The sequence below is a fragment of the Saccharicrinis carchari genome (genome assembly GCF_900182605.1).
Lineage (GTDB): Bacteria > Bacteroidota > Bacteroidia > Bacteroidales > Marinilabiliaceae > Saccharicrinis > Saccharicrinis carchari.
In genome coordinates, this window is sequence record NZ_FXTB01000001.1 from 1,038,085 (window position 1) to 1,095,755 (window position 57,671).

General features: G+C 41.0%; 50 protein-coding genes (2 of these 50 only partly in view). 18 read left to right on the forward strand and 32 right to left on the reverse strand.

What is annotated here, in order from left to right; genetic code table 11:
• The 6 genes from FN809_RS03690 to FN809_RS03710 all read left to right on the forward strand — a co-directional run.
• On the forward strand, positions 1–291 hold the final stretch of the coding sequence (locus FN809_RS03690) for a sensor histidine kinase (protein ID WP_142532102.1). Its footprint begins 753 nt before the window's first position; the window shows 291 of its 1,044 coding nt (coding positions 754–1,044); its start codon lies beyond the left edge, outside the window; the stop codon is at positions 289–291.
• Positions 284–1,054: a LytR/AlgR family response regulator transcription factor gene (locus FN809_RS03695; protein ID WP_142532103.1), complete on the forward strand. Its 771-nt coding sequence runs from the start codon at positions 284–286 to the stop codon at positions 1,052–1,054. Before FN809_RS03690 ends, FN809_RS03695 begins: the two co-directional genes overlap by 8 nt.
• A gap of 269 nt (positions 1,055–1,323) precedes the next feature.
• Positions 1,324–1,464, forward strand: coding sequence for a hypothetical protein (locus FN809_RS17670; protein ID WP_185957425.1), 141 nt, complete (start codon positions 1,324–1,326; stop codon positions 1,462–1,464).
• Positions 1,465–1,503: 39 nt separating this feature from the next.
• Positions 1,504–2,460 (forward strand): FecR family protein, encoded by a 957-nt coding sequence (locus tag FN809_RS03700; RefSeq protein ID WP_142532104.1) that lies wholly within the window; start codon positions 1,504–1,506, stop codon positions 2,458–2,460.
• Between the two features lie 45 nt (positions 2,461–2,505).
• Entirely contained in the window at positions 2,506–5,163 is a 2,658-nt protein-coding gene (locus FN809_RS03705; RefSeq protein ID WP_142532105.1) for a TonB-dependent receptor, read from the forward strand.
• Between the two features lie 138 nt (positions 5,164–5,301).
• A complete protein-coding gene (locus FN809_RS03710; RefSeq protein WP_142532106.1) occupies positions 5,302–6,231 on the forward strand; it encodes a DUF4249 domain-containing protein in 930 nt (309 codons plus the stop codon).
• Between the two features lie 48 nt (positions 6,232–6,279).
• Here FN809_RS03710 and FN809_RS03715 read toward each other — a convergent pair whose 3' ends face one another.
• Both FN809_RS03715 and FN809_RS03720 read right to left on the reverse strand, forming a co-directional pair.
• Positions 6,280–7,224 (reverse strand): hypothetical protein, encoded by a 945-nt coding sequence (locus FN809_RS03715; RefSeq protein WP_142532107.1) that lies wholly within the window; start codon positions 7,222–7,224, stop codon positions 6,280–6,282.
• A 22-nt stretch (positions 7,225–7,246) separates the two neighbouring features.
• The gene (locus FN809_RS03720; protein ID WP_185957426.1) at positions 7,247–7,492 is read right to left on the reverse strand and encodes a helix-turn-helix transcriptional regulator; all 246 of its coding nucleotides are present in this window, start codon (positions 7,490–7,492) and stop codon (positions 7,247–7,249) included.
• A gap of 265 nt (positions 7,493–7,757) precedes the next feature.
• Between FN809_RS03720 and FN809_RS03725 the strand changes: the two genes are divergently transcribed.
• From FN809_RS03725 to FN809_RS03745, 5 genes are all read left to right on the forward strand, one after another.
• A complete protein-coding gene (locus FN809_RS03725; protein ID WP_142532109.1) occupies positions 7,758–8,636 on the forward strand; it encodes an NADPH-dependent 7-cyano-7-deazaguanine reductase QueF in 879 nt (292 codons plus the stop codon).
• Between the two features lie 133 nt (positions 8,637–8,769).
• A complete protein-coding gene (locus tag FN809_RS03730; protein ID WP_142532110.1) occupies positions 8,770–9,690 on the forward strand; it encodes a ketopantoate reductase family protein in 921 nt (306 codons plus the stop codon).
• Positions 9,691–10,410, forward strand: coding sequence for a DUF429 domain-containing protein (locus FN809_RS03735; RefSeq protein WP_142532111.1), 720 nt, complete (start codon positions 9,691–9,693; stop codon positions 10,408–10,410).
• Between the two features lie 110 nt (positions 10,411–10,520).
• Positions 10,521–11,780, forward strand: a complete 1,260-nt coding sequence (locus FN809_RS03740) for a DEAD/DEAH box helicase (protein WP_142532112.1) — start codon at positions 10,521–10,523, stop codon at positions 11,778–11,780.
• A 146-nt stretch (positions 11,781–11,926) separates the two neighbouring features.
• Positions 11,927–12,508, forward strand: coding sequence for a porin family protein (locus FN809_RS03745; protein ID WP_142532113.1), 582 nt, complete (start codon positions 11,927–11,929; stop codon positions 12,506–12,508).
• Positions 12,509–12,711: 203 nt separating this feature from the next.
• Here the strand turns inward: FN809_RS03745 and thpR are convergent, their stop codons facing one another.
• The 6 genes from thpR to FN809_RS03770 all read right to left on the reverse strand — a co-directional run bounded on the left by thpR (position 12,712) and on the right by FN809_RS03770 (position 18,759).
• The gene (gene thpR, locus FN809_RS03750) at positions 12,712–13,254 is read right to left on the reverse strand and encodes an RNA 2',3'-cyclic phosphodiesterase (protein ID WP_142532114.1); all 543 of its coding nucleotides are present in this window, start codon (positions 13,252–13,254) and stop codon (positions 12,712–12,714) included.
• A gap of 159 nt (positions 13,255–13,413) precedes the next feature.
• Positions 13,414–14,514 carry a family 10 glycosylhydrolase gene (locus FN809_RS03755; protein WP_142532115.1) on the reverse strand — a complete coding sequence of 367 codons (1,101 nt, stop codon included), beginning with the start codon at positions 14,512–14,514 and terminating at the stop codon, positions 13,414–13,416.
• A 145-nt stretch (positions 14,515–14,659) separates the two neighbouring features.
• The gene (locus FN809_RS03760; RefSeq protein ID WP_142532116.1) at positions 14,660–15,772 is read right to left on the reverse strand and encodes a carbohydrate-binding family 9-like protein; all 1,113 of its coding nucleotides are present in this window, start codon (positions 15,770–15,772) and stop codon (positions 14,660–14,662) included.
• A 15-nt stretch (positions 15,773–15,787) separates the two neighbouring features.
• Positions 15,788–15,952 (reverse strand): hypothetical protein, encoded by a 165-nt coding sequence (locus FN809_RS17675; RefSeq protein ID WP_185957427.1) that lies wholly within the window; start codon positions 15,950–15,952, stop codon positions 15,788–15,790.
• Positions 15,953–16,332: 380 nt separating this feature from the next.
• Complete coding sequence (locus FN809_RS03765) at positions 16,333–17,193, reverse strand: sigma-70 family RNA polymerase sigma factor (RefSeq protein ID WP_142532117.1); 861 nt, start codon at positions 17,191–17,193, stop codon at positions 16,333–16,335.
• A 90-nt stretch (positions 17,194–17,283) separates the two neighbouring features.
• A complete protein-coding gene (locus FN809_RS03770) occupies positions 17,284–18,759 on the reverse strand; it encodes a Do family serine endopeptidase (protein WP_142532118.1) in 1,476 nt (491 codons plus the stop codon).
• 309 nt (positions 18,760–19,068) lie between these two features.
• Here FN809_RS03770 and dapF point away from each other — a divergent pair, with 309 nt between their 5' ends.
• Positions 19,069–19,866: a diaminopimelate epimerase gene (gene dapF, locus FN809_RS03775; RefSeq protein WP_142532119.1), complete on the forward strand. Its 798-nt coding sequence runs from the start codon at positions 19,069–19,071 to the stop codon at positions 19,864–19,866.
• Between the two features lie 241 nt (positions 19,867–20,107).
• Here dapF and mltG read toward each other — a convergent pair whose 3' ends face one another.
• Positions 20,108–21,181: an endolytic transglycosylase MltG gene (gene mltG / locus FN809_RS03780; protein WP_142532120.1), complete on the reverse strand. Its 1,074-nt coding sequence runs from the start codon at positions 21,179–21,181 to the stop codon at positions 20,108–20,110.
• Positions 21,182–21,342: 161 nt separating this feature from the next.
• Here mltG and FN809_RS03785 point away from each other — a divergent pair, with 161 nt between their 5' ends.
• Positions 21,343–21,783 carry an SPOR domain-containing protein gene (locus FN809_RS03785; RefSeq protein ID WP_142532121.1) on the forward strand — a complete coding sequence of 147 codons (441 nt, stop codon included), beginning with the start codon at positions 21,343–21,345 and terminating at the stop codon, positions 21,781–21,783.
• Positions 21,784–21,888: 105 nt separating this feature from the next.
• Positions 21,889–23,085: an FprA family A-type flavoprotein gene (locus FN809_RS03790; RefSeq protein WP_142532122.1), complete on the forward strand. Its 1,197-nt coding sequence runs from the start codon at positions 21,889–21,891 to the stop codon at positions 23,083–23,085.
• A gap of 102 nt (positions 23,086–23,187) precedes the next feature.
• On the opposite strand, the gene FN809_RS03795 is transcribed toward FN809_RS03790, so the two are convergent.
• The 3 genes from FN809_RS03795 to queC all read right to left on the reverse strand — a co-directional run bounded on the left by FN809_RS03795 (position 23,188) and on the right by queC (position 25,398).
• Positions 23,188–23,640 carry a BCD family MFS transporter gene (locus FN809_RS03795; protein WP_142532123.1) on the reverse strand — a complete coding sequence of 151 codons (453 nt, stop codon included), beginning with the start codon at positions 23,638–23,640 and terminating at the stop codon, positions 23,188–23,190.
• A 175-nt stretch (positions 23,641–23,815) separates the two neighbouring features.
• Positions 23,816–24,661: a 7-carboxy-7-deazaguanine synthase QueE gene (locus tag FN809_RS03800; protein ID WP_142532124.1), complete on the reverse strand. Its 846-nt coding sequence runs from the start codon at positions 24,659–24,661 to the stop codon at positions 23,816–23,818.
• 62 nt (positions 24,662–24,723) lie between these two features.
• Positions 24,724–25,398 carry a 7-cyano-7-deazaguanine synthase QueC gene (queC, locus tag FN809_RS03805; RefSeq protein WP_142532125.1) on the reverse strand — a complete coding sequence of 225 codons (675 nt, stop codon included), beginning with the start codon at positions 25,396–25,398 and terminating at the stop codon, positions 24,724–24,726.
• A gap of 370 nt (positions 25,399–25,768) precedes the next feature.
• On the opposite strand from queC, the gene FN809_RS03810 reads away from it, so the two are divergent.
• Positions 25,769–26,794 (forward strand): DnaJ domain-containing protein, encoded by a 1,026-nt coding sequence (locus tag FN809_RS03810; RefSeq protein ID WP_142532126.1) that lies wholly within the window; start codon positions 25,769–25,771, stop codon positions 26,792–26,794.
• Positions 26,795–27,195: 401 nt separating this feature from the next.
• Here the strand turns inward: FN809_RS03810 and purL are convergent, their stop codons facing one another.
• From purL to FN809_RS03865, 11 genes are all read right to left on the reverse strand, one after another.
• Complete coding sequence (gene purL, locus FN809_RS03815; protein ID WP_142532127.1) at positions 27,196–30,891, reverse strand: phosphoribosylformylglycinamidine synthase; 3,696 nt, start codon at positions 30,889–30,891, stop codon at positions 27,196–27,198.
• A 536-nt stretch (positions 30,892–31,427) separates the two neighbouring features.
• Positions 31,428–32,042: a cytochrome b/b6 domain-containing protein gene (locus FN809_RS03820; protein ID WP_142532128.1), complete on the reverse strand. Its 615-nt coding sequence runs from the start codon at positions 32,040–32,042 to the stop codon at positions 31,428–31,430.
• A gap of 2 nt (positions 32,043–32,044) precedes the next feature.
• Entirely contained in the window at positions 32,045–32,974 is a 930-nt protein-coding gene (locus tag FN809_RS03825; protein ID WP_142532129.1) for a cytochrome c3 family protein, read from the reverse strand.
• Between the two features lie 57 nt (positions 32,975–33,031).
• A complete protein-coding gene (locus FN809_RS03830) occupies positions 33,032–33,460 on the reverse strand; it encodes a c-type cytochrome (protein WP_142532130.1) in 429 nt (142 codons plus the stop codon).
• A gap of 23 nt (positions 33,461–33,483) precedes the next feature.
• Positions 33,484–34,389: a DUF5777 family beta-barrel protein gene (locus tag FN809_RS03835; RefSeq protein ID WP_142532131.1), complete on the reverse strand. Its 906-nt coding sequence runs from the start codon at positions 34,387–34,389 to the stop codon at positions 33,484–33,486.
• 20 nt (positions 34,390–34,409) lie between these two features.
• Positions 34,410–34,793 carry a cytochrome c gene (locus FN809_RS03840; protein ID WP_142532132.1) on the reverse strand — a complete coding sequence of 128 codons (384 nt, stop codon included), beginning with the start codon at positions 34,791–34,793 and terminating at the stop codon, positions 34,410–34,412.
• Between the two features lie 98 nt (positions 34,794–34,891).
• Positions 34,892–35,929: a cytochrome c3 family protein gene (locus FN809_RS03845; protein ID WP_142532133.1), complete on the reverse strand. Its 1,038-nt coding sequence runs from the start codon at positions 35,927–35,929 to the stop codon at positions 34,892–34,894.
• Positions 35,930–36,078: 149 nt separating this feature from the next.
• Positions 36,079–36,813, reverse strand: coding sequence for a Crp/Fnr family transcriptional regulator (locus tag FN809_RS03850; protein WP_142532134.1), 735 nt, complete (start codon positions 36,811–36,813; stop codon positions 36,079–36,081).
• 579 nt (positions 36,814–37,392) lie between these two features.
• Entirely contained in the window at positions 37,393–38,397 is a 1,005-nt protein-coding gene (locus tag FN809_RS03855) for a GntR family transcriptional regulator (RefSeq protein WP_142532135.1), read from the reverse strand.
• Positions 38,398–38,504: 107 nt separating this feature from the next.
• Complete coding sequence (locus FN809_RS03860; RefSeq protein ID WP_142532136.1) at positions 38,505–39,101, reverse strand: class I SAM-dependent methyltransferase; 597 nt, start codon at positions 39,099–39,101, stop codon at positions 38,505–38,507.
• A complete protein-coding gene (locus FN809_RS03865; RefSeq protein WP_142532137.1) occupies positions 39,083–39,466 on the reverse strand; it encodes a diacylglycerol kinase family protein in 384 nt (127 codons plus the stop codon). The genes FN809_RS03860 and FN809_RS03865 overlap by 19 nt, the downstream gene beginning before the upstream one ends.
• 376 nt (positions 39,467–39,842) lie before the next feature.
• Between FN809_RS03865 and FN809_RS03870 the strand changes: the two genes are divergently transcribed.
• From FN809_RS03870 to FN809_RS03880, 3 genes are all read left to right on the forward strand, one after another.
• Positions 39,843–40,793: a DnaJ C-terminal domain-containing protein gene (locus tag FN809_RS03870; RefSeq protein ID WP_142532138.1), complete on the forward strand. Its 951-nt coding sequence runs from the start codon at positions 39,843–39,845 to the stop codon at positions 40,791–40,793.
• Between the two features lie 40 nt (positions 40,794–40,833).
• Positions 40,834–41,193 (forward strand): hypothetical protein, encoded by a 360-nt coding sequence (locus FN809_RS03875; protein WP_142532139.1) that lies wholly within the window; start codon positions 40,834–40,836, stop codon positions 41,191–41,193.
• A gap of 70 nt (positions 41,194–41,263) precedes the next feature.
• A complete protein-coding gene (locus FN809_RS03880) occupies positions 41,264–43,537 on the forward strand; it encodes a peptidase U32 family protein (protein WP_142532140.1) in 2,274 nt (757 codons plus the stop codon).
• A gap of 154 nt (positions 43,538–43,691) precedes the next feature.
• Here the strand turns inward: FN809_RS03880 and bglX are convergent, their stop codons facing one another.
• From bglX to FN809_RS03925, 9 genes are all read right to left on the reverse strand, one after another.
• Positions 43,692–45,962 (reverse strand): beta-glucosidase BglX, encoded by a 2,271-nt coding sequence (gene bglX / locus FN809_RS03885; protein ID WP_142532141.1) that lies wholly within the window; start codon positions 45,960–45,962, stop codon positions 43,692–43,694.
• A gap of 29 nt (positions 45,963–45,991) precedes the next feature.
• A complete protein-coding gene (locus tag FN809_RS03890; RefSeq protein ID WP_221929348.1) occupies positions 45,992–48,331 on the reverse strand; it encodes a glycoside hydrolase family 3 C-terminal domain-containing protein in 2,340 nt (779 codons plus the stop codon).
• 282 nt (positions 48,332–48,613) lie between these two features.
• Complete coding sequence (locus tag FN809_RS03895) at positions 48,614–50,326, reverse strand: MFS transporter (protein ID WP_142532143.1); 1,713 nt, start codon at positions 50,324–50,326, stop codon at positions 48,614–48,616.
• 110 nt (positions 50,327–50,436) lie between these two features.
• Positions 50,437–51,249, reverse strand: coding sequence for a glycoside hydrolase family 16 protein (locus tag FN809_RS03900; RefSeq protein ID WP_246095429.1), 813 nt, complete (start codon positions 51,247–51,249; stop codon positions 50,437–50,439).
• A gap of 28 nt (positions 51,250–51,277) precedes the next feature.
• Positions 51,278–52,726, reverse strand: a complete 1,449-nt coding sequence (locus FN809_RS03905) for an MFS transporter (RefSeq protein WP_142532144.1) — start codon at positions 52,724–52,726, stop codon at positions 51,278–51,280.
• 62 nt (positions 52,727–52,788) lie between these two features.
• Positions 52,789–53,760, reverse strand: coding sequence for a glycosyl hydrolase family 17 protein (locus FN809_RS03910; RefSeq protein WP_185957428.1), 972 nt, complete (start codon positions 53,758–53,760; stop codon positions 52,789–52,791).
• A gap of 500 nt (positions 53,761–54,260) precedes the next feature.
• Positions 54,261–55,196 carry a glycoside hydrolase family 17 protein gene (locus FN809_RS03915; protein WP_185957429.1) on the reverse strand — a complete coding sequence of 312 codons (936 nt, stop codon included), beginning with the start codon at positions 55,194–55,196 and terminating at the stop codon, positions 54,261–54,263.
• 282 nt (positions 55,197–55,478) lie between these two features.
• Positions 55,479–56,384 carry a glycoside hydrolase family 17 protein gene (locus FN809_RS03920; RefSeq protein ID WP_142532146.1) on the reverse strand — a complete coding sequence of 302 codons (906 nt, stop codon included), beginning with the start codon at positions 56,382–56,384 and terminating at the stop codon, positions 55,479–55,481.
• 151 nt (positions 56,385–56,535) lie between these two features.
• Positions 56,536–57,671, reverse strand: the 3' end of a protein-coding gene (locus FN809_RS03925; protein ID WP_142532147.1) for a hypothetical protein. Its footprint extends 2,314 nt past the window's final position; the window shows 1,136 of its 3,450 coding nt (coding positions 2,315–3,450); its start codon lies beyond the right edge, outside the window; its stop codon occupies positions 56,536–56,538.

Sequence of the window (57,671 nt, forward strand, 5' to 3'; positions counted from 1 at the left end):
AGTATGCTCATTGCTCCGCTAACCCTTCAGGTATTGGTAGAAAACGCCATTAAACACAACGTGGTTTCGCGCTGCAGACCCCTTTGCATCAACATATTTAACTGTGAGAATACGCTTGTTGTAAAAAACAACCTTCAAAAAAGAGATGGCTCCGATATCGATTCTATGCTCACCGGACAAAACAATATCAACCAAAAATATGAATTGCTCAATTATCCCCGCCCTAATATACATGATGATGGTGAGTTTTACGCAGTACACATCAATTTAATACCCCAAAATAATGGTTAAAGTAATTATTGTAGAAGATGAAATGCCCTCGGCACGCAAGTTAAATGCGCTTATTACTAGCATTGCATCCGACTTTGAAGTTATAGGTATTCTGGAATCGGTAAAGCAGACCGTAGATTTTTTAAGTAATAATACGGTCGACCTCATCTTTTTAGATATTCACCTGGCCGACGGAAACAGTTTCTCCATTTTTGAGCAGGTAAAGGTAGAAACGCCCATCATTTTTACCACCGCCTATAACCAGTATGCCATCGATGCATTTCAACAAGTCAGTGTAGATTACCTGCTCAAACCTTTTGAGAAGGAAAGATTGGCGCAGGCTATTGCTAAATTCCGGAAAGTTTATTTGTGCGAACAAGCACCACCTGCTGTAGATTACCAAGAGATAAACCGTATTGTTGTTGAATCGTTAAATAAAAAGAATTATCAGGAGCGTTTTATGGTTTATTACAGGGATCAGATAAAAACCATCAACGTGGCAGATATCGCTTTTTTTCATGCCGAAAACAAAGCCATATTTATGACAACACTGGATGGATATAGCTACGACATACCCAACACCCTGGAGCAACTGGAGGAAAAACTCGATCCCAAATGTTTTTTCAGAGCCAACCGAAAATGTATCGTTCAAATAAAGGCCGTAAAAAGCGCAGTTGTATACTCTAAAAGCAAGCTTAAACTTAACCTTGAGCCAAAACTTTCCTTCGAGGTAATCGTATCCACCGAAAAAACGCCACGCTTTAAGCAATGGTTGGGTAAATAGATGATTACTTGCCAACCGGCCATCAACGTACGCACACCGCTAAGTTTTCGTCCTGCTCCTACCCTACACAGGCACTAATGCATCGCCTTACGGCTTAAAATATGATTGTGATGATTAAAGAAATTCCGTACTAACCTCATCCAATAAAGCAGATTGTAAAGTGTAAGCAATCAATTCATGTGAGGATTAGTGCTTTTTCTTTTTTTATTGCTACGTGCATTCGGTCTTTTAATTGTCACATTAAAACAATCAATACAAAAAATAGTATTATGGAATTTCTATTACAACTTTTTGCCGAGCTCGTTAAAGGAAACGAAAATATATATGAAACAAAGGATGAATTGGAATTAGCTGAATTGGAGGAAAACCAAAGTGTAGAAAACATTTTTACCATGATGCATTTTCATTAAACCCAAACTGCAGCCACCGTGAATGACATTAACTATCATATGAACCAACTGATTATACGATACTTAACTAACAACATTAGCACCGAGGAACGCAAAACCCTTGATGCGTGGAAAGCCATGCACCCTGAAAATAAGATGGAGTTTGAGCAGCTGGAGCAAGCGTGGATTAAAAGTGAGTGTCTAAAAACTTTTAAACAGATTGACAGTAGCAAGGATTGGCACTGCATCCGCGGAAAACTGAAACCCGTCAATCAAAAAACCCAACCCGTTAAACGCCTATCGTTTACAGCTCGCAAAATAGCAGCCATCACAATCCCTCTTATTATGATGGCTGCCCTGGGGTTCGCGTATTGGAATGTTCCGGGCTTTGGAAGGCTTAGTGCGCACAGCACCCAGAATTTAATCGAAACACTCTCGTTACCTGACGGCTCAATGGTAACCCTGAACCGGCACAGCAAAATTATATACCCATCTAACATTGCCACAGCCAAAAATCGTCGTATTGCCTTAAGCGGTGAAGCATTTTTTAAGGTAAACCACAACAACACCCCCTTTGTAGTTAATGCCGGAGAAGCCTTGGTGCAAGTTATGGGTACAGAATTTAATGTGCAGCAACATATGCAGGATGTATCTGTATCGGTAATATCCGGAAAAGTAAAGGTAAGTACCAACAAGGTGCAGGTGCAGCTTGAAAAAGGAGAAAGGGCACAGATTAAAAAGGGGAAAATGATTCAGGAAAGTGCGATAGCTGAAAATGATATTTATTGGTTCTCCAAAACATTAATATTTAATGGAGCCACCCTTAGCCATATTTGCAAACAGCTGCAACAAAACTTCCCTCAGATAAAAAGCGTTCAATTCAAGGCCATGGATTTAAACACCAAACTTTCCACTACCTTCAAAAATCAATCACTTGAAGAAATATTAGAAGAACTGGAAATTCATTTTGATAAAAAAATAGTATTTGACGGTATAACCTTAACCGTCTCTGAGTAAAAATCTATACTTTTACGGGATTTGGTTAATTGGTTTATTAAGTGAATGGCTACATCCCGAATAATAAAGGTATTTATAGTTACGATCCTGGTTTTTACCGGGGTACCGGATATGGCTTATTCCCAATCCATACTGAACAGATATATTACCCTGGATAAAAAAACAGGTTCCACATCCGATTTATTAAAGGAAATTGAAACACACACTCATATTGCCTTCAGTTACAGTAATAAAGTATGCATCTCCGATTCCCTTCAACTATCTGCCTCGCATAATACAATTCAGGGTTTTCTACACGATATTTTTGCCGATTGTGCTATCCAACTCATCGAAAAGAAAAATAAAATAATCATCCTACCTGGGGAGGTGGAATCGCCAAAAATACATGTAATCAGTGGCTTTGTAAAAAATATTTCCAATGGCGAGGTACTTATCGGCTCGGCCGTTTACGATGCGCTGCTATGGAAAGGTACGACCACCAATAATTTTGGTTTTTATAGTCTGTCGCTTGCTGCCGGCGAAGTAGTGCTCAACTGCTCCTTTGTAGGTTATCATCCTGTACAAAAGTTAATTGACCTAAAAAGCGACACCACCATCAACTTTAACCTTTTATATAACACCCACTTAAAGGAGGTACCGGTTATTGGCCGCATGTCGCAGGAGAGTATAAACACAACCCGTACGAGTACGATAAACGTTCCCATTGAGCAAATACAAAAATTCCCTTCTTTTTTGGGCGAGGTGGATGTGATAAAAACACTTCAGCTTTTACCCGGTATAAACAGCGGCAACGAAGGCGTGGGTGGTTTATTTGTGCGTGGGGGTAGCGTAGATCAAAATTTATATTTACTGGATGATGTGCCCGTTTACAATATATCCCATTTATTTGGCTTCTTTTCGGTGTTTAATGCCGATGCACTCAACAATATCACCGTTACCAAAGGCGGATTTCCGGCCCGTTATGGTGGCCGTTTGAGTTCGGTAATAGATATTCGGATGAAAGATGGCAACAACAGCAAGTTAAAAGGCACGGTAAGTATAGGCATGATGTCGTCGAAGCTTGCCCTTGACGGGCCTTTGTACAAGGATAAAACAACTTTTAGTTTATCGTTACGCCGTTCCTACTTCGATGTGTTTGCCATGCCCATACAATCGCAGAGCAATACGCGTACGGCTTTTTACTTTTATGATACCAATGCAAAAATATCGCACAGGCTATCGGATAAAAGCAAACTATATTTGAGTTTTTATGGTGGTCGCGATAAATTTTACTCTAAATACAACTACGCGCAAGTTCGCAACCCCAAACAGCCCAGCGATGGTAAAGAGATGCTTAAGGTAAACGACCAAAGCTATTCAGGATGGGGTAATGTAGTAGGGTCGCTTCGTTGGAACCGTATCTACAGCGAGAAACTGTTCTCAAATATTTCTTTATCGTTTAGCAACTATAAATATTTTGTGGGATACGAGGAGCACGTTATCCTTCCCGAACAGTGGAGTTATTTTGAACAAAAGTACCGTACGGGTATTTCGGATGCTATGAGTAAAGCTAACTTTGATTATTTTATGAACCCAAATCATCATGTGCGTTTTGGAGCCTCCTACACCCAGCACATGTTTAATCCCGGTGTGGACCTCCTCCGCAGAACACAAAACACCACCACCGTATTAGACTCTACCTTTGGAGATAAAAACGTGTATGGACACGAGATGTTTTTATATCTGGAAGATGATTTTAAGCTAAGTGAACGTTTAAAAATGAATCTTGGAGTGCACCTTTCGCTGTACCATACAAAAAATAAAACTTACAACTCATTTCAGCCGCGTCTGTCCGCACGTTTGCTCTTGGCTCCCACTATTGCACTAAAAGCCGCCTACTCCAAAATGACCCAATACATGCACTTATTGGGTTCGTCTTCGGTTTCGTTGCCAACCGACCTTTGGGTACCGGTAACCGACCAAATAAAACCGCAACATACCGATCAATACGCACTGGGGCTTAAGTGGCAGTTCAGGCCGGGTTTCGACTTTTCCGTAGAGGGATATTATAAGCACTATTACAATCTTTTGGCATCGGTAAACAACCGCTCAAATATCAGCAGTAAACCGTACGGAATAGAGGAGATGACCTATGGAGCGGGCTACTCCAAAGGACTAGAGTTTTTGATTCATAAAAAAACCGGCGACCTGACCGGTTGGCTTGGCTATTCTTTATCCAAATCGCGACAGAAATTTAGTGCGCTGAATCAAGGGAGGGAATTTCCTTCCTCAAACGACAGGGCACACAGCATAGGTGTTTTTAGTAATTATAGATTTAACAAACGAGTTGACTTGGGGCTTACCTGGTCGTTTGGTACAGGCAGCACGGTAACACTTCCGTCGCAAAAATTCTTTATCCCCGACTTACCCACACAAGGCACAACAATAAACAACAATTATGCAGAATATGTTGGTGAGATAAACAATTACCGAATGCCCAAATTTCACAGATTAGATGTAGGAGTTAATTTTAAAAAGGAAAATAAACTAGGCGAACGTACATGGAGCGTAGGATTGTATAATGCCTATGGTAACCAAAATGCCTTCTCGGTATATTTCTCAAGCGATGTAGATGAAAACACAGGTCAGGTAAGCCGGAAATTAAAGCAATTGAGTATTTTTCCTGTACCGTTGCCGTATATTAGATATACCTTACGATTTTAAACAGATTGTAAAGGATTTTTAGGTATTACACACAAAGGAGGATGATTTTAAAAACATGAATTGCTATGTATTTTACGCTTGGGCATAACAAGTACCAATCATAGTTTACTGTCTGGCCGCTTATCTAATTTAAAATAAATGAAAAAAACAAAATACATACACCTGACTATTTTACTGTTAAGTATCACTTTGGTGAGTTGCGAAAAAAAATTAGAATACCAGCTTATCAATCAAAAACCCCAAGTGGTGATGTATGCCTTTCCTATGCCGGATAGCACCTTAAAAATACACGGCAGTTACAGTACGGATATTCTTTCAACCATCGATTTTAAAGGTATCGAAGGACTTGAATATAGCATTTCGGTTAACGAAGAAGAAAAACATACAGGAACTTACCCCACAGGCGAAATCTGGCATTACACAGCGGAGCTTGAAGGAAAGAGCGGCAACAACTATCGTTTGGAGTTTCAACTGCCAAACGGTAATAAAACATGGGGAAGCACCACAGTACCCCATCCCATATCTATTTTAAATCTGGATACAATCACCACCACTTATACCAATACAGACGGCAGCATAGAGAAAATGTTGAGATGTTCTGTTGAAATCAACGATCCGGAGGAGGCAGAAAACTATTATCAAATACGGGTTGATTACATTGAGTATGATTTGTCAGGCCAACTTGCACCTAACATAGCAACCGTTACATATATCAAGGAGGATAAGGTTTTTTTAGTGCGCAAGGACGATTCCTCGGTACTGCTGGCGGATGTTGATTTGCAGGGCACTTTTACTGATTATTTGTTTAATGGAAAAAATTACAAAATAAAGCTACTCATCCCGGAAAAATACTTAAACAACAGCTCAGATACGCTGGCAACAAAATTAATTGTTCACCTATACACCTTAACACCTGAGTATTACAGTTTTTTACGTTCCTCTATCGAAGAATCGGCAATTAAGGACTATCCCGTTTTTGATCCGGTAAACCAATACAGCAATATCAACAACGGCGTTGGCGTAGTTGCCGGTTTGGCGGTAGCAAAGGATACCCTACTTTTACAATAATAGTAAGCATCAAAAGCACTTGGCTTATATTGTAAATAGCTTTAAACTTTACGGCCATCTTTTTTGCAATTGATTAACAGCAGAAGCAGCAAAGCGGCTATAATCATTAAACCATATACTAAATTTTCCAAAGGTTTTTTTTTCATCGGCGTCAAAATAACAACCGTCGCCTACCTTTAGTATCCTGTTATCCTTATCACAAAGTTTGCCTCTTTTCCATAGATCCTGCATAAACTCAGCCTGCGCTTCTTCATTCAGGTAAATCCACGCCTGTTTGCCTCGTACCTTTATCCCCATTTCCCAATCGTAGGCACCCTCCACAAACCATTGTGCTATGATAGCATCACTGGCATATCTGCAGCCGGATTTTTGATATTGCCATGCGTGTACCGTTTCGTGTATCAACAAGTCAATAGAAAAAGATTTTGTTTTTAAATAAATGGTATTGCCCAGGGTAAAGGCTCTGCTGTTTAACCCATACAAACCTGCACGACCCTCGATAATCCTAACATTATATAAGCTCATGGAATGGGCAAATACTTTATTGAGCTTCATTTCTTCATTAATTGTAATTCGACGTTCAAAATCTTGCAGATAAAAGATCGTCTGCACCAAAGCTATCAACTTAGCCACCAACAATATAAAAGCACCCACCACCGGGGAGAGCACATCTTGAATTCCTTCTAACACCATTGTCCATGCAAACGAAAACAGGCCAAGCACAATTTTTATTACACCCGACACAATACCACCGGCAATACCAAACGGTATTTTAACCACTATCGCAAAAAAACATAACAAACTTTTTGCTACACTACCCAACCATAAAAACGGAAAACTAACACCAACCTTAGCACCTATCCAACTGAACATATCAAAGACTGCACATCCCGGAACTTCAAAAATGTAACTCAGCAAGTCACCCAATTTATTGATATAACCTTCAATAAAGTATGTCGCTCTATTTGTTACTCTTCCTGTTCCCCTTGCCATCTGTTAAATTTTAATAGTTATATTAAGCTTGCATAGCACGGTATTTTGATGGTGTAGAACCAAAATACTGCTTAAACAAGGTACTGAAATAACTCTGATTTGCAAAGCCTACCTTTTCGTCCACCTCCACAACCGGTAGCTGTGTGGTTTCAAGCAATCGTTTAGCCGCATTTAAACGTTGGTCGTTAATATAGGAACTTACCCCTATGCCCAATATGCTTTTTACTTTTGTGTATAACGCTGCCCTGCTAATAGTTAAACGGTTCAAACCAGAAACTTCTGCAGGTGCACCTATGCATATGAATACCTCTTATGTCGAGGCCATAGTTTTGTCCTCGGTGTCATCGCCGTTAGGGGTAGCCAAAGAGGTCATGGCCTCAATCAACAGGGATTTAATTCTGGCGTTCTTTCAAAACGAATAGAAATAGACAATTGAAGGAGTTCTATTTTTATTAATTGAATAATACAGGCTATTTTTATACCTTTGAATTAAGCATTTTGCATTAATAACTCCACGCTTATATATTTTCCGAATGAATTCTATAGAATCAAAAGTGCTTGGCAAGCAAATAAGCCATCCAAGAGCATATGCTCCCGAAATACTGGTAGCTGTACCGCGTAAATTAAACCGGCAGCAATATCATATTAGCGAACAGGCTATACCTTTTGTTGGTGTTGATGCCTGGCACGCTTATGAGCTGGGTTTCCTGACAAAAAAAGGTTTACCGGTTACCGGCATACTTAAAATTGTATATGTTTGCAACAGCCAATTTTTGGTGGAAAGCAAGTCACTTAAACTTTACCTGAATTCATTTAACATGGGCAGGTATGGAGACAATAAAAAGGAAGGTATTACACAGGTGCTACAAACCATTAAATCAGATTTATCCCAGCTAATGCAAACGGAGATAGAACTATCTTTCCATACTGAATATGCGCGGCATACGTACGACTTTAACGATTATGTCCTGCTCGAAGATGAACCGGAAGCTGATCAAATCATTTTTGATACTTTTAAAGAAAACGAAAAATTGCTGATATCCCATAAAGCCAGCGAAACAAATGAGTTAAAGGTAGCTACCAACCTATTACGCAGCAATTGCAAAATAACCCACCAACCCGATTGGGGAAGTGCTTTTATCCACATAAAATCACAGCATAAAATAAATAGAATGGCCTTGTTAAAATACCTGGTTTCCATTCGCGACGAAAACCATTTTCATGAAGAGATATGCGAAATGCTCTACAAACGCCTGTTGGATAGGTTTGAACCGGAAGCTTTGATGGTGGCTTGCCTATATACCCGACGGGGCGGTATAGATATTTGTCCGGTACGAGCCAATAAAGCGACATACCTCCCACAAAACATTATCCAGGCAAAGCTGTTGACCCGGCAAGCCTTTAGACAGTAAGCAAAGAGGCAATAGGAATACTACTGGTTGGGTGAAAGCAGAAGAAGCACACAGGCAGCGTATTAATGAATATGCTTTACAGAAAACAAACTTTTTTTCCTTTCTAAATTTTTAATTAACAAATCATTTTAAAATGAACGTAGCTATCATAGGAACAGGGGGTGTTGGGGGTTATTTTGGTGCCCGATTGGCCCAGGCCGGAAACAAGGTAAGCTTTGTAGCTCGTGGAGAGCACGGAAGGGCAATCAGTGAAAATGGCTTGCAACTACTTAGCCCCAAGGGCAATTATTCGCTGAAAGATCCAAACGTAGTTAGTTCGGTTGCACAACTTAAAGACATTGAATTGGTTTTATTAGGAGTAAAAGCCTGGCAGGTAAGCGAAGTGGCCACTCAATTAAAGACGGTTATTTCTGAAAATACAATGGTAATGCCCCTTCAAAACGGTGTGATGGCTGTAAGCGAATTGTTGGAGGTGCTTCCGCAACAAAACGTTTTGGGTGGACTATGTAATATTTTTAGCAAAATAAAAGAACCCGGCGTTATTGAGCATTTAAGCTCCGAACCACACATCATCTTTGGTGAACCGGACCATATCGTTTCGGAAAGAGCGAAAAAGATACATTACGTTTTTAAGCATGCGGGGATCGAAAATAAGCTAAGCGATTATATACAGGGTGATATTTGGAAGAAGTTTATGCTGATATGTCTTGGGGGCCTCGGTGCCCTTACCCGTGCCAACTACGGTATTTTGTGCCAATCGCCCGAACTAACAGAAATGATGCGCCAAATGCTGAACGAGATGTATGCCGTAGCCCGGGCCGAAGGCATTGAGCTACCGGAATCGATAAAAGCAAAAATACTGGACAAAACCATGCGCTTCGCCCCCTCGGCTAACTCCTCTATGGCGCGCGACATATGGGCCGGCCGCCCATCCGAACTGGAATACCAAAACGGCAGTGTGGTAAAATTGGCCCGCCGACACAACATCGAAGTGCCCGTTAACCATTTCATTTATTATACTCTTTTGCCGCAGGAACAGGAGGCCCGTAAGTAGATGCAGTGCATCGGTATTGATGGATGCCGTGGCGGCTGGCTTTTTACAGTATGGAAGGCAGAGGGGGATTGTCAACTTTATTTATACCCCTTTTTAAAGGATGGCATAGTACACCTATCGGATGCAACTGCCATTGCCGTGGACATGCCCATGGGACTGGTATCCCATCCCGACGAGGAAAGAACATGCGATACGCTTATCAGGAAAGAATTAGGACATCCTTTTAGCGCATCGGTTTTTAACACGCCGTGCAGGCAAGCTGTATATGCCGCCGATTATACAAAAGCCAAGCATGTGAACAAAGAGCTATGCCAAAAAGGGCTGTCCGTACAATCGTGGAATATCGTGCCCAAAATAAGAGAGCTGGATCAGTTGCTGAACCATCATCCCAGCCTAAAAAAAACAATGCACGAAAGCCATCCCGAGCTCTGCTTTAAATACTTAAACGGTCAACCCCTCTCCCACAAAAAAAAGACCTGTGAGGGCAAAGATGAAAGGATGAGCTTACTTAAGCCCCATTTTCCCTGTGTATACGACACCTTCTTGAAATTCAGAAAGCTTCACCTGAAAAAAGACCTGGCCGACGACGATATCCTCGACAGCATGATACTGGCACTTAATGCCCTACAAATAGCCGTAGGAAACTACAAGCAGTTCCCCTCGGACACGGTGCTGGACAAAAACGAGATAAGGATGGGGGTGCGGGTGCTTAATGTTTAAGGAATTTTCTGTTCATTATAACAAATTATAAAAATGTTAACGTACATTTGCAGCCACTTTCCAAATAAGCTTCTTGTTAATTCAGAGAGTGTTTATTCTAAACAAAATATATGACATTCAAAACATTAGGATTAATTGCTCCTTTACTAAAAGCAGTTGAAAAACAAAATTATACCGAGCCCACCACCATACAGGAAAAAGCTATCCCTCCTATTTTAGAAGGGCGAGACATATTGGCTTCGGCACAGACCGGAACCGGAAAAACCGCCGGATTTACCTTACCCCTTTTACAAATATTAGCACAAAGTGAAGCTATCAGACGCCGTCCCGTGCGGGCTTTGGTTCTAACACCCACGCGTGAACTGGCAGCCCAAGTGTATGAAAGCATAAAAACCTATAGCGAGTTCTTAAATATGCGCTCTGCCGTTATTTTTGGTGGGGTAAACGCCAAGCCACAGATAGCCACCATGCAACGAGGTGTGGATATTTTGGTGGCCACGCCCGGAAGGTTGCTCGACCTGCATTCGCAACGTATTTTTTCCCTTGCCAAAGTAGAGTTTTTTGTACTGGACGAAGCCGACCGTATGTTGGACATGGGCTTTGCCCGCGATGTGAATAAAATTCTTCAACTATTACCCGCCCAAAGACAGAACCTGCTTTTTTCGGCTACATTTTCGAAAGAAATAAAAAATCTGGCCGGCCGCTTTTTACAACATCCGGTAACCGTTGAGGCCACACCTGAAAATACCACCGTCGAAAAGATTGTACAGAAGGCCTACCACGTGGCCAAAACAAGCAAAACCGACTTGCTGGTAAAGTTAATTAAAGAAGGTGACTGGAAGCAGATACTCATTTTTACCCGCACCAAGAGTGGTGCCAACAGATTGGGGAAAAAACTAAACAAACGAGGTATTTTATCCGCAGAGATACATGGCGATAAAAGCCAAAACGCAAGGGTAAAAGCGTTGGACAACTTTAAAAAGGGAGCCGTTAAAGCACTTGTAGCCACTGACGTAGCAGCTCGTGGTTTGGACATACCCCTCTTGCCTTACGTTGTTAATTTTGAGCTCCCCAACGTGCCTGAGGATTATGTACACCGCATAGGCCGTACCGGCAGGGCCGGAGCCAATGGGGTGGCCGTTTCGCTGGTGGGTCATGCCGAGATGGCCTACCTAAAAGACATAGAGAAACTGCTGAAGCACAGTATCCCATTAGAAATATTGGATGGGTTTGAACCCGGTGAACCTACCGAAGAAGACCTAAAACCCACTAAAAAGCCCTTTGTGCGGAATAAAAAACCATCTGCAAAAAACAACAAACGAAGGCAACCGGCACGAAGAACCGTAGCCAAAGGGGATAGCCGGAAGTAAGCCTGTATTTGAAATGGCACATTAGTTGCATCTCTGACCAGTTTGCGCAACTATGCTCAAAATAAATCATAAGTGTTTTTTTAAATACGATTGTCACATCTAACAAACACACCTATTATTAACGTAACATTAAAAAACCTGTTATTATGAAGAAGATTCTTTTCGTATTCCTTTTTGTAGGATTGGTAAGTGCATCGCAGGCACAAGATAGAATAGCCATCGGTTTAAAAGCCGGTTTCAATAGTACAAAAATAAATTTATCGGATATTCCTTCGGGTGAAACAATTAAAAACGAAGCGAAGGGCGGCTTTCTTTTTGGCGCTTATGGTAAGTTGAAATTAATTGGTGGATTGTCCTTTCAGCCGGAGTTGTATTATGCAAAAAAACAAACTCAATATTCATTTACCGATAACGGAACAACTACTGTTACCACCAGCGACATTAAATCGTGGGATGTACCGCTGTTGGCCAACCTTAAATTGGTGGATTTAAAAGTGGCACATATCTATGGTGTGGCCGGGCCGGTAGCCTCGTTTATCTCAAAGGATGACCTGAAAAGTTTAAAAGATGCCAACTGGACCTTTCAAGCCGGTTTGGGAGCACAGGTATGGAAACTATCGGCAGATGTGCGCTACGAATGGGGAATGAAGGATATATCTAAAGCCCAGTTTGGACAAAAAACTGACGTATTAACCGTTACTATTGGTTACAGGTTATTTGGTTTATAGCCCCAAAGCGCATTGCCAATGGCTGTAACTATTAGCAAATATGTACTAAGCTAAAACATAACCTCCAGATAAATCCGGGGTTATGCACAGCAAACTCCTCTGGAGTTTTTCAGCAGCCCCTACTTAGTGGCTATAAGAAAACACCAAATACTGCGTTACGCTTGTCAGGAAAAAGGCCGATCCTAAAAAGAATCGGCCTTTTTTTATTTTAAATTAAACCGTTCCAACACCTTGTATTCCACCCCATTTGGCGTGGATAAGCTTTCGTACAAGAACACTTCATCAACCCTTTGCCGTCGGCTCACATTAAGCTCGTTTAAGCGTTGTTTAAAAGCACTTAACTCTTCCCTATCTTTTATTCGTGCCACAGTTATATGAGGGGTATAATCCTTGTATTGATTTTTAAGATTAGGGAAAATATGGAGTACGGCATTATTCACCTCATTGTGCAGGGCTTTTAAGGCGGTGCTATCTTCCACCCCAAGCCAAAGCACACCACTGCTTCTGCGTTTCTGAAACGACCCTGCTCCTTTTAAGCTGATGACGAAAGGTGCGTGCTGCGGTACTATTTTATGCAAGGCCTGCGATATCTTCACCTTGTCCGCCGTCTTTGCCTGACCAATAAAAACCAAGGTGAGATGATAATTGCTTTCCTTTACCCATTTGCTGTGAGCATGTCCCAGCTCACACTTGATTTGCGAAACCTCAGGCGGTGCATCTATTTTTATGCCTATAAATATCCGCATATCGAATTAAACCTTGAAACATTGTTCAGTTTCGTAACGACAACTCCTACTAAGGTGTGCTTTACAATTCTGATCCTTCCCTCAATTACCCCACTCCACAGGACTTTTTTCGTCATAAATTGCCAGTCTTAAACACTGCCGCCTCACTTCAATCCTTACTTATTTCGCTACCTTAGCTCCAACTCCGTACTCTGCGCTCATTTTTTTAATCGTCGCCTGCATTTCTTTGCTCATATCGTCGGCGGTAAATATGGAAACACCACTGGCCCCTTTTTCTTTGGCCAAACGAATGGCTTTTTCCAGGTCGTTGGCATTGTCAAAGGCAGGTATAAACAATCCCGCATTAATGGGGAAATCCACGTCGCGCACCCCTTGCTCAGTAGCAAAACCAATCCAGTTGATGTTTTCGCGGTAAAAATTTTGGTACAACATGGGGTATGCTGCATCGAGGTTCCAATCGTTCCATGCCTGGCGCACCATTTGCCGCGACATTTCAGGGAAAGGAAATACCGCCGCCGTCATTTTATGTCCATTCTCATGGGCTATTTCAACCAGCTCGTTCACCAGAGTACTCACAGCGTTAAGTCTGTATTGGCGCCATTCGGTGCTCAGCTCCGGATGCGCCATATCCAGCGGATCTTTGTCGAATATCGCTTTAAACCCTTCGCGGGCCAAAGGATGATAACCATAATCGTATTCCGGCATTTCGTGATCTTGCACAAGACCATATAAAGGTTGTAAATCTGCTCCCAGAATCACATCCACGTACCGTACATAATCCAAATGTATCGAAGCCAATCCTTTTACCTTTGTCAGTCGTCGCACATTGTTTTTGATATATTCACGTGCCTCGGGATGAAATGGGCTCAGCCATTGATAATAATCTACATAAGCCCTGAACTCCAAAGAGTTTTTACCTTGGCGGTTTACCGCATACCATTCGGGATGCTTGTTGGCCACGCTGTCGTTGGGTCTGTTTAAAGTCCACATCCAGGCATGTATCTTTAGGTTACGCACATCGGCCAAGGGAATAATTTGCTCTAACATTTCGGCGTTAGCATGCACCAACACCTCAGTTAGCCCGATAGATTTATAATAATCGAGTTTCTCTTCCCATTGCTGCTTGTTAAATTCCTTCGGTGCAGTTACCCAGGTAGCCAACACAAAGCTATTATTGCCTTTTGTTTCCCCAACGGATGCAGTTTTTGGGGCGCAAGAAAACAATGCCACCATAAGAGCAAAAGTGAATAGTTTTTTCATTGTGGTATATTTATTTGTTTATTTATTTTATTTGTCGAAAAAGAAATCGTTACAAAACCCTATGTTTTCCTCAACAGTAAAAAGCCCTTCTGTTGAGGATGCCCATAATATTTTTCGCGAGACCGGTTGCGTAAGCATCAATCATCTACAACTGTTGAATACTCAAAAAACCCTCCTCATTTATTACAAAAGTCTTTTTCTTATTTTCGTCGGTAATTCTAAATTCAAAACCTGCGTTAGTTTTAACAAAGGTGGCTTTTACAGTCAGGTTATCTGTAACCGTTGCGGCAAAACTTTCCGTATAACCCTTTTCTTTGTCCATTAAAGCTTTCAGTTTTCCAAAGCGCGTCAATCTAAAAAGGGCAAAGGCAGCTTGTTTTATCAGAATATCTTCATCCTTTTTAAATTGAATGCCATCTGCAGTTGGCTGGTGGGTGAATTGTAAATACCCCCATTTTTCGGGCTCATGCATATTTATTACTCTTTGTTCAGTCCATACCCAATTGTATTCGGGTAAATACTTTCCATCCACTTTTTTACGGGAGTACACCCCATTGTTCACATCAAAATCCCAATTGACCCGCGAAAAGTTGATACGCCATTGTTCCCCTTCAAGGGGTATTTTATTTTCCTCGTCTTTGAGTTTCATCAAAGGGCTCATTGGGATGGCCATCTCCAGGGTCCACATGCTATCAATATCACTTGGATCGTTTAAAGTACCTATTATGTGGACCGCTGTTTTCAATTCATCCAGATCCCAACTGTTATCGGCATTACCACCCACCCTGTAGGGCTTGTCCAACTTCAGATCCCACACGGTATTTAATGCATTTACTTCAATCTCGCCATAATTAAAAGTAGTCATCGAGGGATCCAGGAAAACCTCAAAATCGTTGTTATAAAAGATTACCGTATCGCGCTGCCTTAAATAACCCCATATATGTGGTTCTTCCATTTGAGCAAAAACATATAAATATTGCTCATCCCAAAGCATTTTAACTTTGGTATCGTAGGTTGGTGTATCCACACCCTCAATATCGATAAAAGATTTGGTGAAAGCGGCTTTCGACCATGCCATTTCGTCATCTACACCATCTATGGTCAATGGCTCGCCTGTTTTACCAACAACATAATGCGCTGGAATAACAATTTCGGATTGTATATCAATTCGGGTGGTTGCTTTTTGCTGCCCCTTATTTGAACAGGATGCGAAAACAATAAACGCAAGGAAAGTAATAATCTTAGTTAGCTTTTTCATTATTTAGAATTAAGGTTACAATTCAGGGTCAAATGGGATATCCTCATCCGGATCTAAATCATGCAGCCCACCTCCCGGCTCATTATACAGGCTCCATCGCTCAATCACATAATTTGTTTTATTAAATCCGGTTACCCAATCTATCAACAACAATTGGCATTCTCTAATCAAATCTCTCACAATTTACAAATACACTACATCTTCGAGGCCAAATATGGCAAGCGTATATTTTTGCCACTTCAGGTAGGTGGCAATTCTGACGGTTCATCCGAAATAAGCTCTGCAAATCGATGTGTTACATCTATAATCTTTTTGCCTTTTACGTATGTCGGCAGCGCTGATGGGGCTATTATTTGATCATTGTCGACAGCCAAACATAGCGTTAGTTTTATGGTTAAACTTTAAAATGTAGATACTTTACCATATGTCAGCTAAAATATTGACACAACAGTTATTTCAAAAAGCAATTTTTAACCTGATAAACAATCGGCATTAAAGCTATAAAATAAAAAAAGCCGACACAAACAGGACGGCTTTTTTATTATTTTATGCTTTGGGTATTATCCCAAATAAGATTTTAACAATTTACTTCTGGAGGTGTGGCGCAATCTACGTATTGCCTTTTCCTTGATCTGCCTTACCCTTTCACGAGTCAATCCAAAACGTTCGCCAATCTCTTCCAATGTCATTTCCTGCACCTGAATACCGAAGAATAATTTAATGATATCGGCCTCACGTTCGGTCAGGGTAGCCAGCGCACGTTCGATCTCACGTGCCAGCGATTCGTTGATCAATGTTTTATCGGCATTAGGAGAATCACTGTTTACCAAAACATCCAATAAACTGTTGTCCTCTCCTTCTACGAAGGGGGCATCAACCGATATATGACGGCCAGAAACTCTGAGCGTGTCGGCTACCTTTTCCACAGGCAGCTCCAACTTGTCGGCTAACTCTTCGGGTGATGGTTTGCGCTCATTTTCCTGCTCAAATTTTGAATAGGCTTTATTAATTTTATTTAATGAACCCACCTGATTCAATGGCAAGCGTACAATTCTGGATTGTTCGGCCAAAGCCTGCAAAATGGATTGACGTATCCACCACACCGCATAGGATATAAACTTAAAACCACGGGTTTCATCAAACTTTTCGGCTGCTTTAATCAATCCAAGGTTGCCTTCGTTAATTAGATCGGGAAGACTAAGACCTTGGTTTTGATATTGCTTAGCAACAGAAACCACAAAACGTAAATTGGCTCTTGTCAGCTTCTCTAAGGCAACTTGATCGCCTTTTTTGATCCGCTGCGCCAGATCTACTTCTTCCTCTACAGATATCAATTCCTCTCGTCCTATCTCCTGAAGATATTTATCTAAAGAAGCACTCTCACGGTTGGTAATTGATTTAGTTATTTTAAGTTGTCTCATATCCTATATGCAAAATGTGGCGCAAAATTATACTTTTATAACCAAATATCCAACTATTATAAATAATGAGCAAGATAATTGGGTTTTTATTTATTCCTGGAGGTTAATAGCGTAGTAGGTAACCTGACCGTTTGGATATACGCCAGTAATAAACAAACCTCCATCAGTTGTTGCTATAACGTCTTTTAGATCGGTAATAGTTTTGATTGGTTGCCTGTTGGCTTTTAAAATGATAAAACCTTCACGTATGCCACTTTGTTTAAACTTTCCGGCCGTTAGCTTAACAACTTCCATGCCATAATCTACGAGTAGCCTGTTTTTTTGCTGATCTGACAACTCGCGCAATTCGGCTCCCAATAAAGCGGATATTCCTTCTTTTTGTCTCACTACTTCCGTAGACCCATAACTATTACGTAAAACCACGGTAAATTGTTTTACTTTTCCATCTCTTTTTATCGATAAACTCACTTTATCCCCGGGACGATGTTTGCTTACCTGACCAATCAACTCCGAATTGGTATTCACCGCGACGCCATTGATGCTTAAAATCACATCTCCTTTTTTGACTCCGGCGACAGCTGCGCCCCCATTGGCTGTAACGGCATCTACATAAACACCTTCTATTTTATCCAGGTTTAATTCTTTCGAGAGAGCTGCATCTACACCTCTAATCTGAACACCAATAAATCCTCTTTGTACCTCTCCGAACTCTTTAAGGTCGGCCACAACTTTTTTGGCTATCCCCACGGGTACAGCAAAGGAATACCCTGCAAAGGATCCGGTTTGCGATGCAATGGCCGTGTTAATGCCAACCAGTTCGCCACGTATGTTTACAAGGGCTCCCCCACTATTACCGGGATTAACCGCTGCATCAGTCTGGATAAAAGATTCAATTCCCATAGGCTGGCTCCGGTTCGACAGAATATTTATACTACGAGCCTTTGCACTCACTATACCCGCTGTAACAGTAGAAGTCAGGTTAAAAGGGTTGCCCACAGCCAGCACCCATTCGCCTATTTTTAAATCGTCCGAATCGCCATAAGCCAGGAAACGGAGACCTTTTTCATCAATTTTTAAAAGAGCAATATCGGTTGTAGGATCTGCACCAATAAGTTTAGCCTTATACGATCGCCTGTCGTTAAGCACTACTTCAATTTCATCAGCTTTGTCTATCACGTGATTGTTGGTAATGATATAACCATCCTCAGCAATTATCACTCCTGAACCGGAACCCATCACAGGCGCTCTATCGGGCGCTATGCCACCTCTGGGACCAAAAAAGAAATCGTAAAAGGGGTTACCATGTGAATACGCATTACCCGAACGGGTGGCTTTGGTCATTACGTGAACTACGGCTTCTACTGATTTTTCCGCCGCAAGGGTAAAATCCGGAACCCCAACCGGTGCAGCTTGCCCAAGCGATGCGTATCTGGCAGCCGGTACCACGTGATTCTCCACCGTAACAATTTCCTTTTGGGGGTTAACAATCAATACATAAGCATATACACCTAATACTGCTCCCAGTACGGCTGCTAAAAAAACAAAAAATAATTTTTTTACCTTCATTGTGAATAATTTTTTAGTATTAATATGCCTTTATGGCATAGAATAATTTAATTTAGTTGATCGAATTCCTTATCTACATTTTTTTAGTTTATCTAATAAAACGCAAATCTTTTTATATGGATCGAAGTTCAATCCAACGAATTAGAACTGTATATTAAACGTACTCAAACTGTCAAATTATATGCCCTTCGGGTTTAATCCCTGCACCTTAACTTAATTTTAACTGAATTTTGCTTAGCTTTGTTCATTATTCTATTGCTAAATTTCGGACAAAATAATCTATAAATCAATTCCTTTAAACCATTCTTTATGCAAGTTGATTTTTACAAGTATCAAGGTACCGGCAACGACTTTATTATTATTGACAACAGAAACGGTAATTTTGACACTAAAAGCACAAGCTTAGTCAGTTTTTTATGCCATCGCAGGATGGGTATTGGGGCAGATGGGCTGATGCTGCTCGAAAGTAACGACTCGGAAAAGGTGGATTTTACCATGCGTTATTATAACAGCGATGGAAAGGAAGCTTCGATGTGTGGAAACGGTGGCAGATGCATTGCTGCATTTGCTGTACGCATAGGTGCAGTTACAAATGCCGATGAATTTTATTTTGAGGCAGCAGACGGTATGCATGTTGCCAAATTTAAAAACGACATTGTGAGCCTCAAGATGATTGATGTTTCGCATATTGATTCCGGTGAGGGATATTACTTTTTAAATACCGGGGTGCCCCACTATGTGACCCACAGAAATAATATAGCTGATATTGATATTGTAAATAATGGCAGTAAAATAAGGTATTCTGCCACTTTCAAACCAGACGGCACCAATGTTAATTTTGTTGAACAGCAAAGCCACAATCAAATTAAAGTAAGAACTTACGAACGTGGGGTGGAAAACGAAACCTACTCGTGTGGAACCGGTGTTGTAGCTTCGGCTATTGCCACCTTTGTTAAAAACAAGCAAGAAAAGTTTTTTGATGTTGATGTTAAAGGTGGTAGACTGCAAGTTCATTTTGAAGGTGATGAAAAATCAGGCTTCAGCAACATTTGGCTTATTGGTCCTGCAACCCTCGTTTTTGAAGGGAAAGTAGAGCTTGAGAGATAGCCGATGGTCAATAGCCATTGGCTACAATCACCCTCTCAGTTTCTTTTAAAAAGAGCGTTATGCAATTGAAGCTGCGTTCTTGCAGGGATTGACCTGCCGGCTCCTGAAAGTGATTAAAGCGCCAATCATTATAGAATTATACCGTGCTATTCTGTATTAATATGGCGGTAAATAAAGAAAGCACAAAGGGCACAAGGAAAAAATAGTGTAGCAACTCAATAATTAAACCCGGTTAACCACCCTAACGCCGAATCCCTCTTTTATTTAATTCTCTTCGATATCTGGCTGCATGGATGTTGTGTTGCGCCAAGGTTTTTGAAAAGTTATGGTAGCCCGAAAAATCTTCTTTTGCACACATGTATACATAATCATGGTCTTCGGCATTCAGTACTGCATTTAATCCGGTAATAGAAGGTATCCGGATTGGGCCGGGTGGTAAACCCGCATATTTATAAGTGTTATACGGCGATTCCACTTTCTTGTCTTCATTTAATAATCTTTTGATACTGAAATCGCCCAAGGCATATTTTAAAGTTGGATCCGCTTGCAGGCGCATGCCTTTATCCAATCGGTTTAAATACAGACCGGCCACTCTTGCTTTTTCATCCGCTTTTTGCGTCTCTTCATCCACAATTGCGGCCAGTGCCGATACTTGCAGTGGGTTTAATCCTTTTACCTCTGCTTTATGTATTCTTTCATCATTCCAAAAGGTATCATACTCTTTTTTCATCCGTTCCATAAAACCTACAGCATCAGTGTTCCAGTAAATATGATAGGTGTTAGGAAGAAACATGGAGGGCAGTGTGTTGGAATTAAAGCCAAGCTCAGAAAGATAATCTTTATCCTGCATTAAATCCATCAGTGACGCTGAGTCGAGCATCAATTTTTTGCTTACCAAAGAAGCCAACTGCTCTAACTTACGAATATTATTAAAGGTAAGGTTAACCGGTTCCTGCCGGCCACTGCGCAACAAATTAACCAAATGGTTGTTCGACATCCGGTCCTCCAACTTGTAACGACCACCTATTATTCTTTCGGGGTAGTCCTTTTTCTGGGCTACCCATTCAAAACTTACCATATCCTTTATGGCTCCTGATTCCTTTAAAATAGTTTTTAACTGCAGAAAATTTGTTCCATCCGGTATGTGTATATAGGCCGATTCTGCTTTAGATAAATCGACATTGGGCGCATTAATATAGCGATAGAACCGGCCGCCTATCAATACGGCTAAAAGAAGTAAAACTACAACAAATAATCCCATCCGCTTAAATCGGCGGGTCATTCTGCGTTTGGTATTCCGTACTTTCTTTTTCATTTATCAATATCAACGAGTAAAGGTTCAAATATAACAGATTATTCCGTTTTATATGGCTAATGCTATGTTTTCAATCGCTTCGGTAAAAAATAATCGATAGTTTTGCAAAGAATGTTATATTTTTAGGCAATTAAAAATATAAAAACCTAAAATTGATTGAAATGAATAAATTATTTCTTTTAGCCATTTTAACCTTATCATTGATAAGCTGCAGATCCTTAAAGGATTCGGGAAGCTCTAGTTTTAGCGATAGCGACTCACCTTACGTTAAAGAGGAATCTAAACCTATTGTGATAAAAAAGGAGCCTAAACCCATTGTGATAAAAGAGGAAAAAGTAAAAGTAATTGAGTCGCCGGACGATATCAGCTACAAATACTACGTTATTATTGGCTCCTTTAAAATACTGGATAATGCCCGCAACTATAAAAACACCCTGATTAGTGAGGGTTTTTCTCCGGTTATTCTGGAAAACGAAAACGGACTTTATCGTGTTTCTGTTTCGGCCTATAATGATGAAATGGATGCGCGAAGCAAAGTGGGCAACATACGCAGCAATTATCCTAAATACAATGATACCTGGTTGTTGATACGGATGCGATAAGGCTTTTTGGAGACATGCCATTTTGCATATCAACTATTAACACCCGGCATCAATAAGTAAAATAAGATATCATTCAGCTTTTGGACATTAACAAACTAAATATATATGTACAAGCCAGTAAAATTGACGCCAGACGTATATTACGTTGGCGTGAACGACAGAAGAACGCATCTTTTTGAAAACATGTGGCCCATCGACCGTGGTGTGGCCTATAATTCGTATGTTATCGACGACGAAAAAGTAGCCTTAATCGACTCGGTAGAGATAGCACAGGTAGAAAAATATCTGAAAAAAATTAAAGCCGTTATCGGGGAGCGCCCTATCGATTATCTTGTTGTAAACCATATGGAACCAGACCATGGTGGCTCTATAGACATCATAAAAAAAATGTATCCTGACATTCAAATTGTAGGCAATAAAAAAACATTGCCTATGTTGGAAGGGTATTTTGGCATTTCGGATAACACTGTAGAAGTGAAAGAAGGCGACAGCTTAAATTTGGGAAAACATACTTTACAATTTTATATGGTGCCCATGGTTCACTGGCCCGAAACCATGGTAACCTACGAAACAAGCGAACAGATTGTATTTTCGGCTGATGCCTTTGGTACTTTTGGTACTTTAGACGGCGGTATTTTCGACGACGAATTTGATTTTGAATATTATCGCGATGAGATGCGTAGATATTATTCAAACATTGTAGGAAAATATGGCTCACCGGTACAAAAGGCACTCTCGAAGCTCGCAGGTTTGGATATTAAAATGATTGCCTCTACGCACGGCCCTATCTGGAAAAACCATATTCAAAAAGTTATCGGGATGTACGACCGTTGGAGCAAATTTGAAACCGAGGAAGGGGTAGTACTGGCTTATGCTTCGATGTACGGAAATACCGAAGAGATGGCCGAAGCTGTAGCTCGTGAACTGGCCGAGAACGGTATTAAGCATATTCGTTTGTACGATGTGTCAAAAACGCATGCTTCGTATATCCTTTCCGATATTTTCAAATATAAAGGCGTTATACTGGCAAGCCCCACCTATTGTAATGAGTTGCATCCAAATATGGAATCCCTTACCACCAAGCTGCGACATATGGGCGTTAAAAACCATTATCTCGGTATTTTAGGCTCCTATTCCTGGGCCGGTGCTGCCGTTAAAAAATTAAACGCGATAGCCGAAGAGCTAAAGTGGGAAGTTGTGGGTGAAAGCGTAGAAGAAAAACATGCCCTAAAAGCCGACAAATATCAGGAGTGTATTAATTTGGGCAAAGCAATGGCCGATAAACTTAAAGCGGACAGATAAACCGTTATTTTGAGTTTACAAAGAAATTAAAATCACGCACTATAAGATGTTGCAAACCCGGAGTGTAAAGTGTAATTTAATATACAGTTTCACTCCGGGCTTTTATTTATTTATAATACTGATACCCTTTTTATTGGCTGCTTTTATCACTTCGTTTCTTATCTCCGTTGAACAATCTTCGTTTAAATAATTCAAGGTAACAAATTGGAATTTCTTATCCTCCGGGAGGATCTTCAGCTTGTTATTTCTGAAATCAATTGTTTCTATATCTTCCCATAAGGCTTTCTTCTCCTTGCCTATGGTTTTTATGGTAATGGATTGTTCGTCCATTTTCACGTATGAGTTTTTTCCTAAAATATAACCTTTACTTCCGGCGATACCGAAAACCCCGTTCGCTATAAAGATAACCGCTATTATAAGGTTAAAGGCAGTTAATTGGTGATCGAAATATACCGCGAGCAAATGCCCAATGGCTATTGCAATTAGAGCTATGCCAAAAATAGATCTCCATTTCGATTTTTTAAACTGTCCTTGCAGGTTTTTACTGTAATTCATCCGGTGGTGAATTTTAATGTATAAGAACAAATATACATTCCGCGCAAGGTGTAATGCAACATAAAGAAATTTTTTTTACAGCTCCTCACTTTACAATGCCGTCGGGTCTATCGACGCCAACAGGCCCAAGAAGTTGTAACTGCTATGGGCCATAAGCTAATCGCTATCCGTCAATTCACACCCCTTGTTTAGAGCCAAAGATATCGATATGTATGCGAGGAGTATATTTCCAGCCGTTTTGTAAGCACATTTGCAATACAATGGGATTGGATTTGGTTATTTCGTGCTGCGTTGCACCTAAAGGCATCAGCATAATATCGTTTTTATTGTAACGTTGCAACACTTTAAGATAGTCCTTGGTAATTTCGTCGGCATCGCTTTGTTTGGCCACCACAAATTTAAGTTGCAAGTCCTGAGCCGTATCGATATAACTTTGCAGCGCATTTAAATTCCTGCGCACCTCATGGTGGAATCGCGAGGATCCGGTTTCCGCTTCGTTATAAAACTTAAGCTTTTGGGCCGATGGCACTGAGTTACTCAACTTGGGTGAGATACTGAACAGATCGACAAACTGAGTCAGTTCCTGATCGAAGATGGTTCCGTTGGTTTCGATGGTGATGTGCAGGTTCAACTCTTCTTTGATGCTTTTACACAACGCCAGCACACCCTTCTTTTGCAAAAGCGGTTCTCCTCCGGTAATAACCACATGCTGCATGGCACCGATATTATGCTTTACCACTTTAACAATCTCCTCAACTGTCCAGGCCTTTTTGTCGTCGGGATGAAAGGAGGCATAGGCTGTGTCGCAACGACAAAAGCTGCCATCGTCCATTTGCCAAATGCAACGGAGGTTACACGTAGCCAAACGAATAAATAAAGAGGGTGTTCCGGCCAATTTGCCTTCGCCCTGAACTGTTCCGGAAAGGTTCCATCCCGTTGCCGGAACTTCTGCTATGGCATTCCCCTTTGCATCCATTACGATGGGGAAAACCCCCTCGCCCACTAACATTAATTTTTCCATTATTTTTAAATTAGAGTACGAGATAATAGACAATTAACAAGAACTCTTATTTTAAATAAGATTTATATTTTAACCCCGGCATCTTCAAAGCCTGCCTCTGCAAAAGCTTTAGCACGCAGCAAACAACTGTCGCAGGTTCCACAGGGTTTTTCGCCACCCCGGTAACATGACCAGGTAAGGCTGAAATCGACACCCAATTCCATACCGAGTGTAATTTCCTGCGCTTTGGTCTTGTTGGCAAAAGGGGCATGTATTTTTATGGGCATCCCCCCCTCGGCACCCATTACCGTTCCTTTGTTGATAGCCAACTCCATGGCATCGATAAACTCCTGACGGCAATCTACGTACCCCGAGTAATCCACCTCACTAACACCAATATATATATGTTGTGCTTGAATGCTTTCGGCATAGGAGGCTGCAACGGACAAAAATACCATGTTACGTGCCGGCACATAGGTAAGCGGTATGTCGGTACGGTTTACATCACCGTCTTCCACTTCCATATTTTTATCGGTGAGCGATGAGCCCCCAAAATCACCCAGGTTAAGCGTGGCAATTTTATGTGCCGTTACGCCTGCTCTGGACGCTATGGCCATAGCATGGTTCAGTTCGGTTTGATGACGCTGGCCATAGTCGAACGAAAGGGCATGAACCTCGTCATATCCCTTGCTTTTGGCCAGATATAAGGTTACCGCAGAATCTAATCCGCCGGATAATAAAACAACTGCTTTGTTCATTTATTTAAATTAGAACAATGTATCATGTATAAAACATTAAGTACATAAGACCCCTGCCCGGCCTACTGGCTGTGCGGATATATCTTGATACCCATATTCCCGATTGGGCCGGACCGGCCGTAATGCCTTTTATTATTTAATTACACCAATAAAATAAAACAGAAGATATGTGTCCGGAAAAGGACAAAGAATGAAAGGATTCTTAACATACCCGAGTTTTGTTTATAGACAGGATGGTGTAAACGAACTGTCTCATTATTGCCCGCAAAGATAAGGTTTAATTTTGTTTGCGCCAGAATATTGAATTTTAAATTACATTCATCTTAAGCATTAAAAACATTTATGTAGATTCGTAGTCGAACTTTTGTAAATGAACGACTACTATCATATACTTGGCGTAACACCACACGCCACGCTGGAGCAAATTAAAAAAGCTTACCGGAAAAAGGCTAAGCTTTACCACCCCGATGTTAATAAAGCGGTGGATGCGCATGAGCGTTTTATTTTAGTGAACGAGGCTTATGAATATCTTTTAAATGTTAGCGGCAACAATGTTAACAGGATAAAAAGAAATAGGGAAAAAGCACAAAAACAGGCGGCTTATCAACAGCAATGGGAAAAACACGAAAGACAAAAAGCACGAGAGAGGGCCCGTGAATATGCCCGTATGAAGTATGAAGCCTATTTAAACTCGGATATATACCGAACTACGGAGGCCATTAATGTGGTGGTCGACTTTTTTATTACTTTGTTTATACTCACCATCGTAATATTACTTCCCATTTTATCTTTTCATAAAAACGGCGCCATTTCTCTTGTTATATGGCTGATTATTATTGTGCCGTCCTTTCCCCTGTGGTTTCGTTTTGTAGTGCGAACGTGGAACAGTTTTAGTATTCGTAGCTTCTTTTATAAAAAACAATCAACTATAAAAACGCGCACCATTAATATCCTGGTTCTTTTTGTTATTAACGTAGTGATATTTTTTAAAATTGTATTAAACACACTAATCACTCTAAACTTGTCCATCGGATTATATGCAATTGCCATAGCTATTGGCTTTATGCTGGCTCGCCTGGTAAAACGAAATTATTATAAATACATGCTTCGCATTAATGTTGCACCGGGTGTTTTGGGACTATTCTTTTTGTTGAATTATGCATTCTCACGCAATCCGGTAAGCGAAACCTACTGGTATAGCTACAACCGATACCAATCTAAGGTATTTTATACGGTGCTGCTTGAAGATGGTGTATATAATAAATATCCGGGCATACGCACCTTTGCTATTGAAGATGGTGTGCAAGACAACAATCGTGTTACTTATGAATTTCAGGAAGGATTGTTTGGATTAAGGGTGGCAAAACATATTTATTTATATTACGAGCTGCCTTAGTAGTTCGGAGCATATACAGCGCTCTATTGTACCTATCCGAATAAAAGACACACATGCCACACAAAAAAACTACATCAAGGTTTTACAATAACCCGCAAATGCAAGATGTGAATTCAGTTCAACAGTTATCGGAGTTTAACTAACGCTTCAACGGTATACCCAGTACAGTAGCCTTTCTGCCGAACAAAAACACAAGCTACTTTACACCCATTATTCAGATTAAAGCTATTTCTGATGAGAGACCTTAAGATTCTAATCATAACCATAGGCCTAATTTTCTATCCTTGGTTTGATATAGCTAAATACCCGGCGTCATCCGGCAAATAACACAAGAGATACTAATAAAAACAAAGCCAGACTGAATGAGTCCGGCTTTATTTATTTTTCAATCTATTCATCCCTTAATCTACAATCTTTTCTTCCACCCATTTACGGGCATTCACAAAGGCCTCTATCCATGGAGTTACCTCGTCATTATTACGATCGGCCGGATAATGTGCACATTGCCAAGGGAAGATACTTCTTTCCAGGTGCGGCATCATGGCCAGATGACGGCCATCGTTTGAATAGATGGCGGCTGTGGCAAAATCACTTCCATTCGGGTTGGCAGGATAGGCATCGTACGAATATTTTCCTGCAATATTATATTTATCCTCGCCGTACGGCATACTAAACTTACCTTCGCCGTGGGCTATCCAAATACCCAAGCGGCTTCCGGAGAGGGTTTTGAACATCACTGAATCGTTATCGGTAATATCCATGTTCACAAAATTACTCTCGAATTTATGCGACTCGTTGTGCAACATCTTCGGTTTTTCGGAATGATTCGGATACACCAAACCAAGCTCCACCATCAACTGGCAACCGTTGCAAACACCAAGGCTCAGGGTATCTTCGCGCTTGTAAAAGGCATCCAAAGCGGCTTTGGCTTTTTGATTATATAAAAAGGCGCCTGCCCACCCTTTGGCGGAACCCAGTACATCTGAGTTGGAAAATCCTCCCACAAAAACAATAAAGTTTACGTCTTCCAGCGTTTCTCTACCTGTGATAAGGTCGGTCATGTGTACATCTTTTACATCGAAACCTGCCAGATACATGGCATAGGCCATTTCACGATCGCCGTTCACACCTTTCTCGCGGATGATGGCTGCTTTAATACCCGATTTACCGACCCGTTTTGCGGATATACCGTAAGCGGATAATTTACCTTTAAAATCCTTATGGAAATTAAATTGCAAAGGCTGTTGCTTATAATTGTCGAAACGTTCTTTGGCCAATATGTCGCCACTCTGCTTTCTATCTAACAGGTAGGATGTTTTATACCACAAGTCGCGCATCTCATCAATATCAAAGGTCAATTGCTGCTTATCTTTGGTAATGCTCAGTTTTCTTTCTTCAAGGGGTGCGCCTATCACCTCATATCCGAGCTCTTGTTTTTCTAAAAAGGCGGTAACCCGGCCAACATCTTTCACCTGAACAAGTACGCCGGGGTTTTCAGCAAAAAGTATTTTCACCAAATCATCCTCAACAATACCCGACAAATCTATTTCAATACCGTGGCTGCTGTTGGCGAAACACATTTCGAGCAGAGCAGTTACCATACCTCCGGCCGATATATCGTGTCCCGCCAGTATCAAACTATCCTTAATTAAGGATTGCAGTGTTTCTATCCCGGTTTTAAAATAATCCGTATCGGCTACTGTGGGCGTTTCATCGCCCAGTTTATTGACCACCTGAGCAAAGGAACTGCCACCCAGCTTATGGCTATCGAAGGATAGATCGAGATATATAAGAGCTGTGTCTGTATCTTTTACCAATACCGGTTCCACTATCTTATTCACTTCGCTTACCTCCGCAGCAGCAGTAATAATAACGGTACCCGGAGAATAAACCACTTCTCCGTTTTTATATTTTTGGGTCATCGACAACGAATCCTTACCTGTTGGGATATTGATACCCAAATCAGTAGCAAAATCACTGACGGCCTCCACTGCCTGGTATAAACGGGCATCTTCGCCTTCGTTTTTACAGGGCCACATCCAGTTGGCACTTAGCGATATACCTTTTACGCCCCGCGCAAAGGGTGCCCATACCAGGTTGGTGATCGACTCGGCGATGGCCAATACTGAACCTGCTGCCGGATCGATCATAGCTGCAACCGGAGCATGGCCTATTGAAGTGGCCATACCGGATGTTCCCGTATAATCAATGGTAGTTGCTCCCAGGTTGTTCAGGGGTATTTGAAGCTCGCCTGCGCATTGTTGCTTGGCCACCTTTCCGGTAACCGAACGGTCTACCTTGTTGGTCAGCCAATCTTTACATGCTACAGCCTCTAACTGCAATACATTTTTCAGGTACTCTTCAATTTTTGACGCATTGTAAACCACGGGTGCAAATTTCTCGTCCACGGTTTTATCCTTCATAATGGTTTTTGGCGGGTTACCAAACATGTCGGACAATTGCCAATTGATAGGTTTGTTGCCCTTATCATCCTTAAAGGTAAACTGCATGTCGCCGGTGGCCTCACCCACCGCATACATGGGCGATCGCTCACGGTCGGCAACCGCTTTTAAGCGGTCGATATCTTTTTCATTAATAACCAAGCCCATTCTTTCCTGCGATTCGTTACCCGCAATTTCTTTGGCCGACAAGGTAGGATCGCCCACAGGCAGTTTGTCCAAATGGATGGTCCCTCCGGTTTCCTCTACCAGCTCCGACAGACAGTTCAAGTGACCACCGGCTCCATGATCGTGGATAGAGATGATGGGGTTATCGTCGCTCTCGGCCATGGCACGGATGGCATTCATGGCACGTTTTTGCATTTCGGGATTGGAACGCTGAACGGCATTCAGCTCAATGGAGTTTTTGAATTCACCGGTGGCTACGGACGAAACAGCGCCGCCGCCCATACCAATACGGTAATTGTCGCCACCCAGAATAACCACTTTGTCGCCCGGGGTGGGTTTGTCTTTTATGGCATCGGATTTTTTAGCAAAGCCGATACCACCGGCCATCATGATTACCTTATCGAAGGCAAATTTCTTTTGGTTTTCGAAATGCTCAAAAGTTAGCACCGAACCGCAGATTAAAGGCTGACCAAACTTATTGCCAAAATCGCTGGCGCCGTTGGAAGCCTTAATTAAAATTTGCTCCGGTGTTTGGTACAGCCAGGGACGTGCCTCTGTTGCCTGTTCCCAGGCTCTACCTTCTTCGGAGCGAGCATACGAAGTCATATATACGGCTGTACCGGCCAGTGGCAACGAAGCTTTACCTCCGGCCAAACGGTCGCGTATCTCACCGCCTGAACCGGTTGCGGCACCGTTAAAAGGCTCCACGGTGGTGGGGAAATTATGCGTTTCTGCCTTTAGCGACAAGACCGTATCAATTTCTTGTACTCCGAAAAAATCGGGCTTGTCGTGCGTTGCGGGTGCAAATTGTATTGCTCTGGGGCCTTGGATAAAGGCTACGTTATCTTTATAGGCCGAAACCAGATAGTTGTGATTTTCTTTGGATGTACGTTTAATTAACTGAAACAAAGAACTTTCCTTTTCTTGACCATCAATAATAAAAGTACCGTTGAATATTTTATGTCGGCAGTGTTCCGAGTTGACCTGCGAAAAACCAAACACCTCGCTGTCGGTAAGCTTGCGGCCCAGTTTCTTTGCGAGACCATCCAGATACGCCACCTCATCTTCACTCAGCGCCAAACCTTCGGCTTTGTTATAGGCCGCCACATCCTCTATTTCTATAATCGGGTCGGGCTGCTTGTCGATATTAAAAACATCTTGTCCTAATCCTTTGTACAATACCTGCAGCATAGGATCGTAGATGGCCTTTTCGTTGGTTACCTCAAAAAACTCCTCAATACGTATTATACCACCCAAGCCCATATTCTGGGTGATTTCTACGGCGTTGGTACTCCAGGGCGTGATCATCTCTTTACGAGGTCCAACAAAAAAGCCACTCAGTTGCTGTTCGTCAGTCTTGGTGGCACCGCTAAAAAGCCATTCGAGCTTTTGTATTTCATCGGTTGTAAAATCCTTGTTACAACCTACCGCTAAAATCTGTTTTGATTTACCTTTGAAAAAAAGGACCATGATAGTTTTATTTTATGAGATTAAACCCTTGTACCAAATAGAGTTATCGAGCTATTTTTATAATTGCTGCAAAAGTACAATAAAGCAGGCAATTTACGTAATCAGAAATGTAAAAAGTACTTTGTAAGTAGACTTTTAAAAAGTCAATTCTATCTAATTAAATGATAATTTTACAATTTAAAATAGATACGAAAGCGAGAGAATAGATATAAAATTATCTGTATTCGTTGTTCCGGTACAAATTTACAGCAAAAATGTAAGGAGTTTGCAGTGGGCATATTTTGAGGGCATCATGTATTACGGAGATTTCTATAAGTCGCCTGATAGGTGCCCAGAGTTATTCAAACTGAACTTCCATGGGGTAGTGAAATGCTTCATTTTCGGCCTTTTTGGGGAGGATAGGAGAATTTTTTTCTTATAATGGGTACACGATGTGTATTGGAGTATTTTTTTTACCGCGCCTGTTTTTTGCAAAATAGGTCAGGGTTTTGCCTATCCATTTAAGTGAGTTGCAATATTGTTGGTCACTGCCTTTATTAATGCCAACCTGTAATCATACTTTTAAAATTTTTGGTGGGTGATTCGCCAATGGCTGCAACATAGATATGAACTATTAAAAATATTAAAATTAAGAAGCCGGCAATTCCGTGCAGAACTGCAGTCAGCATAATACCGCTTACATTAAAAATCTCTTCTATTATAAATTCGGGAAACAATAATGCAATGCCGCTGATGATGACAAACGGAACTATAACATACATCACGCCAATGTATGCGTATTTTTGAAGGGGATTGAACTTATGTTTTTCGGAAATCGGGTAGGGTGGCGTTTCTATTTTGAAGAAACAACACAAGTAATACTTTACTTGCTTGAGCATGCGTTTGCCTGCGCCGCTTATTTTCAAATGGTAAAAAGATCCGTTCGGGGTTACGATGTTCCCTATAATAAACATCAAGTAGAAAACAGCAACGACAATCCCCGCGATGTTGTGCAGTTTAATGGAGGTTTTAAAATCGATGAGTATAAAACTGGCCGTGGAATATTGCATGCTAATACCGGTAGCAATTAATACGAGAATGCCCACGGCATTAACTCCGTGCCAAATGCGGGCCCATAGCGGAAACAAATAAATTTTTTTCTGTATTGTCATGTTTATTTTTTTCTAAATTTTCTGCAAACTATGTGGAAGCCAATCCCTGTTAGCGTTCCTGCCAGGATCAGCAGCAAAATATAGTTCAACGTCTTGTTTCTGTATGCGCCAATAACATAATATTCGTTTGAAATAATGTTGCTGTCTTCGGAACGCCCTGCCAGATTTCGGTACTTATAAAGCGATGCTTGCAGTTTTGAATTGGTAGAATGACATGCGATACAATTTTTGGTGGCTTGTTCTTTGGGCAAAACATGGTGCGAAACTAACAATGTATCGTGCACATCGGTATGGCATTCGATACACCTCACACGCTGAAAATGCAAACCTTGGTTGGGCAGCCAACTATGTACTTCAATGAGTTTTGGGCTGGTACCTTCGCTGATGAGCTGATAGTCTATATTGTTGTTGTGGCAGCTCAAACACATGTTGTTACTGTATTCAACAATTTCGTTAATGTTGGTACTGGTGCGGGTGGTGGCTTTGTAGTAGTGTTGCGAGTGACATTTAGAACAAGTAAAAGTATCGCTGTGCTTTTCGAAGTGGATACTTTTTTGAAATTCTTCCTCGATGCGCTCAAATTGATACGAAGCATACGTTTCGTCGTCACCGTGGCAATCGATGCAGGTCATCATCGGCTCCAATTTCAGTTCACCGTCGTGAGGATAGGTGGAGTAATCGTAAGCATGGCAATCGGTACATTTAAAAGTGTGATGCACCCCCGTTTTCAATAACATGGTGTCAAGGATGTAATACGGGTTCATCAGGCGTTTTTGGTTTTGCTCCGTCCAGTCGTTATAAATAGTAAAAGAGTGTGCCGAATGACATTGCAGACAATTACTGTTTTCCTCGGGCATGGTTTGTGCCTGTAAAGGAAACTCTACAAAGATAAGTAGTGTCAAAAGCAAAATGCCCTGGATTTGAGCAAGCATAGTCAGAGATATTATGCCGGGAGCAGAGATTGCTCCCGGTCAGGTTATTGTTAGAAATTATTTTTTAAAAGAACGTAAGTAATTGACCAAGGCCCAACGGTCTTCCTCGTCAGGAATTTTCTTTTCGAAATTTGGCATTTCATCGCGACCAATAAAGGACTGGTAATAAATTACACCATCAGACTGTGCCTGAAATTTATCACCGGCAAATGAATACATGGCAACATTTAAGCTGGCTGCTTTTGATCCATCGCCCAATCCAATTCCTCCGTGGCACGATTTGCAATGTTTGGAATAGAGCATTCTGCCTACCCGATCTAACGATGCATCGCCGGCATAAGGATTTTCCATTGTTTTGTATTTGGCGGGTATGTCCCATTCCGGCCCGAATTTCTTGTCTTGCGAGGCTGCAAAGGCCATCAAAAACAATATAGCCAACGCAGCTGCCAGGGGGTATGTCAAAAAAATCAATTTACCTTTTTTCATAACATTTGTTTTAAAATTAAACTTTAAAAATTCCAAAGCCGTGTAATGGTCATGCCAATGGCCAGGCCATTATCCAACCAGTCGTTTCGATTGAACATCATAATATCTTGCGGTATAATACCATCGGCACTGCCAACATATATCTGAAAAGCGTGGGTGCTGGTCGAAAATTCTATCCCGAACGAAACATTCGGCTGGGGGTGTGTACCCCAATTTGATTGCTCAGAAATACTTTCAATTTTTAAGGGCTGGTCGTAATTAAATAAAAACGAACCTTGAGGTGAGAATTTAATCCGTCCGTTGAGGTGCAATCCAATCATGTCGTGGTTATAGTCCCAGCCAACCATGTTGTAATGCGTAAAACTGGCTGCTGCTTGTAAAGACAGCCAGTGGGTGAATTTTCTACCAACAATTAATTGCGAAAAATAGGCAATTCTGTCGTTAAAGGCAACAGCCTCCTCCCGGGTCGGTCCTTTGGTGTCAACTACTTTTCCGGAGCCAAATGCGGTTTTATTACGTCCATCAATGGCCAATGAGCCATACAAGGCTACCGCCACGGGAATTGTGTTCTCCCGGGTCTGTTCAAAAATTGTCCATTTCGCCGATAGATCAGTGTACATGTTTTTTTTGGTGGTACCCAAACCTATTTGAAAGTTATTAAAGGGCACGTAATTCAATGCCAGCCTGATGTTGGCGCCAGGTGAGTAGATGCCGAACAGATCGGAACGACCATTGTCCATGGTACCAAACTTATGCTGTATAACAAACTCAACCGTCCCTTCAATAGGAATTAACGTAGTTTGATTATCAATTAAATAACCACTCTCGAATGGTGCCCTCACGGGCCTGTCAACTTTTTTCTCATCGTCTTGTGCGTACAGTACAAAACCGAAAGAAGTAATTATCAGCAACAGTATATACTTTTTCATTTGCATTCCTTTTAATGGCATTAGTTGTTTTTTGCACCTTGCGAAATCCATCCCAAAACCAGGGCTGCTTGCGCGGCAGTATATTTTTTATAATGCGAACTACCGGGATCGGGAACGGAATAGATTCTGCTATCTTCCGGTGTAGTCGTGTTTATGTATCTTGCACTGTTCAGTGCATTGTAAGCACGCCCGGAAGTTAAATCCGGTGCTTGCCCACCTGTTTTGTGACATGCTGTGCAATTGTTGCCGTTGTTGAAAATTGGCAGTATATCGGTCGAAAAACTAATTTCGGATCCATCGGGATCAACAACCGGGATTTCTTCGGGTACAATAAAGTCGTATTTGCATGCCCCAAACAGGAACATTAACATAACCAATCCGAATAATATTTTTAAAATCTTCATATCGTTGTTTTAATTTAATGAAGTTTTGAAAAAAAAGACTTCATTTTTGAAGCCCTTTAAACCGAAAAAAACAAAGAATTTTCCGTACGGTGAATATCTTATAGCCCCAGTTTTTCTTTAGCGTGGTTTAACAACAATTCAGTATAATCCGGGTTGTGTACTCCTGCGCTCCCGTCGTAATGTATGATTTTATAATTCCAGTAAGCTTCAAACACGTCTTTGTGGTACACCCCAACCACGGCATTATGACTTTCGTCCAAAATACCTTTTTCGACCAATGCTTGCGCTATTGCTTCTTCGGCTTGGTTTGTTTTTGTTTGTACTCCGCCAATATCGAAATTGGTAGCATCTGTGTGACACGCGGTACAAGATGTTACGCTTGCAAGCATGGTGTGGCCACCATTTAATTTTCCTGATTCGGCTTCTCCCATGTGGCAACCCACGCATCCTGCCTTTTTGTGTGCATCCATTACTTTGCCTGTTTCGTTAGTATAACCCCCAACGCCAAAAATATTATTGGTCATAGTGGTGTAATGCGGGCTTGCATGGGTGCTCGAGAGGTAAACACTATCAGCGTGTACGGAAAAAGCAAAGGAACCGTCGTTATTCCAAACGGAGTCTACATCGGCATATAAGTTACCGTTCGACCTCGATTGGTGGCAATTTGCACAAGTGTTGGAACTGCCTTCAAAATCAAAAACGGTTGTACCGTCAGCTTTTGACAAAACGGAGGCTGTTGTTCGCATTGGGGCGCTAATGCCTTCCTCCAAACTTTGATGGTCGCCATGACATGTTCCACAAGATATTTTTGATGCAAAATCTAAATTTGAACTGGGATAATATCCCATGGTGTAAGATGTAAATCCTTCGTGAGAGTGACACTCCATACACCCTTGGCGAATGCCGGCGTATCCCAATTCAAAGCCCGGGTTTGCATGGCTCGATGCCGCATACTGTGTTGCAAGGGCATCTACGCTGGCCTGGCTGTGACATGTCAGGCACGATTGATTCCCATCAACACCGTTTGTGCCATCAGCACCAGCCGCCCCCACCGGACCTTCTTTGGTACATGATGTGGCAAGTAAGGCACAAATAAATCCAGAAAGGATAAATTTAAAAAACGTAGTGTATTTCATAACGTAATAGATTTAGTATCCGGAGTAAAAATACCTGAAAAAATGCTTGATGTAGCAGGGGTGAAGATGATATATGCAAGGGCTGATCTTGATATATCTTACAGCTTAAATTGACTTAATGCAGATGCATAATTGACATATGTCAATGATTAACCATTTTTGCTAATGGAAAGGAGCGAATCTTCGTCCAATAGTTCAATGGTATTTTGTTGGGTCTTAATGAGTTTTGAATCTTTGAATTGATGCAGAATGCGAACCAGACTCTCTTTGGTCATGTTCGACATTTCGGCTAAATCTAACCTTGTAAGCCGAGTGGTAAAAGGGTTTTGTTTATATATTTCCTTCCGCAGGTAAAGCAACGTGTCGGCAACGCGACCGGGCATGTATTTTTGGGTTAGGCTGACCATTTTTGTTAAAAGGTAATTATTTTGCTTGGTGTGGTTGCGAAGCAAATCAATGGCAAACCTATTGTTTTCGGCAAAGAGTTTTGTAAGTGTTGACGCGTCTATTAAACAACAATCAACGTCTGTTAAGGCAGAAATGGTGAAGTGTTGCACATTGCCGTTGAACAGTCCGCCCCCTGAAATAAAATCACCGTTAACTGCAATTTTTACCACCAGGTTTTTACCCTTTTCGCCTTCAACATAAACTTTTGCATAACCTGACTTCATACATACAACAAATGTTGACGTAGTGTTTTGTTTGATAATTGTTTCGCCTGCCTTATAACAAATTTGTTGTTTTCCCTCGATTAAAAAATCCAATTCTTTGCTCTCAAGCTGCTGAAATATATTTGCTTCGCTCTCGAAAAAACAATTTTTGGTACAACAATTTTTAATTTTAGTGCAATTTTCACATCCCTTGTCCATAGTACTCCCCGCCATAATTATCTCATTATAAACTAAGTGTGTCCCTCACCATAGTTGAAATCTATCATATACAATTAACCGACTCAAAATTAACATTTTTTAATGTATAGCAATGGTTTTTTGGTTATAATACTGACTTCGGCCGTTACATTTTTTTGGCCTTAGCAAAGTTGAAAAACCGGTGAGTTGAGCAAGGGGGGTCACTGGCCACGCGAATTGGATAAAGAAGTTATAAGATAGCTACAAGAAAAATAGTTTGGCCATGCCGGACTAAAATCAGCTTGTTTAAATATTTGTTCTTTTTAAAGAGGTTAAATAATAGGTGTTCAACTTATAACCCACCATAGGAGTGTACCTTTCGGTAACTACAAGTATAAAAACTGAAGAGAAAGAGCTTATTTAAATGTTGCACTTTATTCCGATGCAAATATTATAATGTAGATAAAATAACAGTTACGGAGCTTCAAATTAGTAAGGCCTTATATTTTCCCCGGGTTCTGTACCGGGTTATTTACACTCTACTCCTTAGGGGGAGGCACAAAAATTTCCCTCCCGGGCAGTTTCCGGAAGGATAGGAAAGACCTCTTCTTCTCTTTATAATGAATTACGCTGTGTAAATCTGGATATATTTTTTACTGCACCTGTTTTTTTATTTTCTACAAAATCAGCCAGTGTTTTACCCATCTCTTTAAAATCGGTTGAAATAGTTGAAATACCGTTGGCCACCACCTCTTTTAATGCAGAATCGTTGATGGATATTACCCCTACATCCTCCCCTATTTTTAATCCCTTTTCCCAACACCGTTTTACCAAATTAATCAGCATACGGTCGGTAGGCAAAATATACACCTCACCTTTTTTTATGGGTTTACTTTTTATTTGATCGTACACCTCATAATTAACCTTGTTATCTGCACAAAAACGCTCAAATCCGGTTAAAAATCCTTCCGGCTCCTTACCTCCGGGATAGGCCAATATCACTTTGTTGTATTTTTTTAATAAGGGGTGCGCTGCGCTAAGACCATTATACATATCCTCATCGAAGGATTGATAAATAACCGGATAGTTTTTTAATTCATTAATTTTCCTATCCAACAGATAAACTTTATCATGCGGCAAAATTTCAATAATGGGTAAAACAGCACTTAGGTTAGCCGGCATAATAACATAAGCCGAATATCTTCCGGCTCTTTCTTTAATCAGTGATGAAAATACGTTGGTATCAAAATGATGGAAATAAATATCTACCTGGGTATCATCGGACAAATTATCGATAAATGCATTGTACAATTCCTCTTTAAAAGTATTGAGTTCGTCAAAAAGCACCATAACTCTTTTTACAATACCCACATTATCACTATCCACAAAGTATCCCTTTCCAGGCACCGCAGCCAATATACCTCTGGCCTTTAGCTCATTGAAGGCCAGCATTACTGTATCGCGAGACAAATTATACTCGTTGGCTATTTCGTTGATAGACGGTATTTTATCGCCCTTTTTAATAAGACCATCTGTAATACCATTGATGATAGATTGAATGATTTGACGGTATTTGGCCTGTTTGTGCTCTGTTGATATTTTAATGATTTTTCTTATCATAAAACTAAATTTCCTACTGGTGCGTACCAGTATGTAAAATTAGATATTTTATACTCAGATGCAAATACTGTATCCGGAAGTAATCTTTTTGCCTAAACCATTTTAACCTAAGGTTTCTTTTTTGAACCTATATACAAGAGTGAGTCTTCTGTTTCAAATTCCTTATAACTACTCAATTCCAGGATATTAAAGTAATGAGAGAAAAAATCTTTCAAAGATGCCTCGGTATGATTATTTACAAACATACCCTTAAAATTTTCTGTTCCGCTTCCTTTCCAAAACGAATGACAAATTATCCCGTTCGCACTTAACATTTCGTATTGTCTTTGAATGGAACACTCCAGTTCCTCATTGGTAAGGTGATGTAGCACCTTATTTGAATAGATGCAGTCGAAGGTTAAAGCGGTATCCATTTTTGCCGCATCCAGTTCAATAAACACATCCTTGGGAAATCGCATCCTGAGTCTGTTTAAAAACTCCGTTGAATAGTCTGATCCTATCACATTAAAATCTTTCCTCAAAATCGCAAAGTCAGCTCCCGGGCCTGAGCCCAGCTCCAGCACATGCGAATGCGGCAAAAGGTATAACTTTAATTTTTGGATTAAATCTCGCCCATCGAATCCTTTCGCCATCTGAATGTACTTTTCAACGGTGCGCCTGTTTTTATAAAAGTCACTGTCCATGTTCAACTTATTAGTTGCCATAATTTTGGCACGAAAATAACTCCCCCGATAATAAAAGCTGCCATTGCCCCCCAAAGTACCGCACCGGCTGCTAAATCCTTTATTTTTTTTATTCGCACATCTTTTTGTGGGCATACAAAATCGGCCAGGTTTTCGATGGCCGCGTTAAGTAGCTCCAAAGATATTACCAAAGCAATGGATAAGAGCACCGTCAGCCATTCTGTGGTATTGATATCCAATACAAAACCCAGAGTAAGAGCAATGATGGCCACAGCCAAATGGATTCTTGCATTGTGCTCCTCTTTAAAAAGAAGTTTCAAGCCGTTAAAAGCATGCATAAAACTTTGCATCCTTTTTGTAATACTGCATTGGGCAGGTTTATTCATATCGTGATATTTTAGACCAAATATGGGATAAAAAAAGGAGAGATATAAACCCTCATAAAAGTATTGAAACTATCGATAAAATAAATATTTGGACAAAAATAGTATCTTTATGAAAAGACAGATAAAATTTGATTACTGATTAGTAACAGATAAATAGAATAGTGCCTTTAGTTGATCCAAAATAAACGCCATCAATCCGGCACAAATTAAATCTATTAAGGCATTTAAAAATGCAAGTCCAACCGTAGTCGTGACCAACGATTCTGGCTTCAGGTAGAACGATTTTACTTGCCTTATCCCGGATTTTTTAAATATATTAAAATGTAAAGCAATCGGATATAGCAACTTTGAATTTTTAACCTGAAAATCATCAAGTATGGAATACAAAGACTATTATAAAACACTGGGGGTTGATAAAAAAGCCTCGCAGGATGATATAAAAAAGGCTTACCGTAAACTTGCCATAAAATACCACCCCGACAAAAACCAGGGCAACAAGACCGCAGAAGAAAAATTTAAAGAGATTGGTGAAGCCAAAGAGGTTTTGCTGGATCCTGAAAAACGCAAATTGTACGACGAATTAGGTGCTAACTGGAAACAGTATCAACAAGCCGGATACAAGCCTGGCGACAACAGGCGATATCAGCAGCAGCAGAATGCTCAAGGAGGCCGCCACTATACTTTTGAAGGAGACCCATCTGAATTTTTTGGTGGGGGATCCGGATTCTCTGACTTTTTTGAATCCTTTTTTGGAGGCGGTGGCGCAGGAGCCGGAGGGTTTTCTGGCGGTGGAGGTTTTGGCGGCTTTAATGCCAATATGCCGGGCAACGACCTGACGGGCCAAATACATATTACCCTGCAGGAAGCTTATACAGGAACCGAACGCATACTGGATACAGGAACCGAAAAACTAAAGGTTAAAATAAAACCCGGGGCTTATGAGGGATTAAAGTTACGTGTAAAAGGCAAAGGGGAAAAAGGACGGGGCGGTCAGGACGGAAACCTTTACCTCAACATTAAAATTGAAGATAACGAAGTATATCAACGCAAGGGAAATGATTTGTACATGGAGGTTCCTGTCGATCTTTTCACGGCCTTGCTGGGAGGCAAACAGCAAATCCATACCCTTTCGGGAAGTGTAAATATTACCCTACCCGAAGGCACACAAAACGGCAAGCAATTGCGACTTAAAGGTAAAGGCATGCCCGTATATGGCAAAAGAACACATGGTGATTTATATATAAAACTGACGGTACGTTTACCTGATAAGTTAAATGCAGAACAAAAAGAACTGGCAAAGAAATTAAAAGATAGTTTGAAAAAATAATATAGGAAAGGCAATTCTTAATATTAAAATTCAGGACAATATGAAAAAGAATGATTTTTTAGATCTATACGATAGAAGTATGCCTCGCAATATGCTTGATTTGATTGACGCGGTGATAGAAACGGAACTTTTTTTCAATTCACAATCGCTTCAATTTATCTATTCTTCGAAACAAGAGATGAATGCGGCCATAAACAGAGCCATGCACATTTGCCGTAACATGGGTCTGCCGCTTGAAAGGCATTTTAGGATAAGCTACATATCGGATCATAGTCAACACGCGGTGCTGCAGGTGTGGAAAATGTCGAAAGCCGCATATTACCTCACCATTATCAACGGCGATCCGGACAACCCAATGGTAAGCCGAATGCAATGGGAATTAATTAAAAAGATGCTCTGAACACCCCCTTGCCGGCCAATAAACTTCATTTAAAAAAGATAATAAAATCAAATACCCTATCTTTGCACCTGTGAAACGAAAAATGGAGTTATTGGTTCCGGGTGGAGATGTGGATGCTATCAAAGCGGCTATCCTTGCCGTCGGCGGTCATCCGATAGCCGACGAAGATAGCAGTACCCATGCCATTTACTGCGGCTTAGATAAATTTAATGCGCGCAACAGGGCAGCAAACATCAGTTTCGATGAGTTGCAAAGCATCATCCGATTGGCACACACACATAACTGCCTTATATTTCTTACCCTTAACATCCTTATTCTCGAAAATGAGATTACAGCATTGACAAGTCTGCTCAACCAACTGGCCAACACCCAGATAGATGGACTTATCGTTCAGGACTTGGGATTACTCTATCTCCTCAAAAAACATTACCCCACCTTACCTGTACACGCATCCACACAAATGACCACGCACAACCCGGGACAAATTAAATTTTTGCATAAGCTGGGCGTTGAACGGGTTAACTTATCGCGTGAGCTGAACCTGGAGGAGATAAAACATTTAAGCAGCATTGCCAACGAAAACAAAATGAGTACAGAGGTCTTTGTGCACGGCTCTCAATGCCTTTCGTTCTCGGGCATTTGTTATATGAGCTCATTTTATGGCAGCAACTCGGGCAACCGCGGCAGGTGCAGTCAGCCGTGCCGAGATAAATACAACACTACCTTAGCAGGTAATGATTATCCATTGAACCTAAAAGACAATGCGGCTTATAACAACATAGGCGAACTATACGATGCCGGCGTTTACTCACTCAAAATTGAGGGGCGCATAAAAAAATCCGATTACATCTATTCGGTAGCCCGAACCTATCGGAAACAATTGGACAGCTGGCTCAAGCAAAAAACCTTACAAAACGATAGTGCCAGCCTATACAAAGTGTTTAACCGCGACTTTTCAAATGCCTATCTCACCGGTAATATTTCAAAAAAGATGTTTATCGATAACCCGCGCGATTATTCCCTTAAACGGATTGCCGCGGAAAATAAGCATTTATCGCAGGAGGAAATAGCAGATGCCGAGCAGGCGCTTTACAACGAAAAGGATACGATAAAGGCTGAAGTAGAGGAAAAGATAAAGCACCTTAGCATTGAAAAATTACCTTTAACCATGCGCGTCTCCGGCCGCGAAGGCACTCCTTTAAAAGTAACTGTACAAAAGGATCAAACTTCCTTTGATGTCTATTCCAATATAACACTCACGGGCAAAGGCACAGAGGCTTTACGCTACGATACAATTTTTAAACGCTTAAAAGCTATTAACGATACCGATTATTTTATTTCAGATATGGATTTGGAGCATATGCCAAACAATCTGTATTTACCTTTTAAGGAGCTAACCACTATTAAAAATCAGTTGCTTTATATTTTAAACGACAACAAGCACCCTATTGCTCCCATTCGTCTTCCTGCACTAAAAAACACATCCGAGTCCCATGCCCAAACACCTGTGCATGTCATTATTTCCTCGTTGAAAGATTTACAGCAAGTAAAGAAAACCAATGCCCAATTATATTTCAAACTCCCCAGCAACTTTAAAAAAAATTTTACAGAACTGGTGGGTATTTTCAAACAAGAGCCAAAACTAATCCCCTGGTTTCCGGCTGTCATTATAGGCGACGATTACCTACTGGCTCTTAAGTTTTTAGATAAAGCAAAACCCCGGTTGTTGGTTACCGACAATACGGGGATCGCCTTTGAAGCCTGTAATAACGGCATTAAGTGGATTGCAGGACCAAGTTTAAACCTGGTTAATTCGTATAGTTTATTGTGCTTAAAAGAGGATTTTAATTGTTCGGGTGCCTTTTTATCTAACGAAATAAGCCGTAGCCAAATAAAGGGCATTCAAAAACCCGCCGACTTTAAATTATTCTATAGCATTTATCATCCTCAGCTTTTAATGACCACACGACAGTGTTTGTTTCACCAGGTTGTTGGATGCCAAAAAACAACCCTGAACGATAGTTGTATGCAGCACTGCGAAAAGTCGTCCTCTATTACCAACACCAAAGACATTGCCTTTATTATTGAAAAAACCTATGGGAACCATCAGCGAATTTATGGTCGCCAACATTGCTTAAACACCGCTATTGTGAAAGACATGCCCCATCGTTTTGATGCGTTTGTTGTGGATTTAAGCCCTGTAAAAACCGAAACTAATGTAAAAACAGACCATAAGGATCTTCTCCATTGTTTTGAAGAGTTCATTTTGGGTAAAACAGATGCAGAAGAGCTACATCAATTGATTGCCCCAACCAGCAACAATGCCTACAAAAAAGGAATTTAAACTGCCTCCTTTGTTAAGGGGGAATGGATATGCCTGATGGTGAAAACCATAAATACTCACGGGGTGACTATTGGCATCTTGCACATAGTCACCCCGTGAGTAAAAACACGGAGTACGGTTCCAGGTCGCACCCCTACTAAATTTAATAAAATCCCTACTTCAGCTCAAAGCTTCCGGTCAATCCTTTTATAGAACTCGTCCCAACCATTACATCGAACATGCCTGGCTCCACGATAAATTCACCTTGGTTATCGTAAAAACCCAGTTCGGCATTGCTTAGTGTAAATGAAACTGTTTTGGATGATCCCGGCTCCAACATAAATTTCTCAAAACCCTTAAGTTCTTTTATGGGGCGGGCAACGCTGGCCACCTTATCGTGAATATACAATTGGGTAACTTCTTCGCCGGCTACCTTGCCATTATTCTTCACCACAACCGAAACTTTGATACCCGAAGGATCAGAGTCATCAATTTTCAAATCGGCATATTCAAAATCTGTATAACTCAATCCATGGCCGAAGGCAAAAAGCGGATCGTTGGACTCATCGATGTAATGCGACCAGAAAACATTTCCCTCAACATTAACCGGACGACCTGTACTATATTTATTGTAATAAATGGGGCACTGTCCTACACTACGTGGAAAGGACATCGGCAGTTTACCCGAGGGGTTGTATTCGCCAAACAATACGTCGGCAATAGCATTACCCGTTTGTGATCCCAACTGCCAGGTCTCCACAATAGCCGGAATATTATCGGCAGCCCAGGGCAATGCCAGGGGACGCCCATTCATCAGCACCAGAACAACATTCTTATTTACTTTATACACCTCCTCTAGCAATTCCTGCTGAACTCCCGGCAAGCCAATATTAGTACGACTACGTGCTTCCCCTGAATGAAAACCGTGCTCACCCAACACCATTACTACCACCTCCGACGCTTTGGCTAATCGAATGGCTTCGTTAAAACCACTTTTATCCGTAGTATTTTCATTTAGCTCTAACACAAAATTCACATCACCTGTTACCACATCTGCTCCTTTGGCATAGGTAAAGTTGGATGTTTTTTCCTTTAAGCCTTCCAACACGGAAAAAGCGGTACCATCGTCTGAACCAATGCGCCAGCTGCCCAGGGGACTGGTTTTATCGTCGGCCAAAGCACCAATCACAGCAATTTTCTTTTGCGCCTTAGCAAATGGCAAAATCGCCCCCTCATTCTTTAATAAAACAATAGATTTACGAGCCATATCGAGCACCGTCTTTTGATGATCCTCATGGTATAGCATTTCTTTTTCGCGTGCCTCGTCGCAATAGCGGTAGGGATCGTCGAACAGACCCAATTCATACTTTACTTTAAGAATTCTGCGTACCGCATCGTCTATTTTATCCTCGCTCACCTTTCCTTCTTTTACCAAATCCACTAAATGATTTACATAGGCATGCGATTCCATATCCATATCCGAACCGGCATTTGCGGCGTGCATGGCTGCTTCATTTAGGTCGGCAGCAAATCCATGAGGTATCATTTCCATCACACTTCCCCAGTCGGACAGCACAAATCCTTCGAAACCCCATTCATCTTTTAATATATCGCGTTGCAAAAAGGTACTTCCAGTGGCGGGTACCCCGTTAAGAATGTTAAATGCATTCATCACGGTTTTTACGTCGGCTTCTTGTATGGCCGCTTTAAAGGGCGGAAAAATGATATTGTACAAGGTGGATGTTCCCACATCCACGGTATTGTAATCTCTTCCCGCTTCGGCAAAACCATATCCGGCAAAATGCTTGGCACAGGCAGCAATGGTATTATTGGCCGCAAGATCATCGCCCTGGAAGCCTTTTACGCGTGCTACGCCAATTTTGGCTCCCAGGTAAGGATCTTCACCTGCCCCTTCCATCACGCGCCCCCAACGGGCATCGCGCGAAATATCAACCATAGGGGCAAATGTCCAATTGATACCTATAGCTGATGCCTCTACAGCGGCCATTCTGGCTGATTGACGTATGGCTTCCAGATCCCAACTGGCTGCCTCTCCTAAAGGGATAGGTGCTAAGGTTTTGTGACCATGAATTACATCTAAGCCAAAAATCAAAGGAATTCCCAGGCGGGTTTCCTCAACGGCTATTTTCTGCAGCGCTCTAACCTGTTCTGCTCCTCTAACATTTAGGAATGATCCAACCATTCCTTTTCGTAAATGTTCATATTTTATTTTGGCTCCGCCTTCGCTGGGAGCAGGTCCGGTAGCATCATAAAAACCATTGTATTGGTTCATCTGCCCTACTTTTTCTTCTATGGTCATTTTTGACAACAAAGCATCTACTTGTTGATCAATAGAGCCAGTTTCATTTTCCGGTTGCTTAGATACACAAGCATTCATCATTAGAATGCCAATTACAACTGAGAATAAAAATTTCGTTTGTTTCATTATATATAATTAGTAATTTGTTCGGCACATCAAAAACTTACGTTCTCCACATCTTTGAATTTAATTACCTGTGGTGTGTACGTCATATTTTTGCATCTTTCTATCAGCTCTTTCACTTGCTGATGTGTAATTTCATTGTGCGTAATATACGGAAATTTAATTATTGGATGCTCCAGGAAAAACCCGGGTATATTTGCTTCATCCATAGATTTACCTTCCGGCGTCCATCCCTTAATCCAGTTAGGGAAATATTCCTTTAGTAAGGCGCGTGTTTGCTCATGGTCCCACAGTTCTTTTACAAAAGTATATTCATCTACCATCAAGGGTATTTGTTGCGTTGAGTTAAGTACGATACGCGCCGATTTTCTGATATCTCTTGATGATGCAGCAGCTGCTATTACAAACTCACCACTCTCAGCAATCCACCTATCGCGTTTGGCATCATAATACGAAAAATCTCTTTTTTCCAACTGAAAAGTTAGTTCCTTTGATTCGCCAGGAGCCAATGAAACTTTAGCAAACTTCTTCAATTCTTTTTTAGGTCTTTGCAAAGTACACTCCTTATCTGTTACATACAGCTGTACAATTTCTTTACCCTCAACGGAACCTGTATTTTTTACCGTTACCTTTACCTCCAGCACATCCCGATCCGTTATTTCATTGGCCGAAACTTTCATATCGGTATATTCAAATTGTGTATAAGATAGGCCATACCCAAATGGAAATAAGGGTTCAATTTGTTTTTCGTCATAATAACGATAGCCCACAAAAATTCTTTCGCCATACAGCACGTTACCTTGCTCCCCCGGAAAGTTAAAAGAGGCAGGTGTATCTTGCAATTTAACAGGAAAGGTTTCTGCTAACTTACCTGAAGGGTTTACTTTTCCAAACAACACATCTGCCACTGCACCTGCTCCGGCTTGTCCGCCTAACCATGCTTCAACAATTCCCTCTACCTTATTGGCCCATGGCATAGCTACGGCGCTACCATTGGTTAACACAACCACTGTATTTTGTTGTTTTTGGGCTATTGCCTCTATCAGTTTATTGTGAGAAATGGGCATATCTATATGCTTACGGTCAATCCCTTCCGACTCATACGAAAGAGGCAAGCCGGCCATAACAATAGCAATATCTGCATCACTTGCTACCTGCACGGCTTCTTCTATTAAACTCACATCAAGATCATCTTTTAATGAATAGCCTTGCGCAAAGGTATAGTTTATGCCTTTGCCATATTCCTGATCAAGAATATCCCATACCTTATCCAACTGGGTAGGCTTTACTTCTGAGCTACCATTGCCCTGGTAACGTGGCGATTTAGCAAACTCACCAATGATGGCGATCTTTTTATATTTCTTTTTTGATAAAGGAAGTACTTGATGATCATTCTTTAATAATGTAATAGCTTCCCCCGCTACCTTACGCGCAAAAGCATGATGTTCTTTTACTTTTTGGTCAACATCGGCTTTTTCTAACGATTTAGCTTTTAAAACAACCGTTAAGATATCACGTACCCTGTTGTTCAAAACAGTTTCGTCAAGCTCGCCTGATTGGGCTGCTTGGAGCAAAATATTATCATTTACATCACTTACGCGGGGCATTTCGATATGCATGCCTGCTTCCAGCGCTTTTACCCTATCAATTACTGCAAACCAATCGGAGATAACAATGCCTTCAAAGCCCCAGTCTTTTTTCAGAATATCGGTCAATAAATAAGGACTCTGTGTACCATACTCACCTCTAACCCGATTATAACAAGCCATTACGGTCCATGGCTGTGCTTTTTTCACCGCAATTTCAAAAGGGGTTAGATAGATCTCATGCAAAGTGCGTTTATCCACATCAGAATTCATAAACATACGCATTGTTTCTACATTGTTGGCCACGTAGTGCTTCAATGATGTTCCAACGCCCTGATCCTGTACGCCATTAATATAAGCTGCCCCTAACTCGCCCGACAAAACAGGATCTTCTGAAAAGTATTCAAAATTTCTGCCCCCTAATACCGAACGCTTGATATTTACTCCCGGGCCCAACAAAACATTTACACCCAGGGCCTGACATTCCTCGCCCAGGGCTTTTCCTATCTGATAAATTAAATCTACATCCCAGGTTGCACTTAGAGCCGATGCTGTAGGGAAGCATGTTGCCGGGTGCTGGTCGCCATAGCCGGCTTTGTTAGTGGCCGGAGCACGACGCAAACCATGCGGGCCGTCGGCCATCCAAATCCAGGGTATGTCTAATCGTTCAATAGGTTGAGAACTCCAATCATCTCTACCTGAGCAGAGAGATACTTTTTCTTCCAGTGTAAGCTGCGTGAGCAAATAGTCCACTTGCTCCTGGATTGTTTTTTCTTGTGCACTCATAATAAATCCCATAAAAATGAATGTGCATAATAATACCTTTTTCATATACTCTAATAAATTACAAGTTTTTACGCCACTTTTTCAGTGGAGCAACTAATATTTCTCTCATTATAAATATTTGTTCTTATTTGGTATTCGATGGAACTCCCCAATAATGTCTTCCCCTCCCGCTGAGATGCTTTTTTCACCTTTTTATCCTGCTCTTCCCGATAAGTCGGGACATGTTATTTATTTTCCTATAATAGTGGGTGTTTCACTTACCATACTGCAGGCCTTGTACAATTACTCCGCTGCTCTGCGCTGTTCCAACTCCTTTTGCATCAATATACTGGTTTTATGATCAATACTATAGAAATACAACAACACGGCGCACAATGCATACAGTATACCCGGAATAACAGAAACCATTAGTTTTATACCACGAATAGCAGATTCTGTTTGCACTATATTTGGTTCGAACTTAAATACTAATAATAACCAACCTGCCAGCGCACCACCTATGCCCCAGCCTGCTTTTTGTGCAAAGGTAGCTGCCGAAAAAATCAACCCTGTTGATCTTCTTCCGGTTTTCCATTCGGCGTAATCCGCAGTATCGGCCAGCATAGTCCATAAAAGTACGACCGCCGGTGCATAGGTCATCTTGGCTAAGATATTAAAGGTATAAATCAGGATGTAATCACCTTTACCCGGAATAAATAGCATGGCAAAGAAAATACCCGACAGAATGGTACTGGCCATAAATACATTTCTATTTCCGAACCTTTTTGCCAATGGTTTGGCCACCGGAAGAGCTACAATTAAAGCGATACTACTAACAATATTAAACAATTGAACATTTTGCTCTGCGCCAATATAATATTTAAAATAGTAGGCAATAGATAGGTTTTGCAGGGCAAACATAACAAACGACACAATACCCACTAAAGCCAGGATAACCCAAGGTCGGTTGTTAAAAAGATTTTTTAAATCTTCCTTTATAGAATTCTGCTGTGTTTTAGGGGGTTGCACTCTTTCTTTGGTAGAAAAAAAGGTAATTAAAAAGAAAACCACACTTAACAATCCTAAAACCATAAGTGTGTACTGATACCCTTTGGCTTTATTTACCGTATTATCATTTGCCCTTACATCAATGTAAGTAGGCTCACTTCCCTGTTTTATATAATGCACATCCACATTGGCTTGTGGATAAGGAATCATTTGCGATATTTTTGCTTTGGCCTTAATTTCCGTTGAATCGAACTGGGCCAAGGCAAAAAGAGAATCGTTTGAAACTTCATCTTTGGGCTCAACAACAATAAATATTTTACTTGAAGCCGTTTTAGATTTTTCATCTTCGATGGAATATTCCAGCGTATCTACTCCAATAAAATCCGGATGAACCGTATACTGAATACTATCATTACCCACAACAAGAGCTGTACCCCCAATGCTGTTGTTCGACATTAAATTTGTGGTAAAATTACCTTGCCCAAAAAACAGCGCCATCGACAAGGCAAAACCTGTTACTATTAATTGCCCCGAAAAGGCACTAACAAAGCGATAAGTATTAATACTTGCACGTTCATTGGTATCGGATGTCATAACAGCCATTAATGACGAATACGGCAGGTTTATCGCAGTATAGGCCGTCATTAAAAGAAAATAAGTAGTAGCTGCCCAAATAATCTTACCGGTTTGACTAAGGTCGGGGGTAGTAAATGTAAGCACCGCTAAAATGGCATAGGGCAATGCAGTAAGCAGAATAAAGGGACGGAACTTCCCCCACCGGGTATTTGTTCTATCCGAAATAATTCCCATTAACGGATCGGTTACCATATCCCATATTCTGGCAATAAGCATTATTGTGCCCGCGGCAGCTGGCGAAATACCAAAAGTATCGGTATAGAATATTAGAATCCAAAACCCCACCATGTCCCACACAAAGTGGGAAGCAGTATCGCCTAAGCCATACCCTAATTTTTCTTTAACGGATAGTTTTGTAGCTATTTTGTTCATGCTAAATGTATTGACGGTTAACTATAATATAAATGCAAGCATATTGATCCTGCATTTATTATTTTCACTAAGTATTATCTATTAATTGCTTACACCGGGTATGCAGGCAATTATTCTTCCCGTTGATACACCCTCACATAATCCACTTCCATAGTTTGTGGGAAAGCTTCGGCATCTATTCCTTGCACACTACCCCACGCGCCACCTACAGCAACGTTTAAAATCAAATAAAAAGGTTTATTGTAAGGCCATTTGTCCTCACCCAGGCCTTCGTTTTGGTAAGTAAAATAAAGCTGATCATCCACATAACACTTCAAAACCTCAGGCGTCCACTCCAATACGTAGGTATGAAAAGCTTTGGTAGCATCGTCAATATTAATGGTTCCGGTTTTTTGTGTTCCTTTTTGCCATTGGTAATCTTTTGAGTGGGCCGATGCGTGAATAACCCCCGCCTCGTGTCCTACATGCTCCATAATATCAATCTCTCCAATTCCGGGCCAGCCACCGTCATTAAATGACCAACCGCCGGGCATCATCCAAATAGCAGCCCAGGTTCCCTTTGCTTCGGGCACTTTGGCACGAACCTCTATTCTACCATACTTCCAGTCGGCTTTTGATATTAAGCGAACCGAGGTATACGCTTTGTCGTGGTAGGTTTCATTTACTGCTGTTACGTGCAACAGGCCGTTTTTCACCCAGGCATTTTCTTTCCGGGCCACGGTATAGTATTGATCTTCATTATTACCCCAACCATGCGCGTTACCTTCCGTATCGTAATCCCACAAGGTGGAATCAGGCAAGCCCGTATAATCGAATTCATCTGACCAAACTAATTTATACTCTTGCTTGGGAGTACAAGCAATACTCATTATAAGTAACACTACTAAGGACATGTGTACCCCTACTTTTTCCATATTTCTCATGTTATAGTATTTTATTCTATTAATTTATTTACTCATTTTCTCCTTGATGCTGCACTTTACCACGACGCGCTATTAAAGCCCTTCTTATTTTGTTGGCTTTTTCTTCGGTAACATCATATTTCCACATAATTAATATGGCTATTACCGCTGTTACAATGGGTATCATTATATCTGCAATACGTAGATTGGTAATGGTTTGAACTGTTTGTACCTTTACTTCTTCGTTAAACCCGACCAGGTGCAGTACAACACCACTGGTAAGCATAGCCAGTGCAGTACCCAGTTTTACCATCCACCAGTAAATAGCCCCAAACATAGCTTCTCTTCGTTCTCCATTATTAAGTTCATCCAAATCACAAACATCGGCAGTCATCGACATCATCAAAGTAAACAAGCCACCTATGCCAAAGGACAAAAAGGGGATGGGCATAAACATCAACCAATAATTATCGGGATTAAAACCCCACCATTTTAAACCATAGCCAATCATTGAGAGCAGGGTAGCTATGATAAAAGCATTTTTCTTTCCAAACTTTTCGGATAATTTTGTTACGATAGGAATAACAAGGAATGCCGTAGCAAAAGCGCTAACCGTACCGAACCATGCGGGCCAGCCTCCCGCGGCTGCTGTATCTCCATTAAAAAGATAATAGACGATAATAAAGAAGGCAAACTGAGCTATCGTCTGAAAACCATTGAAGATAAAAAACGTAGCACCACACAGTTTAATAAAAGGTTTATTTTTAATGGTTAATTTAATTCCCTTAATAAATTCCAATGTATTCGCTGCCAATTCGTTTCTTGACAAAGTTTTCATTTTATCTTTATCCGGAACTACCATTTCTCTATTGAAGAAAGCGGGTAGCGCACCCAATACCATGCATAAAGCACCTACCCAAACAGCCAGTATTCTGGCTCCCTCGGGAGCAGAGTCGAAAATTGACTCATTATAAATAATTACCCAAAACCAAGGCGCTATCATCCAGGCTATTTGCCCCATAAACTGACCAACCGCCATTAGGCGTGTGCGCTCATTGTAATCCGGGGTCATTTCATAGCCTAAGCCAATTAAAGGGGTGGCAAAAATAGTATATCCGATGTAAAAGAAGATGGATACAATTAAAAAATAAAAGAAGTTATACAGTTCAGAATTTTCAGGGTTTAACTGCCACATTATCATGTACGATACGCCTGAAATAATGCTCCCCGCTAAAATGTATGGCCTTCTGCGCCCCCATTTGGACTTTGTATTATCGGAGATAAACCCCATGATAGGATCTGTTAAAGCATCCAGTAGCCTGGGCAATGCACCCAACAAACCGGCAAGTACAGGATTCATACCCAGCGACATAACTAACACCACCATAAAAACACCTAAGGCTGCGGGAAACAGCTGATTGGCTAATTGACCTGACCCAAATGCTAGTTTTTGTCCTAAGGGTACTCTATCTTCCTGGGCTGTTTTATAGGCTGTCATTGCTTGTATATTTAGATTTCATTTCTTAGATATTTTTTATCGATCGTTTGGGTTGCACTGCACTACAAGTTGGGATAAAACTCCTTCATCACTAATTTGGGTTTACGATCTACAGTAAAAATGCCCCAGTGTTTTTCTGCACCCATAGGGTTATCCGGATTTCCTTTCCAGTCTTCGTCGAAGGCTTCAAAAAAGAAGGTGGTGATGTTATTCTCCTTTGACCATTCCATAATCCAATTATAATATTGCAATTGTTTTTCTTCACTGGCTCTATCCCCAAACTCAGAAGCCACAGTGGCCCAACCTGCTTCTGTTATCACTATCTTACTTTCAGGCAAAGCGTTTTGCACCTCTTTTACATTTTCAACGGTGAATGATATTCCATCCTCCAAATCTTTTCCTTCCCACACAGGATAAACATGAATAGAAACAAAATCGACAACACTGGCGAGTTCTTTTCCATGATCGGCCCACCATTTGTAGTTGTCGGCTACTGTTACCGGTTGTTTAATTTTACTCTTTACATGTTTTACATAGGAGATGATGGTATCGGTAGATACTTTGTGGTCGTTCCAATCAACCAGTGCTTCATTACCTACATTTACTGCCACTACAGTTTCAGTATACTGATTGGCTAATTCTATTCCTTTTGCAATTTCCTTAAGGTTTTTCTCTTTATTCGCATCCAGTGTTTCCCGGGGAATAGGTTCTGTGAGCCACTCACATGTTTCGTGTGCACTTAATTCGGCATCTAACCAAATACCTAACATTACTTTAATATTGATATTATTTTCCTTGATGACTTTTAAAACCATTTGGGAATTCACACCACTATCGTACACTCGTATTAGCTGAAACATGGAATCTTTTGATAAAATTGTAAGATCCTCCAGTACCTCTTCGTAAGAAGGATTTACAGCTCCATTGCCCCTATCGGGGTGCTGACCGCTCCGAAAACCGGAATAGCAGATGGCTTTGGACAGACCTATTAGCAAGTCGTCCTGTGATTGAAGTCCAATTGTTTCTTTTTGCATTGCGTTCTGTTTTTTGTTGGATGGCTGGCACGCCACAACGACCAACAGTAGTAAAATTGATATTCTAGAAAGTAGTTTCATATGCTTATATGTTCTTTAATTTGTCCTATTGTCTGCCCCGATTTTTCATCGGTGGAACTCACCGAGAAATAATCACTCCTCTCCCATTAAACGGGATCGGTTATTTGAGAACTTACGCTCATAGCTTGCCCCCTTCTTAGGGCACTTGTTACATTATATTGTTATTTAATTCGTTCCTAATTGCAATTGGATGCCCTGCTTGATGTACAAGCCGGCTTTTTGTTAACTCTCCAATAATACTTTCCTTTCTGCCAATGCCAGACACTGCCCCCTCGCGGGCGTGTTTCATGTAAATAAATTTCTTTACTCATCTACTGTTTATTCGCATCCGGCTCTTAATCATCCTCTCGGTTTATGCATTATGCCCCTTTCCCCCTTGCGAACCTTCCATATTCCTATTGCTTTTTTTCACTTTATATTCAGCAAAGAAGCTTTTGAACTAAATCTTTCATTACTCGTTTAGGTTTTCTATCCACTGTAAATAAGCCCCAGTGTTTTTCCGGTTCGTTTGCATCTTCTGAACCTTTCCAAGGCTCATCGAATGCTTCAAATACAAAGGTCAATATGCCTTCTTTATCACTCCAGTTTACCAAATCGTTGTAATAAATTTGTTGTGATTTTTCGTTCACATTACCCGGGTCAATTCCTCGTCCGTTAGAGTTTGTTGCCCAACCCGCTTCGGTAATTACTACGGGTTTATGCGGATATTTTTCCGCTACTCCATAATAATTTTCCTTGGTATAATCCAATGCCTCATGGATATTTTTATATTCCCAAACCGGATAAGTATGAATAGATATGAAATCTACTTCTTCGGCCAGTTTTACAAGTTTATCGTGCCAGGGCACATAGTTTTCGCAAAAGGTAAGCGGTTGATTCGTTTCTTTTTTCACCATTCTCACATAATCAATTACGCTGTTTACAGGTACATAATGATCGGTCCAATGCACTGTAGCTTCGTTGCCTACTGATAGTGAAAAAATAATATCTGGATGCTCATTTGCGATCTTAATCAACTTTTTAACTTGCCTGATGTTTTTCTCCTTATTTAAGGCCAATTCATCGGACGAGTACGTACCTCCCCATGGACAACCAAAATTGTTCATCTCGGCACCAATATACGCGCCCAACATAACCTTAAAATCCAGACCTTCTGTTTTTATAACTTCCAGCACCAGGTCAGTTTGCTCGTCGCAATCGTAAAGTCTTAGATACTTCCAGTGTCCATGCAGAATGAATAAATCTTCCTTAATTTCTTCGTAGGATGGATAAACCTCTCCCGGCGCTTGTCCGTGACGAAATCCTGAGTAGCAAATGGCTCTTCCCGGCTCTATGTTTAGATCTTTAATTTTCATATGTCTAAAACTTTAATATCAAGGGTGGCAGATGAAACTCGCCTTATTAGTCATTCCCATTTCCTTAGACGGGATAGATTGTGTATAAAATAAATGATTGCATTTGCCTGCTCGTTTCATGTTAATTTCAGGAATAAATGCACTTAGGCACGAATACACTGCGTTTTTTTAATCTATAAAGTGGAATTTATAATAATGGAATTGGCTCAATATGCCCACTGCTTTTTAAGAGCCAACATGCATGTATGGCCAAAAACTTTTCTCGTTTATTTTTTATCCTCACTATACTTTACTTTTCTCCCCGATATATTTTAACTTTTCATCTTTATCCCAGATTCCCCAATAGGCACCAACGCCACCTTCTGTTGATGTTTTCCATGATTCATCAAAAGACGAGAAATAGAACATTTCAATACCCTCTTCTTTTGACCACTGCTGTGCATTGATAAAGTATTTCAGGGCGTTTGCCGCTGATGCTTCCGCCCCATAAAAACCACCCCCTGCATTAGGCCAACCTGTTTCAGTGATGATTACCTTTTTTCCTTTTCCGGCCATCAAGGCTCTTCGGTACATGTCTTTCATGTATAAAAAGGAGTCCTCCAAACTGCATCCTTCCCAAAAAGGATAGCAATTAGCAAGAATAACATCACACGCATCTACTACCTTAGAACGGTTACAGAATTCATAATAGGCATCGACATAACCTACCGGTATTCCGGGCAGTTCTTCTTTTACACGTTTAATGAATTTCAACAGTTCCTGTTCTGACAGATCTTCCCGGTACAATACTTCATTTCCCACGGCCACTATGTCGGCATAACCTTGCTTAGCTACTTCAATCAGATTTGTAATTTCCTGCTCATTAATTTTTGCGTCGGTTCCCAGCCATGCCCCTACCAGGGTACGCATTCCCCTTTGCTTGACCATTTCGGGTATCCGTTCGTTCCCCTCGGTACAAGAAAAGGTTCTTACCCATTGAGTGTAGGGTTTCATAATATCGAGTCTGCGTTCTATTTGTCCGCGGCTTAGCTGGTCACCGGGCTGCTGTCCTTCTTCATATGGACTCATACACAAACCGTGCACTCCCTTGTTTAGTGTATTTTTATACATTGAAAGCAGCTCATCGTAATTTTTCCCGGAGAAATTAACTCCGTATAAAGAGAGCAACTTTTCTTTTCGTGCTGACATATGCGTATCGTTCTAATTTGTTGGGTTTAATTCCGTACATACAGATACTAAGTAAGTATATTGATGTAACGGTTTTATGTTATTTTAATCCTAATTTGTACAAGCCATACCCGCAGTGGCTAATGTCTTGTACAAATTAGTTGATAAAGCATTACACGAGTGTGACCTCTATTTTAGCTATTTCTCCCTGTCTGTTAAATAGCTTATTACTTATTTCTTTATCCAGTTTATATTTTAGCAGTTCTTTTGTTTCGCCATTACGGAATGTAACAAGCACTTTCGCCTTTTCACCGGACGTGTAAATAACAGGAATTTTACAATAGGTAAATGCCAGCTGTCCTTTTTCCAGGCTAATTTGTTGTGCGTTACCTTCTATATCGTAATAATTAAAAACCTCCTGATTATCCAGTATATCATTATGACTTAACATACTGGTATTAAATACTATCTGTCCTGATTTTACTTGTATGCCAAGTTCAGTTAATCGTGCAATTACATCTTCTTTTACCTGACCTGTCATTCCCGGCTGCTTAACGCCTGCACCTCCCGGGGTGTGAGAGTAAGGATCTGTTGGGAATGCTCCGTAAAGCGCCGGCGACTTATTTATTCCAATACCTGCTTTGATTTCGTAGTAATGATCTTTTAAACGACCCAGGATTTCGATACCGGCATTTTCTTCCAATGCATTAAAATACGATTCCTGCGCCGCAATCAATAACTTAGATACCATATGCCAATAAATACTACCTAATCCTTCATAGCCATAAAAAGTACCTGATCGACCGGTGAAGGATTGGTGATCGAACATTTTTTCATAGACATCAAGCACTGCATCTTTTTCAACATCAATCAGGGCGCCATACTTTGCTTTATCAAGGCCATCAATGGCAGCTTTTAATACATCTGCATTTCGAACTGACCCATTGAAATGACAGTTTCCTAACTTATCGCGATTTAAGATACTGGTATCTCCATCCTGCAGTAACTGGCTTAACAATTTAGAGTTCTCAACTGATTCCACCGGAATATTATTCTTTTCCTCAAAACGAGGTAATTGCCTATCCGGATATAGGATATAGCTATACTGATCCTCACGGAATAAGGCACTTGCTTTTAAGGCATCCAGTACAGATAAGCTCTCTTTGGCGTTTAAATAGCCGGAACTTAAAACAGCTACCTGGCCTTCTAACATCTCGTACAGGTAACGAACCGAAACTGTATTTTCACCAAATTCAATAAGGTTGTAGGCATGGTAAAGGCCATCTTTGCGTTTATTTACCTTAATAG

Excerpts from the sequence above, each read along its gene's own strand:
- FN809_RS03695 (WP_142532103.1), top strand. The coding sequence starts at position 284 with ATGGTTAAAGTAATTATTGTAGAAGATGAAATGCCCTCGGCACGCAAG.
- FN809_RS17670 (WP_185957425.1), top strand. The coding sequence starts at position 1,324 with ATGGAATTTCTATTACAACTTTTTGCCGAGCTCGTTAAAGGAAACGAA.
- FN809_RS03700 (WP_142532104.1), top strand. The coding sequence starts at position 1,504 with ATGAACCAACTGATTATACGATACTTAACTAACAACATTAGCACCGAG.
- FN809_RS03705 (WP_142532105.1), top strand. The coding sequence starts at position 2,506 with ATGGCTACATCCCGAATAATAAAGGTATTTATAGTTACGATCCTGGTT.
- FN809_RS03710 (WP_142532106.1), top strand. The coding sequence starts at position 5,302 with ATGAAAAAAACAAAATACATACACCTGACTATTTTACTGTTAAGTATC.
- FN809_RS03715 (WP_142532107.1), bottom strand. The coding sequence starts at position 7,224 with ATGGCAAGGGGAACAGGAAGAGTAACAAATAGAGCGACATACTTTATT.
- FN809_RS03725 (WP_142532109.1), top strand. The coding sequence starts at position 7,758 with ATGAATTCTATAGAATCAAAAGTGCTTGGCAAGCAAATAAGCCATCCA.
- FN809_RS03730 (WP_142532110.1), top strand. The coding sequence starts at position 8,770 with ATGAACGTAGCTATCATAGGAACAGGGGGTGTTGGGGGTTATTTTGGT.
- FN809_RS03735 (WP_142532111.1), top strand. The coding sequence starts at position 9,691 with ATGCAGTGCATCGGTATTGATGGATGCCGTGGCGGCTGGCTTTTTACA.
- FN809_RS03740 (WP_142532112.1), top strand. The coding sequence starts at position 10,521 with ATGACATTCAAAACATTAGGATTAATTGCTCCTTTACTAAAAGCAGTT.
- FN809_RS03745 (WP_142532113.1), top strand. The coding sequence starts at position 11,927 with ATGAAGAAGATTCTTTTCGTATTCCTTTTTGTAGGATTGGTAAGTGCA.
- thpR (WP_142532114.1), bottom strand. The coding sequence starts at position 13,254 with ATGCGGATATTTATAGGCATAAAAATAGATGCACCGCCTGAGGTTTCG.
- FN809_RS03755 (WP_142532115.1), bottom strand. The coding sequence starts at position 14,514 with ATGAAAAAACTATTCACTTTTGCTCTTATGGTGGCATTGTTTTCTTGC.
- FN809_RS03760 (WP_142532116.1), bottom strand. The coding sequence starts at position 15,772 with ATGAAAAAGCTAACTAAGATTATTACTTTCCTTGCGTTTATTGTTTTC.
- FN809_RS03765 (WP_142532117.1), bottom strand. The coding sequence starts at position 17,193 with ATGAGACAACTTAAAATAACTAAATCAATTACCAACCGTGAGAGTGCT.
- FN809_RS03770 (WP_142532118.1), bottom strand. The coding sequence starts at position 18,759 with ATGAAGGTAAAAAAATTATTTTTTGTTTTTTTAGCAGCCGTACTGGGA.
- dapF (WP_142532119.1), top strand. The coding sequence starts at position 19,069 with ATGCAAGTTGATTTTTACAAGTATCAAGGTACCGGCAACGACTTTATT.
- mltG (WP_142532120.1), bottom strand. The coding sequence starts at position 21,181 with ATGAAAAAGAAAGTACGGAATACCAAACGCAGAATGACCCGCCGATTT.
- FN809_RS03785 (WP_142532121.1), top strand. The coding sequence starts at position 21,343 with ATGAATAAATTATTTCTTTTAGCCATTTTAACCTTATCATTGATAAGC.
- FN809_RS03790 (WP_142532122.1), top strand. The coding sequence starts at position 21,889 with ATGTACAAGCCAGTAAAATTGACGCCAGACGTATATTACGTTGGCGTG.
- FN809_RS03795 (WP_142532123.1), bottom strand. The coding sequence starts at position 23,640 with ATGAATTACAGTAAAAACCTGCAAGGACAGTTTAAAAAATCGAAATGG.
- FN809_RS03800 (WP_142532124.1), bottom strand. The coding sequence starts at position 24,661 with ATGGAAAAATTAATGTTAGTGGGCGAGGGGGTTTTCCCCATCGTAATG.
- queC (WP_142532125.1), bottom strand. The coding sequence starts at position 25,398 with ATGAACAAAGCAGTTGTTTTATTATCCGGCGGATTAGATTCTGCGGTA.
- FN809_RS03810 (WP_142532126.1), top strand. The coding sequence starts at position 25,769 with ATGAACGACTACTATCATATACTTGGCGTAACACCACACGCCACGCTG.
- purL (WP_142532127.1), bottom strand. The coding sequence starts at position 30,891 with ATGGTCCTTTTTTTCAAAGGTAAATCAAAACAGATTTTAGCGGTAGGT.
- FN809_RS03820 (WP_142532128.1), bottom strand. The coding sequence starts at position 32,042 with ATGACAATACAGAAAAAAATTTATTTGTTTCCGCTATGGGCCCGCATT.
- FN809_RS03825 (WP_142532129.1), bottom strand. The coding sequence starts at position 32,974 with ATGCTTGCTCAAATCCAGGGCATTTTGCTTTTGACACTACTTATCTTT.
- FN809_RS03830 (WP_142532130.1), bottom strand. The coding sequence starts at position 33,460 with ATGAAAAAAGGTAAATTGATTTTTTTGACATACCCCCTGGCAGCTGCG.
- FN809_RS03835 (WP_142532131.1), bottom strand. The coding sequence starts at position 34,389 with ATGAAAAAGTATATACTGTTGCTGATAATTACTTCTTTCGGTTTTGTA.
- FN809_RS03840 (WP_142532132.1), bottom strand. The coding sequence starts at position 34,793 with ATGAAGATTTTAAAAATATTATTCGGATTGGTTATGTTAATGTTCCTG.
- FN809_RS03845 (WP_142532133.1), bottom strand. The coding sequence starts at position 35,929 with ATGAAATACACTACGTTTTTTAAATTTATCCTTTCTGGATTTATTTGT.
- FN809_RS03850 (WP_142532134.1), bottom strand. The coding sequence starts at position 36,813 with ATGGCGGGGAGTACTATGGACAAGGGATGTGAAAATTGCACTAAAATT.
- FN809_RS03855 (WP_142532135.1), bottom strand. The coding sequence starts at position 38,397 with ATGATAAGAAAAATCATTAAAATATCAACAGAGCACAAACAGGCCAAA.
- FN809_RS03860 (WP_142532136.1), bottom strand. The coding sequence starts at position 39,101 with ATGGCAACTAATAAGTTGAACATGGACAGTGACTTTTATAAAAACAGG.
- FN809_RS03865 (WP_142532137.1), bottom strand. The coding sequence starts at position 39,466 with ATGAATAAACCTGCCCAATGCAGTATTACAAAAAGGATGCAAAGTTTT.
- FN809_RS03870 (WP_142532138.1), top strand. The coding sequence starts at position 39,843 with ATGGAATACAAAGACTATTATAAAACACTGGGGGTTGATAAAAAAGCC.
- FN809_RS03875 (WP_142532139.1), top strand. The coding sequence starts at position 40,834 with ATGAAAAAGAATGATTTTTTAGATCTATACGATAGAAGTATGCCTCGC.
- bglX (WP_142532141.1), bottom strand. The coding sequence starts at position 45,962 with ATGAAACAAACGAAATTTTTATTCTCAGTTGTAATTGGCATTCTAATG.
- FN809_RS03890 (WP_221929348.1), bottom strand. The coding sequence starts at position 48,331 with ATGAGTGCACAAGAAAAAACAATCCAGGAGCAAGTGGACTATTTGCTC.
- FN809_RS03895 (WP_142532143.1), bottom strand. The coding sequence starts at position 50,326 with ATGAACAAAATAGCTACAAAACTATCCGTTAAAGAAAAATTAGGGTAT.
- FN809_RS03900 (WP_246095429.1), bottom strand. The coding sequence starts at position 51,249 with ATGAGAAATATGGAAAAAGTAGGGGTACACATGTCCTTAGTAGTGTTA.
- FN809_RS03905 (WP_142532144.1), bottom strand. The coding sequence starts at position 52,726 with ATGACAGCCTATAAAACAGCCCAGGAAGATAGAGTACCCTTAGGACAA.
- FN809_RS03910 (WP_185957428.1), bottom strand. The coding sequence starts at position 53,760 with ATGCAAAAAGAAACAATTGGACTTCAATCACAGGACGACTTGCTAATA.
- FN809_RS03915 (WP_185957429.1), bottom strand. The coding sequence starts at position 55,196 with ATGAAAATTAAAGATCTAAACATAGAGCCGGGAAGAGCCATTTGCTAC.
- FN809_RS03920 (WP_142532146.1), bottom strand. The coding sequence starts at position 56,384 with ATGTCAGCACGAAAAGAAAAGTTGCTCTCTTTATACGGAGTTAATTTC.